The organism is Streptomyces sirii (assembly GCF_045690365.1).
In the GTDB taxonomy this organism is placed as follows: domain Bacteria; phylum Actinomycetota; class Actinomycetes; order Streptomycetales; family Streptomycetaceae; genus Streptomyces; species Streptomyces sirii.
In genome coordinates this window covers 2,676,223-2,733,893 of the sequence record NZ_CP147982.1, presented here as the reverse complement: position 1 = coordinate 2,733,893, position 57,671 = coordinate 2,676,223, and the positions used below count along the sequence as shown (strand labels likewise).

At 72.5% G+C, this 57,671-nt stretch carries 46 protein-coding genes (2 of these 46 only partly in view); 18 read left to right on the top strand and 28 right to left on the bottom strand.

Features of this window, described 5'->3' with window-relative positions:
- Positions 1 to 70, top strand: the end of a protein-coding gene (locus tag WAB15_RS12345) for an antibiotic biosynthesis monooxygenase (RefSeq protein WP_164325700.1). Its footprint begins 239 nt before the window's first position; the window shows 70 of its 309 coding nt (coding positions 240-309); its start codon lies beyond the left edge, outside the window; the stop codon is at positions 68 to 70.
- Between the two features lie 291 nt (positions 71 to 361).
- On the opposite strand, the gene glnA is transcribed toward WAB15_RS12345, so the two are convergent.
- Entirely contained in the window at positions 362 to 1,771 is a 1,410-nt protein-coding gene (gene glnA / locus WAB15_RS12340) for a type I glutamate--ammonia ligase (protein WP_399150425.1), read from the bottom strand.
- Between the two features lie 292 nt (positions 1,772 to 2,063).
- On the opposite strand from glnA, the gene WAB15_RS12335 reads away from it, so the two are divergent.
- Positions 2,064 to 2,531 carry an RDD family protein gene (locus tag WAB15_RS12335; protein ID WP_407286225.1) on the top strand — a complete coding sequence of 156 codons (468 nt, stop codon included), beginning with the start codon at positions 2,064 to 2,066 and terminating at the stop codon, positions 2,529 to 2,531.
- 180 nt (positions 2,532 to 2,711) lie between these two features.
- Here the strand turns inward: WAB15_RS12335 and WAB15_RS12330 are convergent, their stop codons facing one another.
- The 4 genes from WAB15_RS12330 to lipB all read right to left on the bottom strand — a co-directional run bounded on the left by WAB15_RS12330 (position 2,712) and on the right by lipB (position 5,771).
- The gene (locus WAB15_RS12330; RefSeq protein WP_399150427.1) at positions 2,712 to 3,431 is read right to left on the bottom strand and encodes a DUF4191 domain-containing protein; all 720 of its coding nucleotides are present in this window, start codon (positions 3,429 to 3,431) and stop codon (positions 2,712 to 2,714) included.
- A gap of 10 nt (positions 3,432 to 3,441) precedes the next feature.
- A complete protein-coding gene (locus tag WAB15_RS12325) occupies positions 3,442 to 3,660 on the bottom strand; it encodes a hypothetical protein (RefSeq protein WP_399150428.1) in 219 nt (72 codons plus the stop codon).
- Positions 3,661 to 3,872: 212 nt separating this feature from the next.
- Positions 3,873 to 4,838, bottom strand: a complete 966-nt coding sequence (locus tag WAB15_RS12320; protein ID WP_399150429.1) for a lipoyl synthase — start codon at positions 4,836 to 4,838, stop codon at positions 3,873 to 3,875.
- A gap of 117 nt (positions 4,839 to 4,955) precedes the next feature.
- Positions 4,956 to 5,771, bottom strand: a complete 816-nt coding sequence (gene lipB, locus WAB15_RS12315; protein ID WP_399150430.1) for a lipoyl(octanoyl) transferase LipB — start codon at positions 5,769 to 5,771, stop codon at positions 4,956 to 4,958.
- Positions 5,772 to 6,068: 297 nt separating this feature from the next.
- Here lipB and WAB15_RS12310 point away from each other — a divergent pair, with 297 nt between their 5' ends.
- Positions 6,069 to 7,526, top strand: a complete 1,458-nt coding sequence (locus WAB15_RS12310; protein ID WP_399150431.1) for a regulator — start codon at positions 6,069 to 6,071, stop codon at positions 7,524 to 7,526.
- 33 nt (positions 7,527 to 7,559) lie between these two features.
- Here WAB15_RS12310 and WAB15_RS12305 read toward each other — a convergent pair whose 3' ends face one another.
- The 3 genes from WAB15_RS12305 to WAB15_RS12295 form a co-directional block, all read right to left on the bottom strand.
- Positions 7,560 to 8,861, bottom strand: a complete 1,302-nt coding sequence (locus WAB15_RS12305; RefSeq protein ID WP_407286224.1) for an NAD(P)/FAD-dependent oxidoreductase — start codon at positions 8,859 to 8,861, stop codon at positions 7,560 to 7,562.
- Between the two features lie 207 nt (positions 8,862 to 9,068).
- On the bottom strand, positions 9,069 to 9,953 hold the full coding sequence (locus WAB15_RS12300; RefSeq protein ID WP_407286223.1) for a TIGR01777 family oxidoreductase: 885 nt from the start codon (positions 9,951 to 9,953) through the stop codon (positions 9,069 to 9,071).
- An 84-nt stretch (positions 9,954 to 10,037) separates the two neighbouring features.
- Positions 10,038 to 10,556: a DUF4240 domain-containing protein gene (locus WAB15_RS12295; RefSeq protein WP_399150434.1), complete on the bottom strand. Its 519-nt coding sequence runs from the start codon at positions 10,554 to 10,556 to the stop codon at positions 10,038 to 10,040.
- Positions 10,557 to 10,820: 264 nt separating this feature from the next.
- Between WAB15_RS12295 and WAB15_RS12290 the strand changes: the two genes are divergently transcribed.
- Together WAB15_RS12290 and WAB15_RS12285 are read left to right on the top strand one after the other, a co-directional pair.
- Complete coding sequence (locus WAB15_RS12290) at positions 10,821 to 12,734, top strand: hypothetical protein (protein WP_399150435.1); 1,914 nt, start codon at positions 10,821 to 10,823, stop codon at positions 12,732 to 12,734.
- Positions 12,735 to 12,924: 190 nt separating this feature from the next.
- Positions 12,925 to 13,827: an SDR family oxidoreductase gene (locus tag WAB15_RS12285; RefSeq protein ID WP_407289209.1), complete on the top strand. Its 903-nt coding sequence runs from the start codon at positions 12,925 to 12,927 to the stop codon at positions 13,825 to 13,827.
- Here WAB15_RS12285 and WAB15_RS12280 read toward each other — a convergent pair.
- From WAB15_RS12280 to WAB15_RS12240, 9 genes are all read right to left on the bottom strand, one after another.
- A complete protein-coding gene (locus tag WAB15_RS12280) occupies positions 13,824 to 14,897 on the bottom strand; it encodes a helix-turn-helix transcriptional regulator (RefSeq protein ID WP_407286222.1) in 1,074 nt (357 codons plus the stop codon). The two genes, WAB15_RS12285 and WAB15_RS12280, sit on opposite strands and share 4 nt — an antisense overlap.
- 177 nt (positions 14,898 to 15,074) lie before the next feature.
- Entirely contained in the window at positions 15,075 to 17,762 is a 2,688-nt protein-coding gene (gene aceE, locus WAB15_RS12275) for a pyruvate dehydrogenase (acetyl-transferring), homodimeric type (protein ID WP_407286221.1), read from the bottom strand.
- Positions 17,763 to 18,033: 271 nt separating this feature from the next.
- Positions 18,034 to 18,657: a GntR family transcriptional regulator gene (locus WAB15_RS12270; protein ID WP_399150439.1), complete on the bottom strand. Its 624-nt coding sequence runs from the start codon at positions 18,655 to 18,657 to the stop codon at positions 18,034 to 18,036.
- 36 nt (positions 18,658 to 18,693) lie between these two features.
- Positions 18,694 to 23,586 carry a tetratricopeptide repeat protein gene (locus WAB15_RS12265; protein ID WP_407286220.1) on the bottom strand — a complete coding sequence of 1,631 codons (4,893 nt, stop codon included), beginning with the start codon at positions 23,584 to 23,586 and terminating at the stop codon, positions 18,694 to 18,696.
- Entirely contained in the window at positions 23,579 to 24,991 is a 1,413-nt protein-coding gene (locus tag WAB15_RS12260) for an esterase/lipase family protein (protein WP_407286219.1), read from the bottom strand. Before WAB15_RS12260 ends, WAB15_RS12265 begins: the two co-directional genes overlap by 8 nt.
- A 112-nt stretch (positions 24,992 to 25,103) precedes the next feature.
- Entirely contained in the window at positions 25,104 to 26,855 is a 1,752-nt protein-coding gene (gene sucB / locus WAB15_RS12255) for a 2-oxoglutarate dehydrogenase, E2 component, dihydrolipoamide succinyltransferase (protein ID WP_407286218.1), read from the bottom strand.
- A gap of 53 nt (positions 26,856 to 26,908) precedes the next feature.
- Positions 26,909 to 28,297: a dihydrolipoyl dehydrogenase gene (gene lpdA / locus WAB15_RS12250; RefSeq protein ID WP_393494412.1), complete on the bottom strand. Its 1,389-nt coding sequence runs from the start codon at positions 28,295 to 28,297 to the stop codon at positions 26,909 to 26,911.
- 362 nt (positions 28,298 to 28,659) lie between these two features.
- Positions 28,660 to 30,198: a leucyl aminopeptidase gene (locus WAB15_RS12245; RefSeq protein WP_399150443.1), complete on the bottom strand. Its 1,539-nt coding sequence runs from the start codon at positions 30,196 to 30,198 to the stop codon at positions 28,660 to 28,662.
- 209 nt (positions 30,199 to 30,407) lie between these two features.
- Positions 30,408 to 31,202: an adenosylcobinamide-GDP ribazoletransferase gene (locus WAB15_RS12240; RefSeq protein WP_407286217.1), complete on the bottom strand. Its 795-nt coding sequence runs from the start codon at positions 31,200 to 31,202 to the stop codon at positions 30,408 to 30,410.
- 88 nt (positions 31,203 to 31,290) lie between these two features.
- Here WAB15_RS12240 and WAB15_RS12235 point away from each other — a divergent pair, with 88 nt between their 5' ends.
- The gene (locus tag WAB15_RS12235) at positions 31,291 to 32,028 is read left to right on the top strand and encodes a hypothetical protein (RefSeq protein ID WP_399150445.1); all 738 of its coding nucleotides are present in this window, start codon (positions 31,291 to 31,293) and stop codon (positions 32,026 to 32,028) included.
- Here the strand turns inward: WAB15_RS12235 and WAB15_RS12230 are convergent.
- The 5 genes from WAB15_RS12230 to WAB15_RS12210 all read right to left on the bottom strand — a co-directional run bounded on the left by WAB15_RS12230 (position 32,003) and on the right by WAB15_RS12210 (position 38,087).
- Positions 32,003 to 32,731 carry a hypothetical protein gene (locus WAB15_RS12230; RefSeq protein WP_399150446.1) on the bottom strand — a complete coding sequence of 243 codons (729 nt, stop codon included), beginning with the start codon at positions 32,729 to 32,731 and terminating at the stop codon, positions 32,003 to 32,005. The two genes, WAB15_RS12235 and WAB15_RS12230, sit on opposite strands and share 26 nt — an antisense overlap.
- Complete coding sequence (locus tag WAB15_RS12225; RefSeq protein ID WP_399150447.1) at positions 32,728 to 34,503, bottom strand: phosphatidylglycerol lysyltransferase domain-containing protein; 1,776 nt, start codon at positions 34,501 to 34,503, stop codon at positions 32,728 to 32,730. The genes WAB15_RS12230 and WAB15_RS12225 overlap by 4 nt, the downstream gene beginning before the upstream one ends.
- A gap of 147 nt (positions 34,504 to 34,650) precedes the next feature.
- On the bottom strand, positions 34,651 to 35,697 hold the full coding sequence (gene cobT, locus WAB15_RS12220) for a nicotinate-nucleotide--dimethylbenzimidazole phosphoribosyltransferase (RefSeq protein WP_399150448.1): 1,047 nt from the start codon (positions 35,695 to 35,697) through the stop codon (positions 34,651 to 34,653).
- A 524-nt stretch (positions 35,698 to 36,221) separates the two neighbouring features.
- The gene (locus tag WAB15_RS12215) at positions 36,222 to 36,746 is read right to left on the bottom strand and encodes a class I SAM-dependent methyltransferase (RefSeq protein WP_399150449.1); all 525 of its coding nucleotides are present in this window, start codon (positions 36,744 to 36,746) and stop codon (positions 36,222 to 36,224) included.
- Positions 36,747 to 36,809: 63 nt separating this feature from the next.
- Positions 36,810 to 38,087 (bottom strand): bifunctional adenosylcobinamide kinase/adenosylcobinamide-phosphate guanylyltransferase, encoded by a 1,278-nt coding sequence (locus WAB15_RS12210; RefSeq protein ID WP_407286216.1) that lies wholly within the window; start codon positions 38,085 to 38,087, stop codon positions 36,810 to 36,812.
- Positions 38,088 to 38,700: 613 nt separating this feature from the next.
- Between WAB15_RS12210 and WAB15_RS12205 the strand changes: the two genes are divergently transcribed.
- Positions 38,701 to 38,919 (top strand): hypothetical protein, encoded by a 219-nt coding sequence (locus tag WAB15_RS12205; protein ID WP_399150451.1) that lies wholly within the window; start codon positions 38,701 to 38,703, stop codon positions 38,917 to 38,919.
- Between the two features lie 67 nt (positions 38,920 to 38,986).
- Here the strand turns inward: WAB15_RS12205 and WAB15_RS12200 are convergent, their stop codons facing one another.
- Positions 38,987 to 39,583, bottom strand: coding sequence for a DUF3043 domain-containing protein (locus WAB15_RS12200; RefSeq protein WP_399150452.1), 597 nt, complete (start codon positions 39,581 to 39,583; stop codon positions 38,987 to 38,989).
- Positions 39,584 to 39,870: 287 nt separating this feature from the next.
- On the opposite strand from WAB15_RS12200, the gene WAB15_RS12195 reads away from it, so the two are divergent.
- From WAB15_RS12195 to WAB15_RS12160, 8 genes are all read left to right on the top strand, one after another.
- On the top strand, positions 39,871 to 40,656 hold the full coding sequence (locus tag WAB15_RS12195) for a PspA/IM30 family protein (RefSeq protein ID WP_399150470.1): 786 nt from the start codon (positions 39,871 to 39,873) through the stop codon (positions 40,654 to 40,656).
- Positions 40,657 to 40,713: 57 nt separating this feature from the next.
- The gene (gene pspAA, locus WAB15_RS12190) at positions 40,714 to 40,992 is read left to right on the top strand and encodes a PspA-associated protein PspAA (RefSeq protein ID WP_393494381.1); all 279 of its coding nucleotides are present in this window, start codon (positions 40,714 to 40,716) and stop codon (positions 40,990 to 40,992) included.
- Between the two features lie 82 nt (positions 40,993 to 41,074).
- Positions 41,075 to 42,370: a sensor histidine kinase gene (locus tag WAB15_RS12185; protein ID WP_407286215.1), complete on the top strand. Its 1,296-nt coding sequence runs from the start codon at positions 41,075 to 41,077 to the stop codon at positions 42,368 to 42,370.
- Entirely contained in the window at positions 42,367 to 43,053 is a 687-nt protein-coding gene (locus tag WAB15_RS12180; protein ID WP_384492147.1) for a response regulator, read from the top strand. The genes WAB15_RS12185 and WAB15_RS12180 overlap by 4 nt, the downstream gene beginning before the upstream one ends.
- A 233-nt stretch (positions 43,054 to 43,286) precedes the next feature.
- Positions 43,287 to 46,466, top strand: coding sequence for an efflux RND transporter permease subunit (locus tag WAB15_RS12175; RefSeq protein WP_407286214.1), 3,180 nt, complete (start codon positions 43,287 to 43,289; stop codon positions 46,464 to 46,466).
- Positions 46,467 to 46,703: 237 nt separating this feature from the next.
- Positions 46,704 to 47,396 carry a hypothetical protein gene (locus WAB15_RS12170; protein WP_407286213.1) on the top strand — a complete coding sequence of 231 codons (693 nt, stop codon included), beginning with the start codon at positions 46,704 to 46,706 and terminating at the stop codon, positions 47,394 to 47,396.
- Positions 47,393 to 49,330, top strand: coding sequence for a GMC family oxidoreductase (locus WAB15_RS12165; RefSeq protein WP_407286212.1), 1,938 nt, complete (start codon positions 47,393 to 47,395; stop codon positions 49,328 to 49,330). The genes WAB15_RS12170 and WAB15_RS12165 overlap by 4 nt, the downstream gene beginning before the upstream one ends.
- A complete protein-coding gene (locus WAB15_RS12160) occupies positions 49,327 to 50,505 on the top strand; it encodes a ferritin-like protein (protein WP_399150458.1) in 1,179 nt (392 codons plus the stop codon). Before WAB15_RS12165 ends, WAB15_RS12160 begins: the two co-directional genes overlap by 4 nt.
- A gap of 60 nt (positions 50,506 to 50,565) precedes the next feature.
- Here WAB15_RS12160 and WAB15_RS12155 read toward each other — a convergent pair whose 3' ends face one another.
- Entirely contained in the window at positions 50,566 to 50,865 is a 300-nt protein-coding gene (locus tag WAB15_RS12155; protein WP_399150459.1) for a hypothetical protein, read from the bottom strand.
- A gap of 263 nt (positions 50,866 to 51,128) precedes the next feature.
- Here WAB15_RS12155 and WAB15_RS12150 point away from each other — a divergent pair, with 263 nt between their 5' ends.
- Positions 51,129 to 51,572: a hypothetical protein gene (locus tag WAB15_RS12150; protein ID WP_399150460.1), complete on the top strand. Its 444-nt coding sequence runs from the start codon at positions 51,129 to 51,131 to the stop codon at positions 51,570 to 51,572.
- 56 nt (positions 51,573 to 51,628) lie between these two features.
- Here the strand turns inward: WAB15_RS12150 and nadA are convergent, their stop codons facing one another.
- The gene (gene nadA / locus WAB15_RS12145; protein WP_407286211.1) at positions 51,629 to 52,816 is read right to left on the bottom strand and encodes a quinolinate synthase NadA; all 1,188 of its coding nucleotides are present in this window, start codon (positions 52,814 to 52,816) and stop codon (positions 51,629 to 51,631) included.
- 276 nt (positions 52,817 to 53,092) lie between these two features.
- Between nadA and WAB15_RS12140 the strand changes: the two genes are divergently transcribed.
- Complete coding sequence (locus WAB15_RS12140; protein ID WP_399150462.1) at positions 53,093 to 53,449, top strand: HesB/IscA family protein; 357 nt, start codon at positions 53,093 to 53,095, stop codon at positions 53,447 to 53,449.
- A 98-nt stretch (positions 53,450 to 53,547) separates the two neighbouring features.
- Here the strand turns inward: WAB15_RS12140 and WAB15_RS12135 are convergent, their stop codons facing one another.
- Both WAB15_RS12135 and WAB15_RS12130 read right to left on the bottom strand, forming a co-directional pair.
- On the bottom strand, positions 53,548 to 55,062 hold the full coding sequence (locus tag WAB15_RS12135) for a hypothetical protein (RefSeq protein ID WP_407286210.1): 1,515 nt from the start codon (positions 55,060 to 55,062) through the stop codon (positions 53,548 to 53,550).
- 100 nt (positions 55,063 to 55,162) lie between these two features.
- Entirely contained in the window at positions 55,163 to 55,390 is a 228-nt protein-coding gene (locus tag WAB15_RS12130) for a hypothetical protein (protein ID WP_399150464.1), read from the bottom strand.
- 171 nt (positions 55,391 to 55,561) lie between these two features.
- Between WAB15_RS12130 and WAB15_RS12125 the strand changes: the two genes are divergently transcribed.
- Positions 55,562 to 56,536: a carbohydrate kinase family protein gene (locus WAB15_RS12125; RefSeq protein WP_407286209.1), complete on the top strand. Its 975-nt coding sequence runs from the start codon at positions 55,562 to 55,564 to the stop codon at positions 56,534 to 56,536.
- Positions 56,537 to 56,554: 18 nt separating this feature from the next.
- Here the strand turns inward: WAB15_RS12125 and WAB15_RS12120 are convergent, their stop codons facing one another.
- Positions 56,555 to 57,671, bottom strand: the 3' portion of a protein-coding gene (locus WAB15_RS12120) for a cysteine desulfurase/sulfurtransferase TusA family protein (RefSeq protein WP_407286208.1). It continues 323 nt past the right edge of the window; only the last 1,117 of its 1,440 coding nucleotides appear in the window; its start codon lies off the right edge, out of view; the stop codon is at positions 56,555 to 56,557.

Genomic DNA, 57,671 nt, shown 5'->3' with positions numbered 1-57,671 from the left:
TGTTTCCCAAGCCGAACGAATCGCCAGCGCCAGCCCTGGCCTCTACCAGGTTGTCGCCGAGTGCCCCTGATGGACGGGCACCCCCGCTCGAACCTCATTCGGGGCGAAGAGGTCGTGGGCACAAATCCCCCCACCCCTGGCAGAGGAAACAACAGGTCAGGCCCGATACCGAGAGATCGACACAGGGCCTGACCTGCTGTGCACAAGAACGTTGAGGGCCGCCGCCCCGGGAGTCGGGACGGCGGCCCTCAACAGCATGGCTGACGCACCATCAGCGATTCGGGCTCTGGAAACCTGCTGTGACTTGCGGAAACGACGTTCATCGCGTCACCTCGTCCCAGGTCGCCCGACCCTCTGCGGTCTAGATGTCGAAGTAAAGCTCGAACTCGTGCGGGTGCGGGCGCAGCTGGATCGGGGCGATCTCGTTGGTGCGCTTGTAGTCGATCCAGGTCTCGATCAGGTCGGAGGTGAAGACGCCGCCCTGCTGGAGGTACTCGTTGTCGGCCTCGAGGGCGTCGAGGACCGCCGGGAGGGAGGTGGGGACCTGGGGGACGCCCGCGTGCTCCTCGGGGGCGAGCTCGTAGAGGTCCTTGTCGATCGGCTCGGCGGGCTCGATCTTGTTCTTGACGCCGTCCAGGCCCGCGAGGAGGAGGGCCGAGAAGGCCAGGTACGGGTTGGAGGACGGGTCCGGGGCGCGGAACTCGACGCGCTTGGCCTTCGGGTTGGAGCCCGTGATCGGGATGCGCATGGCCGCGGAGCGGTTGCGCTGGGAGTAGACCAGGTTGACCGGGGCCTCGAAGCCGGGGACCAGGCGGTGGTAGGAGTTCACCGTCGGGTTGGTGAAGGCCAGCAGCGACGGGGCGTGCTTGAGGATGCCGCCGATGTAGTAGCGGGCGGTGTCCGAGAGGCCCGCGTAGCCCTGCTCGTCGTAGAAGAGCGGCGCGCCGCCCTGCCACAGGGACTGGTGGACGTGCATGCCGGAGCCGTTGTCACCGAAGATCGGCTTGGGCATGAAGGTCGCGGTCTTGCCGTTGCGCCAGGCGACGTTCTTCACGATGTACTTGAAGAGCATCAGGTCGTCGGCCGCGGCGAGCAGCGTGTTGAACTTGTAGTTGATCTCGGCCTGGCCGGCGGTGCCGACCTCGTGGTGCTGGCGCTCGACCTGCAGGCCGGCGGCGTCCAGCTCCAGGGAGATCTCGGCGCGCAGGTCGGCGAAGTGGTCGACCGGCGGGGCCGGGAAGTAGCCGCCCTTGTAGCGGACCTTGTAGCCGCGGTTGTCCTCGACCGCACCGGTGTTCCAGGCGCCGGCCTCGGAGTCGATGTGGTAGAAGCCCTCGTTCGACGTGGTGTTGAAGCGCACCGAGTCGAAGACGTAGAACTCGGCCTCGGGGCCGAAGTACGCGGTGTCCGCGATGCCGGTGGAGGCGAGGTAGGCCTCGGCCTTCTTGGCGATGTTGCGCGGGTCACGGCTGTACTGCTCGCCCGTGATCGGGTCGTGGATGAAGAAGTTGACGTTGACGGTCTTGTCCCGGCGGAACGGGTCCACACGAGCGGTCGACAGGTCCGCGCGCAGCGCCATGTCGGACTCGTGGATCGCCTGGAAGCCGCGGATCGAGGAACCGTCGAAGGCGAGTTCCTCGGCCGGGTCGAACGCCTTCGCCGGGATCGTGAAGTGCTGCATCACACCGGGCAGGTCGCAGAAGCGGACATCGATGAACTTGACGTCCTCGTCCGCGATGAACTTCTTGGCCTCGTCGGCGTTCTGGAACATCCAACTCCTCCTAGCCCGGTCACCGGTCGGCGGACGCGGGATTGCTGCTCGGAACGCGACCATCTGCACAGGCGCGCTCGCCCGACCATAGGCAGGCGGGATTTCCCAAGCATGACCCATTTGTTTCGCCGAGGTTAACCGCCGCGCGGTGGCTCATATCCCCCAGTGTGCGCCAAAGCGACACATTGTGGATAGGGCTGCGTCGACCGCCGTCCATGCTCTCCGCGGGCCCGCACGGGCCGGTTCCCGACCTCCGCGAAGCGAACGTATGCGGTCGCAGTACCGTGGACGGGTGGACAACAGGCAAGCAATCGGATCGTGGATCTCCGGGCCCCGCGCGGCAGCCGAGGACATGGGTGTCGAGTTCGGATACCGCGGGCAGCGGCTCGGGCTGCCGGAAGAGGGGCCGGGCTCCCTCGCGCGCCCCGGGCGCCGCTTCGCCGCGCTCTTCATCGACTGGGCGCTGTGCATGCTCATCGCGTACGGACTGCTCAGCGGCGGCAAGGCGCAGTCGGCCAGCAACTGGGCCCTGGTGGTCTTCGCGGTGCTCAGCGTGCTGACGGTCGGCACGGTCGGCTTCACGCCGGGTAAGCGGCTGCTGGGCCTGCGGGTGGTCGCCGAGGGCGGTGGCCGGATCTCGCTGCCGCGGGTGGTGCTGCGCACACTCCTGCTGGTCGTGGTCATCCCGGCGGTGGTCTGGGACCGGGACGGGCGGGGACTGCACGACCGTCTCGCGCGCGCCGTGCAGGTCCGGATCTAGCGACGACGGGACGACGACGGGACGACGGGGCGACGGAGAGCGAACGACCTCGAAGCGCGAGGGAGGCCGGGACCTCGACGAGGGGTCCAAAGCCCCGCAGGCCTCGTAGGAAGAAACGGGTGGGCCCGGGACCGCAGAGGTCCCGGGCCCACCCGTTTCGATGTATACGAGTCGCGGTGCTCAGCGCGTCTTTCCGCCGCCCCGGGGCATCCGCATGCCCTTCGGCATCGGCCCCTTCGGCACCGGCATGTTGCTCATCAGGTCGCCGAGCGCACGCAGCCGGTCGTTGACGGCCGTGACCTGGCCGCCGGGCAGGACGCGCGGGAGCTTGAGCAGGGTCGTGCGGAGCCTCTTGAGCGGCACCTGGCCCTCGCCGTCGCCCACCACGATGTCGTGGACCGGGGCGTCCGCGACGGTGCGCGCCATCCGCTTCTTCTCGGCGGCCAGCAGCCCGCGCAGACGGTTCGGGTTGCCCTCGCCGACCAGCACGATGCCGGCCTTGCCGACGGCGCGGTGCACCACGTCCTGGCTGCGGTTCATGGCCACCGCGGGGGTGACCGTCCAGCCGCGCCCGACGTTCTCCAGCACGGCCGCCGCCGCACCGGGCTGGCCCTCCATCTGCCCGAAGGCAGCTCGCTCCGCGCGCCGTCCGAAGACGATCGCCATCGCGAGGAAGGCCAGTACGAAGCCCAGGATGCCCGCGTAGATGGGATGGCCGATCAGGAAGCCGATGGCAAGGAGAACGCCGAATACGACGATGCCTACACCAGCGACGACAAGACCGACCTTGGAGTCGACCCGACGGGTCATCTTGTAGGTCAGGGCGATCTGCTTGAGTCGCCCGGGGTTCTCAGCGCCCTCAGCGCCGGCAGCGCCCTCAGCGTTTACCTTCCTCGCCATACAGCGCAGTCTACGTGGCGTGCGGGCGACGGGTCGCCGCGGCCTCCAGTACGTACTCGGCCTCGTACCGGTCCTTGGCGCGGCGGCGGTCTTCCAGGACCGACGTCCAGGCGTTGCGGCGGGCGGTGCGCTGACCGCCGCGCATCAGTACGGCCTCGACGGCACGCAGTGCACCGGTGACGGAAGGACGGGGGAGGGCGGGTGTGGCGCGGAGCGGCGCGGCGTGCATGGTGGGTGACTCCTTCTGGTGTTCGCAGGAGCAGGACAAGGTGCGTGAACGGTGCGTGCATCCATCGTCACGGAAAGGTGTTACCAACGGATGACCTGCCGGTCAAACACCAATGAAACGTTGACGCGGCCCGCCACGCCCCCCGTCATGGGGGAGTGCGGGCCGCGTCCTCAAGCATGTGCCACGTTTCACAAGACGGCGCGCCGGGAAACTCAAACCGCCTGACTGGACGCCTCGACCTCGCGCCGTTCGATGGCCTGCTGGTAAAGGCGGCCGGCGCGGTAGGAGGAGCGGACCAGCGGGCCGGACATCACGCCGGAGAAGCCGATCTCCTCGGCCTCCTCCTTCAGCTCCACGAACTCCGCCGGCTTCACCCAGCGCTCGACGGGGTGGTGGCGCGGAGTGGGGCGCAGGTACTGGGTGATGGTGATGAGCTCGGTGCCCGCCTCGTGCAGCTCGCGCAGCGCCTCGCTGACCTCTTCGCGGGTCTCGCCCATGCCCAGGATGAGGTTGGACTTGGTGACCAGGCCGGCCTCGCGGGCCATCGTGATGACGTCCAGGGAGCGCTGGTACCGGAAGCCGGGACGGATCCGCTTGAAGATCCGCGGCACCGTCTCGACGTTGTGCCCGAGAACCTCGGGGCGGGACGAGAAGACCTCGGCCAGCTGGTCGGGGTCGGCGTTGAAGTCGGGGATGAGCAGCTCGACCTTGGTGTAGCCCTCGGCGCGCTCCGCCGTCATCGCGTGGATCTGGCGCACCGTCTCGGCGTACAACCAGGCGCCGCCGTCCTCGAGGTCGTCGCGGGCGACGCCGGTGATCGTGGCGTAGTTCAGGTCCATCGTGACGACGGACTCGCCGACCCGGCGCGGCTCGTCGCGGTCGAGGGCCTGCGGCTTGCCGGTGTCGATCTGGCAGAAGTCGCAGCGGCGGGTGCACTGGTCGCCGCCGATGAGGAACGTCGCCTCGCGGTCCTCCCAGCACTCGTAGATGTTGGGGCAGCCCGCCTCCTGGCAGACCGTGTGCAGACCCTCGCTCTTGACCAGGCCCTGGAGGTGGTTGTACTCGGGACCCATTTTCGCCCGCGTCTTGATCCACTCGGGCTTGCGCTCGATGGGGGTCTGGCTGTTCCGGACCTCCAGGCGCAGCATCTTGCGTCCGTCGGGTGCGACTGCGGACACGACCGGCTCCCTACGACTTCGTTTCCTTGGCGTACACCAGGGTACGCCCGTCAATTCGCACGTCTTTACGTGCGGGGCAACCCCTTGCGGCAGGGGCGCATTCCCGTCCCCGGGGCTTCAGACCGCCCGGGGCAGCAGCTCGGCGTTCTCCAGCACGTCCCGCAGGTGCTTCTCGACGACGGGCAGCACCTCGGCGATGGTGATCTCGCGGCCCAGCTCGCCCGCGAGCGAGGCGACGCCCGCGTCCCGGATGCCGCACGGCACGATCTTGTCGAACGAGGTGTTGTCCGGGTTCACGTTCAGCGCGAAGCCGTGCATCGTGACGCCCTTGGCGACGCGGATGCCGATCGCGGCGAGCTTGCGGTCCTCGCGGCGCTGGCCGGCGTTGGACGGCGCGTACTCGGGGCCGTTCAGCCGCGGGTCGAACAGCTCGTCCGTCACCCGCGGATCGAAGTCGAGCTGCAGCCCGCCCAGGCCCGCCCGCTCCTCGACGGGGTCGCCCAGCACCCACACCCCGCTGCGGCCCTCGACCCGACCGGCCTGGACGCCGAACTCGGCGCAGGTGCGGATCAGCGCGTCCTCGAGGCGGCGGACGTGGGCGACCACGTCGACCGGGCGCGGCAGCTTCTGGATGGGGTAGCCCACCAGCTGGCCGGGCCCGTGCCAGGTGATCTTCCCGCCGCGGTCCACGTCGATGACCGGGGTCCCGTCCAGGGGGCGCTCGTCGTCGGTGGTGCGCCGGCCGGCGGTGTACACCGGCGGATGCTCCAGCATCAGGCAGGTGTCGGGCACCTCGTCGGCGAACCGGGCGGCGTGCACCCGGCGCTGCTCCTGCCAGGCCGACTCGTAGTCCACGGCGTCGGCTCCGAAGCCCAGATGCACAAAGCGCAGCCCCTCGGGTGCGGGGGTCTCCCCCCGAGAGATCGCAGTCACGGCAGCTCCTCTTCGAACCTTTGTTGCACTCTTCCCGCAACGCTGACGCACTTCCGATGCTTTCGCGCCCATGCCACTGTACGGCGACCGATTCCGGCCGCTTCAGGCGGCCGGTGTACCTGCCACCTGTCGGACCCCCGTCCCTGCTCACACGATCGGATGAACGCGTGGCGCAGGCGGCGAGAAAGGCTCCGAAGGCCGTTACATTCACGCCGTTCCACAAGGGCGATGAGCAAGCCGGACAGGGTCCGCCGAACCCGGCTGCCCGGCCCGGAAGGCAGGAGACCGGTAAAGCCGATGACGGACCGACCCCCGCACCACACACCCAACCGCCAGCTCGCCGCGCTCATCGCCGAGGCGGGGTTTTCCAATGCCGGACTGGCCAGACGGGTCGATCAGCTCGGCATCGAGCACGGCCTCGACCTCCGATACGACAAGACCTCGGTGACCCGCTGGCTGCGCGGCCAGCAGCCGCGCGGCACCACCCCCGCGCTGATCGCCGAGGTGTTCACCCGCCGGCTGGGGCGCCGGCTGTCCGCCCAGGACCTCGGGCTGGACGCCTGCGCGCCGGTGTACGCCGGGCTGGAATTCGCCTCGACCCCCAGTGAGGCGGTGGACATCGTCAGCGGCCTGTGGCGCAAGGACTCCGGCAGCCACGCCGAGCTGCGCAAGATCGCCTTCACCCCGGCCGGCCTCGTGGTGCCGAGCCGGGACTGGCTGATCGGCCGCCCCGACGACCGCGTCGCCCGCGGCGAGCCCGCCGGCGAGGGGTCGGGCCGGGTACCGGTCCAGGGCAGCCGGGCCTCGGTGCCGCGCCAGCGCCGTACCGACCGCGTCGACCGCGCCGAGGGCTCGCGGGTCACGTCCGGCGACATCGCCGCGCTGCGCTCGGTCGGTGAGCTGTTCCGGGCGCTGGACCACGCCTACGGCGGCGGTCACGCCCGGCAGGCCCTGGTGCGCTATCTGGAGCACGAGACCGAGCCGATGCTGCGCGGCACCTACGGGGAGGCCACCGGCCGCCGGCTGTTCGCGGCCGCCGCCGATCTGACCCGGCTGGCGGGCTGGACCTCGTACGACATCGCCGCGCACGGCCTGGCGCAGCGGTACTTCGTGCAGGCACTGCGGTTGGCGCAGGCCGCAGGCGACCGGGCGTACGGCTCCTACGTCCTGGTGACGATGAGTCGGCAGGCCGTCTATCTGGGGCACGGCAGGGAGGCCGTCCAGCTGGCGCGCGTCGCCCAGCAGGGCATCGGCTCCAGCGCGCCGCCCGCGGTCCAGGCGCTGCTGCACTCCGCGGAGGCGCGCGGGCACGGCGTCATGGGCGAGGTGCGGGCCTGCACGGCGGCGCTGGCCCGTGCGGAGCGGGCGCTGGAGACCGCCCGCCCCGGCGACGAAACCCCGTACTGGGCCCGCTTCTTCGACGAGGCGCAGCTCGCCGACGAGCTGGCGCACTGCCATCGCGATCTCCAGCAGTACCGCGCGTCCTCCCAGCACGCCGAGCGCTCCCTGCAGCTGCGCGCCGCCGGGTTCGCCCGCAGCCGGCTGTTCTGCCGGGTGGTGCTGGCGACCGCGCGGCTGGGCCTGGGCGAGCTGGAGCAGGCCTGCACGCTGGGCGCCGAGGCGGCGCTCCAGGCCTCCGAGATGCGGTCCGTACGGGCCCATGAGTACGTCAGGGAGTTCGAGCGCCGCCTGGAGCCGTACCGGGACGCGGCGGCGGTGCGCGGGTACCGGGAGCGGGTGGCGGCGCTGGGGTGAGCCGAGCGGTGCGCGGCGGCCCGGCCGAGCCGGTCAGGCCGCCGTGCGCAGGGTGTCCGGCTCCGTCGTGAGCGTCGGCAGCCCGAAGTCCTGGAGGACGGCGCGGGCGGCCCGGCGGCCCGAGTTCAGCGCGCCCTGGAGGGTGCTGGTGTCGCGGTGGTCGCCGCACACATAGAGGCCGGACAGCACGCGCACGGTGCGCTCCGGGTCGTAGGGCGCCGTCATCGCCGGTACCGCGTACGGGTCCTGATGGGCGGTCAGCAGCTGCCAGTCGTCGGTCCGCGCCCCGTGGATGCGCTCCAGTTGGGGCCGGACCGTCTTGTCGAGGACGGACAGCGGCAGCGCGGCCGCGGCGCCGAGCACGGTCGTGGTGATCAGGGACCGGCCGGGCGGCGTACGGGACGGATCGATCGCGCCGGCGAGGTAGGTGTAGCCGACCGGGCCGTCCGTCGGCAGGATCAGCTCCGTGTCGCGGGACGGCGCGGCGCGGCCCGCCGATCCCGCCCCCGCGGTGTGGTGCAGCACGGCCACCGGATGGAAGGCCGGCACCCGCAGGCCCGGCAGCAGCTCGGCCGCGTCCCGCGCGCCGGTCGCCACCAGCACCGCCCGGCAGGGGATCCGGCCGTGCTCGGCGGTGCCGACGCCGGTGGTGGAGACCGAGGTGACCCGCACCGACGTACGGATCGTGCCGGGCGGCAGTCCGGCGGCGAGCAGCTCGGGCACGGCGCAGGCGCCGCCGGCCGGCAGCCACAGCCGCCCGTGCGCGAAGGCGCGCAGCGCGGCGGCGGCGCCGCGGCTGGAGCCGCGCAGCTGCGGATCGCACAGCAGGGCGCTCAGCAGGGGCCGCAGGAACGCGTCATGGGTGCGGGGCGGGAAGGCGGGACGCCCCGCGAGGGCGTCGCGGATGGCGCGGTCCGGGGGCGGGGCTGTGGGGGCGGCGCGGTCGGTGCGGTGCTCGGTGTGCGGCGGAGGACATCGGTCGGCGCGCAAGAGGGCGCGCGCTGCGGAGAGTGCGCCCCTTGTGCTCCGGGGCGCGCCGATGCGTTGCTTGCGCTGGCCGTTGTGGACGCTCAGACCGGACGCGAACGGACGCAGCGTCAGATCACCGAGGCCGGGGGTGCGGCGCAGCTCGGCGGTGGAGACGGCCAGCGGGCGGCCGCAGCGGTCCAGTCGGAAGCCGTCGAGCCGGTCGGTGACGGACCGGCCGCCGATCCGCTCCGCGGCCTCCAGCACGGTGACCGACACTCCCGCGCCGGTCAGATGGCGGGCGGCGGCGAGACCGGCCGGCCCGGCTCCCACGATGACGACGTCCACGGTCGATGCGATGGGCGGCACTTGCCCCTCCCGGAGGTCGGTCCCAGCGGCGGCGCACCGAGTGTCATGCCCAGTGCCGCCGCGCGGGATGCCGATGGTGTGTGCGAGGACGGTAGGGAGGCGGCGGCCCGTAGGGCAGGGGGCGTCCGGGGCGCGTCGGAGCGCCCTTGGCCACAGCCACCGCGGGGCCCGGGCGTCTACCCCGCCTGGACGGTGCCGCGGCGGCCGTCAGGCGGCCCGGATCGCTTCCATGATGCGCGGATGGTCGAAGGCGAAGCCGGATTCCAGCAGCCGCCGCGGCACCACCCGCTGGCTGCCCAGCACATCCTCGGCGAAGTCCCCCAGGGCGATCCGCAGTACCGGCGCCGGGACCGTGAACAGCGTCGGCCGGTTCAGTACGCGGCCCATCACGGCGGTCACCTCGCGATTGGTGACCGGTTCCGGGGCGGTGAGGTTGACCGGCCCGCTCAGCTCCTCGGTGTCGACGAGGTGGCGCAGCGCCCGGATGTGGTCGTGCAGGGAGATGAAGCTCCAATACTGGCTGCCGTCGCCGAGCCGCCCGCCCAGACCGAGCCGGAAGATCGGGAAGAGCCGGCCCCAGGCGCCGCCGGAGCGCGCCACGACCAGGCCGGTGCGCGCGAAGACGGTGCGGATGCCCGCGTCCTGAGCCGGCTTCGCGGCGTCCTCCCAGGCCACGCAGACCTCCGGCAGGAACCCCGCTCCGGCCGGTGCGCTCTCGTCGGTACGCCGGTCGCCGGTGTCGCCGTAGTAGCCGATCGCGCTGCCGCACACCAGGACCCGGGGCGGGGCGTCCATCGAGGCGAGCGCCTGGGCGAGGGTGCGGGTGCCCAGTACCCGGCTGTCGCGGATCTCCTGCTTGTACGCCGCCGTCCAGCGGCGGTCGCCGACCCCGGCGCCGGCGAGGTGGACGACCGCCTCGCAGCCGGCCAGCCCGGCGGTGTCGACCTGCCCGCCCGCGGGGTTCCAGCGCACCTCGTCGGCGGCCGTGGGCTCGTGCCGTACGAGCCGGACGACTTCATGGCCGTCCGTGCGCAGGGAGCGTACGAGCGCCGTGCCGATGAGCCCGGTCGAGCCGGTGATCGCGATCCGCATGGGGCCATACTGCCCGCAGTGCGCCGCCGGAGACGACATCTGGGGTCCGTCCGCCGTGCTGACGGGGCCCGGGCCCGCCGCGCCCTATGGCTTGAAGCGGTCCCACAGCAGCGGGAAGCGTTCCGCCAGGCTCTGGTCGTCGTCGAAGTCGAGGTAGCCGCCGAGGGGTTCGCGCGGCGGCGGCGGAAGCGCCAGGTCCGGCATCACCCCGCCGGTCATCCGCTCGTACGCCTCGTCGGCCGCGTACCCCAGCTCCTCGGCGTCGCCGTCCACCGCCTCGTCGAAGTCGTCCAGCAGCTCGGCGAGCTGGTCCGGGTCGTGCAGCGCGCCCTCGAAGACCTCCCGGCCCTGGCCGATCAGCCAGCAGCGGAAGTAGTCGAAGGCGTCGTCGCTGGCGCCGCCGAGCAGGATCGAGGCCGCGGCCCACAGGTCCCAGGTGTACGCCCGGCTGTAGCGGGCCTCGAAGTGGCGGGCGAAGTCCACGACGGCATCCGGGTCGAACCCGAGCAGCCGCTCGACCAGCGCGTCGGCCTGCTCCTCCGGGTCGCCCTCGGATGCTGCGCGGGAGTGGTCGATCAGCTCCCAGAACTCCGTCTCGTCCATCACCGCTCCAGCATCCGCCTTGGCGCCGTGCCACGCATGCGGAGTCCCCCGGATGCGACGGTGTCGTTATCCGGACCGGTGACGGTCCGCACGCCGAGTTGACGACCGTGCCGACCCGGGGGCGTCCGCCCCGCTCCGTGCCCCGTACGGGCGATCCGTCGTGTGACCGTCCCAAGAATCACTCGTTGGAAGGCGTGCAACGACCAAACGACGGCATAGACGGCAAATCCGCCACATCGCGAAGGGCTGTTTCACGCCATGCCCATGGACGAACGCACCCGGGCCGACGTCGAACGGGCCGAGGCGGCCATCGTCGAGCACTACCCACGGCTCGTCCGCCTCGCCTACCTCGTACTGCCCCCGTCGATGGGCCGCCACCGCCGGGTCCTGACCGCCCACGGACTGGTCCAGCGGGCCCTGCCGCGGGCCGGCCGCCGCCGCCCGGCCCGCGGGCTGCCGGCCCAGCGCGGCCCGGCGCCCGAGTCCGGCTACGACCTCGTACGGCTGCGGATCCTGCGGCTGGCCCTGTCGCACGAGGGACGGCCGGGCCGGGGGCTGGCGGCCGTGCCCGTCGTCTGGGGGCTGCGGCTCTTCCCGCGGGCCGGCGGCGCCGACGAACTCGCCCTGGACCAGGCGCTGTCCGCCGTCCCGGCGCCGGTGCGGGCCGCCGTCGGGCTGGCGCACCTGGAGGGCCTGGACGAGGACGCGGCGCGCGCCGTACTGGAGCGGGCCGGGGTCGAGGACGCGGAGGCGGCGCAGCGGGCGGCCGGGCTGCTGGAGCGGGAGACCGGGGCCGATGCCGCCGTCCTGCTGAACTCCGGGGAGTTCGACCCGTGCACGGTGCAGACCCGGCCGACGGACCTGCTGCGCCGCCGCCAGCGGGTGCGGGCCTCGCTCGCGCTGGCGGCCGTGCTGGCGCTCGGGGCGGGGGTGGCGGCGGTGGTGCCGGGCGGTGACGGTGACCCCGCCGGCCGTGCGCCGACCGAGGCCGAGCAGGCGCTGGACCCGGCCCGGCTGCTGCGCACCCCCAACGAGCAGTGGTCCGGTACCTCCCGGGTGGACTTCACCGCCTGGCCCGCCCGCGGCCGGGAGACCGGCGACAAGGAACTGCTGGCGCGGGCGCTGCGGGTCTGGACGGCGCCGCCCGAGGACGCCCGGATCACGGCGACCGCCGGCACCTCCACCCGCCCGCCCGGCCGTCCCCCGCAGCTGCTCTACGCGGGCCTGATCGACAACGTCCTGGTCGTGGTCTTCCACGACGGCGAGCGCCTGGTCCGCTACGCCGAACCCGAAGACGCCACCCCCACCCTGCACTTCGCGCGCGTCGACGGCGCGGATCCGACCACCGGTGCCGGGCTGGTGATCGGCCGCGGCAACGGCTGGATGCGCTATCTGCTCGCGCCCTGGATCTCCGATGTCGCCGTGCGCGACCTGCTGGTGCCGGGAGCCCCGCCGCACGGGCTGCATGTCGCCCCGGACGGGGTCACCGACCGGATCGCCACGCCGCCGGGGGCGGGCGCCGGCTGCGGACGCTGGCCGGTGGCGCAGTTCCGCCCCTCGACACGGCTCGGAGCGGCCCTGCCGGCCTTCCTCCTCGCCGACCTCGACGATCTCGTGCCCGTCCATCTGACGTATACGCCGCCGCCCCCCGCCGACGGGCGGAGCGCCGTCGGCGGCCCGCGCGAGGCGACCGACCCGCAGGCGCTGCGGAACTGGGCCCGTACGGCCTGCCGGCTGGGCTCCCTGCGCGGCGCCGGCGTGCGCTCCGTCGGCAACTGGGCGTTCGCCGAGCAGCCCCTCCCCGAGGGCGGCGGCAAGGCGACCTGGGTCTGCACCCGCGCCGACACCTGGCGCGGCCCCGGCACCGTGGCCGTCCAGTTCCTGCCGCCCGCCGCCCGCCCCGCCGACCCGGGGCGGATCGCCGGACGCGCCGTCGACACCGCGGACTGCAGCCGCTTCGGGCCGCATGTCGTCGCGGACGTCCACTGGCAGGCGAAGTCGGGGAAGTGGTACCTGCTCGCGGCCGGCAGCCGGGAGGTGGTCGGCCTCGACGCCACGGGCGGCGTACGGGCCACTGGCAAGGCCGGCACCCTCGCCGCACCGGCGGGGCGGGACGCGGCGGCCCAGGTCGTCGGGCGGCTGCGGGACGGGCGGAGCGTGCGGGCGGTAGGGCCCTGAGGGGCTCGTGGAGGGGCACGTCGTGCCGGGGATCTGAATCCCGACAGTAGGTGTCGGGATTCGCTGTCAGGGTCGCGCTGTACGGCGGCGATACGGGGCCACCGGGACCCGGTGGCCGACAGCGAGGAGCGAGAACGTGACGGGCCATGAGGAACGAGCAGGACGTGCGGACCGGCCGGTGGCGGCGGATATGACGGGCCGGGTGGCGCTGGTCGCCGGGGCGACCCGCGGCGCGGGCCGGGCCATGGCGGTGGAGCTGGGCCGGGCCGGTGCGCTGGTGTACGTGACCGGGCGGACGACCCGGGAGCGGGTCAGCGAGGTCGGCCGCCCCACGGAGACGATCGAGCAGACCGCCGAGCTGGTGACCGCGGCAGGAGGCACCGGGATCGCGGTACCGACCGACCATCTGGAGCCGGCGCGGGTCGAGGCGCTGGTGACGCGCATCGGGCAGGAGCAGGGGCGGCTGGATGTGCTGGTCAACAGCCTGTGGGGCGGCGACCGGCTGATCGAGTTCAACACCAAGGTGTGGGACCTCGATCTGGACAAGGGCCTGCGGATGTTCCGCCTCGGTATCGACGCCCACGTCATCACCAGCCATTACGCGCTGCCGCTGCTGATCGGGCGGCCCGGCGGGCTGGTCGTCGAGATCACCGACGGCACCGAGGCCTTCAACCGCACCTACCGCGACAACCTCTGCTTCGACCTCACCAAGAGCGCCCCGCACCGGATCGCCTTCGGCCTCGCCGCCGAGCTGAAGGAGTACGGCGGCACGGCGGTCTCGCTCACCCCCGGTTTCCTGCGGTCCGAGGAGATGCTGGACCACTTCGGGGTGACGGAGGAGACCTGGCGCGACGCGGTCGCCCAGGAGCGGCACTTCGCCATCGCCGAGTCGCCGGCGCTGATCGCGCGCGGTGTACGGGCGCTGGCCGCCGACCCGGACAAGCAGCGCTGGAGCGGTCGGTCGCTCTCCAGCGGCCAACTGGCGAAGGAGTACGACTTCACCGACACGGACGGCTCCCGGCCGGACTGCTTCGGCTACTTCGAGGACGTGGTCTTCGGCGGGAAGGACCGCAGCGCGGCGGACTACCGCTAGGCAGCACCCCCGCTGGCGCGCTGCCCGCCAGGCTCCACACGACCCTGTCCGCCCGGCTCCGTGTACAGGGCCGCCGTCCGGCGGGCGGCCGCCGCGCAGCGCTCGCGCAGCTCGGAGGGCGCCAGTACCTCGCCCTCCGGGCCGAGCGCCAGCAGCTGGGCGTAGGCGATCTCGGCGGACTCCACGGGCAGGGTGACGGTCAGCCGCCCCTGCGGATCGGGGCCGCCGGCCGTCTGCGCCGTCTCGATGGCCTCGCGGGCCGCCGCGCGTTCGGTGACGTACGGCAGCTGGCGCACCCCGCGCGGGGAGAGGCGCAGCACCACCTCCTCGCGCAGGATCGAGCGCGCGAACTGCGCGGCCCGCTCCGCCCAGAACGCGGGGAGGTCGAAGGAGGCGTCGCGGGTGAACCGGGCCGCGCCGCCGCCGTCCCCCGCGTCGCCCCCGGTGGTCTCGACGGCGCCTTCGACGGCGGCGAACCGGTCCACCCGATACACCCTGAAGTCCCCCTGGGACCGGGCCGCCAGATACCACACGCCCGCCTTCAGCACGAGGCCGTACGGCTCCAACTCCCGCTCCACCTCGGTGTCCTTGCGGAGGTAGCGGGCGCGGATGCGGCGGTCGTCCCAGACCGCGTCGGCGATCACGGGCAGCAGGGCGGGGGTCTCGGGCTCCTGATACCAGGCGGGGGCGTCGAGGTGGAAGCGCTGGGCGGCGCCCGTCGCGGCGTCCCGCAGCTCGGGCAGCAGCGCGGCGGAGACCTTCAGCCGGGCGGCGGACGCGGCGTCCGCGAGGCCCATCTCCCGCAGGGCGGAGGGCACTCCGGACAGGAAGAGGGCCTCCGCCTCGCTGCGGCCCAGGCCCGTGAGGCGGGTGCGGTAGCCGCCTATGAGGCGGTAGCCGCCGGCCCGGCCCCGGTCCGCGTAGACGGGCACCCCGGCCTCGGACAGGGAGAGGACATCGCGCACGACCGTGCGCTCGGAGACCTCCAGTTCCCGCGCCAGCGCCGCGCCCGTCATCGACGGCCGCGCCTGGAGCAGCAGCACCATCTTGATCAGCCGTGCAGCACGCATGCCCCCATGATGCAGGGGGGCACTGACAACGCCGGGCGGGGAGATGCCGCAAGGACGGAGGAAGGCCCGGCCGAAGTCAGGGCGTGACCGGCCGGGCCAGTGGAATCCCGTGCGGAGGCTCCGGGCGCGGGAAGGTCGCCTCCGCACGGGAGATCGGGGGGTCTCCCTCCGGGTCCTTCAGAACCCGTAGCGCTCCCGGGCCTCCTTGACCGCGGAGGCCGGTACCTCGCCGCGGCGGGCGAGCTGGGCCAGTGCGGCGATCACGATCGACTCGGCGTCGACGCCGAAGTGGCGGCGGGCCGAATCACGGGTGTCGGACAGACCGAAGCCGTCCGCGCCGAGCGAGAGGTAGTCCTGCTCGACCCACTGCGCGATCTGGTCCGGGACCTGACGCATGTAGTCGCTGACGGCCAGTACCGGGCCCTCGGCACCGCTGAGCGCCTCGCGGACGTACGGCGCGCGCTCCTCGCCGCGCAGCGTGGCCGCGTCGGCCTCCATCGCATCGCGCCGCAGCTCCGTCCAGGAGGTCGCGGACCACACGTCGGCGGCCACGCCCCACTCCTCGGCGAGCATCCGCTGAGCCCCCAGAGCCCAGTGGATGGCCGTGCCGGAGGACAGCAGCTGGATCGCCGGGGCGCCGGCGGGCGCCGTGAGGCCCGCCGCGGCCGCGGTGTTGAAGCGGTACAGGCCGCGGACGATGCCCTCGTCGACGCCCTCGGGCTTGGCCGGCTGGGGCATCGGCTCGTTGTAGACGGTCAGGTAGTAGAAGACGTTCGAGTCCTCGCCGGGGGCGCTCTCCCCGTACATCCTGCGCAGGCCGTCCTTGACGATCACCGCGACCTCGTACGCGAACGCCGGGTCGTACGTCAGCGCCGCCGGGTTCGTCGCCGCGATCATCGGCGAGTGGCCGTCCGCGTGCTGCAGGCCCTCACCGGTCAGCGTCGTACGGCCGGCCGTGGCGCCGACGAGGAAGCCCTTGCCGAGCTGGTCGCCGAGCTGCCACATCTGGTCGGCGGTGCGCTGCCAGCCGAACATCGAGTAGAAGATGTAGAAGGGGATCATCGTCTCGCCGTGCGTGGCGTACGCGGTGGCGGCGGCGATGAAGTCCGCCATCGAACCGGCCTCGGTGATGCCCTCGTTGAGGATCTGGCCGTCCTTGGCTTCCTTGTAGTACATCAGCTGGTCGCGGTCGACCGGCTCGTACGTCTGGCCCTTGGGGGAGTAGATGCCCAGGGACGGGAAGAGCGACTCCATGCCGAAGGTGCGCGCCTCGTCGGGGACGATCGGCACCCAGCGCTTGCCGGTCTCCTTGTCGCGGATGAGGTCCTTGACCAGGCGGACGAAGGCCATGGTGGTGGCCACGGTCTGGTTGCCGGAGCCCTTGTCGAAGGCGGCGAAGGCCTTGTCGGCCGGGGCCGGCAGCGGCGCGAGGGGGTGGACGCGGCGGGCCGGGGCCGGGCCGCCGAGCGCCGCGCGGCGCTCCTGGAGGTAGCGGACCTCGGGGGAGTCGGTGCCGGGGTGGCCGTAGGGCACCTGGCCGTCGGTGAAGTCGCTGTCGGAGATGGGGAGTTCGAGCAGGTCGCGCATGACCTTGAACTCGTCCACGGTCAGCTTCTTCATCTGGTGGTTGGCGTTCTTGGACTCGAAGCCCTTGCCGAGGGTGAAGCCCTTGACCGTCTGCGCGAGGATCACGGTCGGGGCGCCCTTGTGCTCCACGGCGGCCCGGTACGCCGCGTACACCTTGCGCGCCTCGTGGCCGCCGCGCGAGAAGTGGAAGCATTCCAGGATCTTGTCGTCGCCGAGCAGCTTGGCCATCTCGGCGAGGGCGGGCTCGGCGCCGAAGAAGTGGTCGCGTATGTAGGCCGCGTCGCGGGTCGCGTACGTCTGGAACTGGGCGTCGGGCACCTCGCGCAGACGGCGGGCCAGCGCGCCGGTGGCATCGAGCCGGAAGAGCTCGTCCCAGGCGGTGCCCCACAGGGTCTTGACGACGTTCCAGCCGGCGCCGCGGAACTGGGCCTCCAGCTCCTGCACGATCTTGAAGTTGGCGCGGACCGGGCCGTCCAGGCGCTGCAGGTTGCAGTTGATGACGAAGGTGAGGTTGTCCAGGCCCTCGCGGCTCGCCAGTGCGAGTGCCGCCGTCGACTCGGGCTCGTCCATCTCACCGTCGCCCAGGAACGCCCAGACGTGGGAGTCGGAGACGTCCTTGATACCGCGGTTGGTCAGGTAGCGGTTGAAGCGCGCCTGGTAGATGGCGGAGAGCGGGCCCAGACCCATGGAGACGGTCGGGAACTCCCACAGCCAGGGCAGCCGCCGCGGGTGGGGGTAGGACGGGATGCCCTTGCCGCCGGCCTCGCGGCGGAAGTTGTCGAGGTGCTCCTCGGTGAGGCGGCCGTCGAGGAAGGCGCGGGCGTAGATGCCGGGCGCGGCGTGGCCCTGGATGTAGAGCTGGTCGCCGCTTCCGTCGCCTTCCTTGCCGCGGAAGAAGTGGTTGAAGCCGGTCTCGTAGAGCCAGGCCGCGGAGGCGAAGGTGGCGATGTGGCCGCCGACTCCGTACTTGGAGCCGCGGGAGACCATCGCGGCCGCGTTCCAGCGGTTCCAGGCGGCGATCCGGGCTTCCATCGCCTCGTCACCCGGAACGGCGGGTTCGGCGGCGGTGGGGATGGTGTTGAGGTAGTCGCTCTCCAGGAGCTGGGGCAGGGCCAGCCCCGAGTTCTCCAGGGTGCGGCGCATCAGATAGGCGGCGCGGTGCGGACCGGCCGCCTCGGTGACGGCGTCCAGGGACTCGCGCCACTCGGCCGTCTCCTCGGGGTCACGGTCCGGGAACTGGTCGAGCTGGCTGTACGGCAGGCGCACGGTTTCGGGCATGGGTGGCCCCTTTCCGGACGGGAGGCTCGGGGGTGTCGTCGAGTCCGGGCCGCGCCCCGGGGGCGTACGGCGGGATCTCGACGACACCGATGTGCGAGTTCGGCAGTTTCGGCAGGCAGGGTGTCGCGCCCCGGCGCATGACGATACGCCCCTGATCGATGATCGATCAACGCTCAACGAGCGAATCGCTGCAGGTCGGCACGGGGTGCCTCATTTCGGGGCACGCCGTGCCAGCAAGAAAAGGGGGGCCTGGGGCCTGGTACGAAGGCCCTCAGACCCTCGGAGCGCAGCTCAGCACATGGCTCTTGAGCAGGGTCCCGATCTTCGGGTCGCGCCGCCGGAAGGCGTCCACGATCTCCTGGTGGTCCTGCGCGTGTGCGCGCGGCTCGGGGCTGAACCAGCGGATCGACAGCGTCGTCCAGACCTCGATGCCCAGCGACTCCCAGGTGTGCAGCAGCACGGCGTTGCCGGCCGCCCGCACGATCTCCCGGTGGAAGGCCACCGTGTGCCGCACCTGCGCCTCGCCGTCACCGGCCAGATCCGCCTCGCGCAGCGCCGCCACCTCCCGCTCCAGCGCCGCGGTGTCCTCGGCCAGCCGCCCGGCCGCCAGCTCCGCGGCCACCTGCTCCAGCCCGGCCCGCACCGGGTAGCTCTCCTTGAGGTCGTCCGCGGTCAGATTCCGCACCCGTACGCCCTTGTTCGGCGCCGACTCGATCAGCTGCAGCGACTCCAGCTCCCGCAGCGCCTCCCGTACGGGCGTCTGGCTGACCTCCAGTTCCACCGCGATCCGCCGCTCCACGATCCGCTCCCCCGGCTGCCAGCGGCCGCTGACGATCCCCTCCAGGATGTGCTCGCGGATCTGCTCGCGCAGCGAATGGACGACGGGCGGGGTCATGACGTGCTCCTTCAAGGGCCGAGCGGTCGGACGTCATTATCCAGGGTCACGGGCGAGGACCGACGTGAGCAGACCGCGCAGGGGGACCGCGTGGCCGGGCTGGTGCGTCATGATCTCGGCGATGTCCTCGATCGCGCGGTCCCTTGCGGCCTCGTTCGGGGCGGCGGGGAACGCCTCGGCGGGCGCCGCCGTGCCGGCGAGGATCTCCGCGAGGGCGAGGTGGATCCGTGCCGTGTAGGGATCTTTCAGGAAGCCACCCTCGAGGGCGGCGCAGTGCCGGAGGGTCGCGGTGTCGCGCGCGGCGCCGGCCTGCCGGGCCCGCCGGGCGAGGGCCGGCGGCTGCTCCAGGTACCGCTGTGCGGCCTCGACGCCGTCGTGCCGGGCGAGGTGCAGCACGGCGTCGTGGACCTCGGTGCGGGGCTCGTCGAGAACCCAGGCGCCCAGGCGGTCGGAGAGCACCAGCGGCAGGAACGCGGCGTCCGCGCCGGCCTCGGGAATCCGCCGCATCAGGCGCAGCAGGTGTCCGGCGTCCCGCTCGGCCCACTCGATCATCGCCACCTCCGCCATGACGGCCGTGGCCTCCGGGGTCGCCAGGCGCTCCGCGTGCTGCTCCCAGAAGCGGCGGGCCGCCGTCCAGTCGGGGCAGTCGAGCCAGTCGTAGGCGAGCGAGAAGGCCCAGGCGGGCAGGGCCAGCCAGTCCGGCGGGGCGGTCCCCGTGGCATCGACCCAGGCGGCGCGGACCCGGTCGTGGTCGTCGTCCGGAGGGCTGCGCAAGGAATCCCGCGCGTCGAAGACGACCTCGTCGCGCACCTCGGGGGCCTCGGTCAGGAACCGGATCAGCGCGTCGGTCCCGGGACCGACGTCCTCCTCGTACAGCAGCAGCATCGTGCGCTCGTACCGCAGCCGGCGGACGACGGCCGGGTGTTCCGAGAGCACGTCGATGGCGGTGTCGTAGTAGGGCCGGACGGCGGCGATCTGCTCGATCTGGGACAGGTAGTCGGTCAACTCGCACAGGGCGGTCAGTACGTCGTGGAGGTGGCGGACGGGGGAGAGGCGGGCGAGTGCGAGGAAGCCGTCGACGGCTTCCCGGGCCGAGGCCACCGCGGCCGAGGGGTCCTCGGCCGCGGCCTGACAGCGGGCCAGATTCAGCAGGGAGCCGGCGACGGAACGGCGGCGGCGGCCGGCGGAGCCGTCCCCGCCCAGCGCGCGGTAGGTGTCGACGGCCTCCCGGGCGGCGGCCAGCGCCTCCTGGGAGTGGTGGCACGTCGACTCGGCCCGGGCGAGCGTGCTGAGCGCGTGGGCCAGGGACAGCCGGTAGGCCGTGGAGTGCGGCCCGCACAGCGGACGCAGCAGGGCCACCGCCTCCCGGGCCGGGCCCAGGGCACTCGGCGGGGCCGCCGACCGGGCCAGCTGATTCGCGTGCTGCCACAGGGCGTTGGCGAGCGCGGGGACATGGGCGGCGGGGTCGGCCTCGGCGAGCCGGCGGCGGACACCGAGCGCCTCCGTTGCCGCCTCGTGGGCGGCCTCCGCGTCGCCGCCGGCCGCCTCGCACTCCGCGAGGGATTCGAGCGCGCCCGCGAGGGAGGACAGGTGCGGGGGCAGCGGCGCGGGCCGGGCGAGTGCGCGCCGCAGCTCCACCGCCTCGCGGGCCAGCGGCAGGGCCGTCGCGGTCTCCCCGTGCTCGGCCAGCCGGAGCGCGAGCGTCTCGCAGCAGGTGGCGAGCTCGTGTCGGTGGCTGCCGGGGCTCTCCTCCTCCAGGGCGCGGTAGAGATCGATGGCCGTCCGGGAGGACGCGCGCGCGGCGTCGTCGTGCCGGACCGCGGCCAGCCGGAGAGAGAGATGGTGCAGCGCGGAGGCCAGCTCGGGCAGGTGGGCCTCGCGGCTCAGCTTCACCAGCTCACGGCAGATCTCCGTGGAGCGCTGTGCGAGGGCCAGCGCCTCCTCGTCACGGCCGCAGTCGGCGGCACGGTCGCTGAGGTTGCCGAGCGCGGCCGCGTACCGGGGGAGGTGCTCGACGGCATCGGTCACGGCCAGTTCGCGGGCGATCTCGGCCGCCTCGTTCGCCACCGAGAGGGCCGCTTCCGGCTCTCCCGCGCGACTGAGGCACAGCGACAGGTTGTGCAGGCAGGCGGCGAGCCCGGGGAGCGCGGTGGCACGGTCGTTCTCGGCGAGTGCGCGATGGGCTTCGGTGGCCGCCATCGCCGGTCGCAGTGCGGCTTGGTAGGCGCCGGTCCGGGCGAGGGAGGTGGCGAAGGTGTTGAGGAACATCGCGTATCCGTCGAGGTAGACCGCCGGATCGGCCTCGGCGAAGGGCCGGCTGATCTCCACTGCCTCCCTGGCCGCGGCCAGCGCGGATTCGATCTCACCGGCCTCGACGAGCCGGTTGGCGAGGAGATGCAGCGAGTCCGCCAGGTCGGGGAGGTAGGCGGCACCGCCGGTGGTGGACAGTTCCCGGTAGGCCTCGGTGGCCTCATGCGCCGCCGCCAGCGCGCCCTTGCGGTCCCCGGAGTCCCTGAGGCAGCGCACGAGAAGGTGCAGGGACCCGGCGAGGCCGGGCAGAAAGTCGGCGGCGCTCGCCCTGACGAGTTCCCGATAGGCGTCGGCGGCCTCCCGCGCCGCCGCCGACGCGCCCTCCCGGTCCCCCGTGAGCGAACGGCACCGGGCGAGCTGCAACAGGGAGCCGGCGAAGAACAGCCGGTGGGCCTCCGGGTCGGCGGGCATCAGCGATCTGCGGATGGCGACGGCCTCTTCGGCCTGGGCGAGGGCGGCCCGGGGACCGTCCGAGGCGGTCACGATCAGCGCGTGGTCGTTGAGCGCGACCGCGAGGGCGGGCAGGAAGGTCTGCTCGTCGAGCGGGACCAGATCCCGCAGCAGGGCGATGCCCGGGTCGCCCGCCATCAGCACATGGCTGGGCAGGGCGTAGTACAGGTAGGGCGGCATCCGGTCCTTCGGGACGCCCCGCTCGTAACCGTCCCGGATCCGCGCGACCATCGCCCGGCAGATCGCCTCCCCGCCGTCCGACTCCCGCAGCGAGGCGTACCTCAGATGGTTCATCAGCTCACGGTGGTAGAGGCGGTAGACGGCCTGCAGACCGTCGGTGTCCTCCACGATGTACCGGCCGTAGGCGTTGAGGACCCAGTCCAGATCGGCCGCTCGGTAGGTCCGGCCGTCCTGGCTGCAGGCCGACGCCGCCAGCTCCCAGACGCCCCCGGCGGGCATGCCGTTGTCGGCGCTCCAGGCGAGCGCGGTCAGCAACTCGCGTGCCGCGGCGGGGGGTTGTCCGGGGTGTGGCGGGCCGTTGTCCAGGTCCTCCTCGAAGGCCGCCGCGATCGAGGCGGGCACCGCCGTGTTCCACGCCTCCTCGCCGTGCTCGTGCCATCTGCGGATCAGGGACGTGGTGACCAGGCGGGCGAAGAGGAAGCCGCCGGCGCTCGCCACGGCCCGCTCGGCCAGCCGCGGGGCCACTTCCCGGACGCGGTGGTCGGCGATGCCCTCCGACCGCAGCCGCAGCCCCACATACGCCGCCACGTCCTCGGCGGTGTCCGGCTCCTCGTTCAGATTGACCAGCTCCGTGGTGCTGACGAACCGGGTGAGCGCGTCGTCCAGCGTGGGCCGGTGGGCGCCGTGCGGACGAAACGGCCGGTCGCGGGAGCCGAGCAGCACCGACGCCACCCGGCTCAGCGGTGCCAGCAGCTGTTCGACGATGGCTTCGGACTGCTCGGGGGCGGCCTCGTCCAGGCCGTCCAGGACGATCAGCGGTGGCCGCTCCCCGGCGGCGTCGGGATCCTCCAGCTCCTTGATCAGCGCCGACGGGGTCCGCGGCACCGGCAGGCCCAGCTTGTCCGCGAGGGCCGCCGCGATCTGCTGGGCGTTCAGCCCGCGCAGATGCAGCGCCGCGTCGACGCTGCCCTCACCGGGGTCGGGGAGATCGCCGAGCGCCCCGTGCGCGAGCGTGGCGGCGCGCTGCCGGGGGTCGGCGAGGGTGGCGATCCGGCCGAGCACCGCCGACTTGCCGGATCCGGCGCTGCCGGTCACCTGGAACAGGCCCGGCCGGGCGGCCCGCATCCACGACACGATGGCACCCAGCACCCGGCGGCGCCCCGTGAAGTACCAGCCCTCCTCCGTGCCGGACGCTCCGCGCGCGGCACGGACCAGATGCTCCACCAGCTCCTCGCCGGCCTCCCGGCGCCACCGGGGATTGCGGAAGATCGGCCGTGCGCCGCCCGAGCTGACGAACAACGGCCGCTGGCTGTCCTGCGGCCACTGCGCCAGGACGGCCTCGACCACCGTCGCCCCGGTCACCCCTCGGTTGCGTACGCTCCACTCGTGCCGATAGGCGGACCCGCCGGGCCCTTCGCGCAGCACCCGGGCGAGGGTGTCCAGCAGCACCCCCCGGCCGTGCGCCCGTTCCTCGGGCTGGCAGCTCGCCACCACCCCGAGCCAGGCGGACCGGCCCTCGGGCAGGGTCCGCTCCGCCCAGGTCCGCAGGGCCTTGTGCAGCGCGGGCAGCACCCCGGCACCCGAGTGGCAGGTGTCGACCACCAGCAGGATCTGGTCGGCGCCGCACCGCAGGGCCGCCGACGCCAGCAGTTCGGTGGAGTAGGTCTCCTCCTCGTCACCGATGTCGGCGGTGTCGCGGGTGATCAGCCGCAACGCGCTGTGGGACAGCTCGGCGTGCCCGGACCACAGCACCACCGCCGGCCCGTGGCGGCCGTCCTCGCGCCACCGCGCCGACCAGGACCGCACCTCGTCCCGTACCTCGTCCCGCCCCGGGTCCGCCACGAGCCGGGGAGCGTAGCCGTACTCCTGGAGGAGGGCGCACAGCTCGTCCATCTGCCGCCGCGCGCCCGGCAGATGGGGGAAGGCCGGCCGGTCGTAGGACTCGACGGCGACGCCCAGCGCGGTGCCGTGGACGCCGTGCTCACCCATCGCCCTCGCCCACCAGCAACAGCGCCGTCACGGACGAGTCCCGGCGGCCGGCCACGGCCACCGCCACGCGGTAGGGGCCGGGGGCCGGGGCGGAGAAGGAGGTCGCGTAGCGGCCGCCGCCGCGATTGGCGAGGGTGTGCCGCAGCGGGCGCCCCGACTCCACGGGGTGGAGCGTCGCGCTGATCGCGAGCTCGTCACCACCCGGCACCTCGGGCGGCACGGTGACCGTGAGGTCGTAGGGAGCGCCCGCCGGCAGCAGCTCCGGGGCGTGCACGCCCAAGGGCACCGGGTCGTGGAGCGGTGTCCGGTGGTAAGGGGGTTCGGCCGCGAGCCAGCCCCACAGGGCATCGCGTACGCCGCTCCCGTTCTGCAGCGAACCGTGCTGCTCACAGGGGGTGTAGCCGGTCGGCGTCCCGGGCGGTGCCGCCGAGAGCCGGGGGACCCGGCCGTCTCCGCCCTCGTCGAGGCCGTCGATGGTGTCCTGCGGCCGAAGCCGGTCACCGACGATGTCGGCGGTCGTGGGCGTGGGTTGACGCACCCCCACGACCGGCAGGAGCGCGGCCGCGGCGCCGGGGCGGGCGCCCGCCGCCCGCCGGATCTCCGCGTGGAACGCGCCCGCGTCGCGCAGCAGCTTCTCGTCCACGCCCATCAGCCCCGCGGTCTCCCGCGGGTAGCGCAGGCCGCCGGGCCGGACGAGGCAGGCGTAGTCGGGGGTGATCTGGTGCAGGGAGGGCAGGCTGCGGGCGAAGTCGGTCAGCTGGACGGCCCACGGTCCCCAGCCCACGCGGAGCCCGTCGACCAGGTGGACGAGTGCGCTGAGCGATCCGCGGTGCGGTGTCCCCAGGGTGACCACCCGCCTGGTGATCTCGAAGCCCCCCAGGCACTCGACGTAGTAGCGGGTCACCAGTCCGCCCATGGAGTGGCAGAGGAAGACCACCCGGGCCGCCCGGCGCTGCGGTGCCGAGTCGCGCCACTGCGACAGGGCCCGCTCCACCCGCTCCTTGAGGCGCTCGGCGTTGTAGCGGCACGACAGGCGCCAGTCGTAGGCGAAGGCGAGGAGGTTCGCCGGGACGTCGTCCCCCTCGCCGGGGCGGCGACGGCGCAGCGTGAAGAGCCGTTCGAGCCAGTCCAGCAGCCCGGTGTAGCCGTCGACGACCGGGCCCACTCCGGGCAGCGCGTGCAGGGTGGGCATGACGCCGTGTGCGCGCACCCCGTCGCCGGGATGGCCGTCCCCGAGGTCGGACGGCAGGGTGAGGGCCTTCACGGAGCGTCCGAAGGTGTGGATGGCCCGCCATACCGCGCCGCCGGACGGCCCCCACACCTCCTTGCCGTCGGCGTCCAGGAGCCGGCTGCCCAGGATGCCCGGCAGGACCACCACCAAGTCGTCGACTCGTTCGCGTGCCATCGGCTCCCCCCCCCGGATCGCGGTGACGACACAGTAGCGGTCCGCGGCGGAACGACGGCGCCCCCGCCCGGAAGCTCCGGACGGGGGCACGCGCGTGGCCGATGAGCGAGCCTTACAGACCGATCTCGGTCTCGAACTCGGCGGCCTCCAGGATCTGCTTGACCGTGGTCAGGTAGCGGGCGGCGTCGGCGCCGTCCACCAGACGGTGGTCGTAGGAGAGCGCGAGGTAGGTCATGTCGCGCACCGCGATGGTCTCGCCGAGGTCCGGGTGGTTGATGACCACCGGGCGCTTGACGGTCGCACCGATGCCCAGGATGCCGACCTGGTTCGGGGGCACGATGACGGTGTCGAACAGGGCGCCGCGCGAACCGGTGTTGCTGATGGTGAAGGTCGCACCGGACAGCTCGTCCGGCGTGATCTTGTTCGCGCGGACCTTGCCCGCCAGGTCCGCCGTCTTGCGGGCGATACCGGCGATGTTGAGGTCACCGGCGCCCTTGATGACCGGGGTCATCAGGCCCTTCTCCGCGTCCACCGCGATACCGACGTTCTCGGTGTCGAAGTAGGTGATGGTGCCCTCGTCCTCGTTGATCCGGGCGTTGACGACCGGGTGGGCCTTCAGCGCCTGGACGGCGGCCTTGACGAAGAACGGCATCGGGGAGAGCTTGACGCCCTCACGCTGCGCGAAGGCGTCCTTGGCCTTGTTGCGCATCCGCATGATCGCGGTGATGTCCACCTCGACCACGGAGGTCAGCTGCGCCTGGCCGTGCAGGGCCTTCATCATGTTGTCGCCGATGACCTTGCGCATCCGCGGCATCTTGACGGTCTGACCGCGCAGCGGGGAGACCTCCAGCGCGGGGGCCTTGGAGACCGCGGCAGGGGCGGCGGCCGGCGCGGCGGCCTTGGCGGCCTCGGCGGCGGCGATGACGTCCTGCTTGCGGATCCGGCCACCGACGCCGGTGCCCTTGACCGTGGCGAGGTTGACGCCGCTCTCCGCGGCGAGCTTGCGCACCAGCGGGGTGACGTACGCGCCCTCGCCCTCACCGGCGGCCGGGGCCGGGGTGACGGGAGCCGGGGCGGCAACCGGAGCCGGAGCCGGCGCGGGGGCCGGAGCCGCCGGAGCCGGAGCCGGAGCCGCCGGAGCCGGAGCCGGGGCGGCCGGAGCGGGCGCCGGGGCGGGGGCCGGAGCCGGAGCGGGCGCCGGAGCCGGAGCGGGCGCCGGAGCCGGGGCGGCGGCGGGGGCCGGAGCGGCGGCCGGAGCGGCACCGGCGGCACCGATCACGGCGAGCTTGGCGCCGACCTCGGCGGTCTCGTCCTCGCCGACGACGATCTGCAGCAGGGTGCCGGAGACCGGGGCCGGGATCTCGGTGTCGACCTTGTCGGTCGAGACCTCCAGCAGCGGCTCGTCGGCCTGGACCTCCTCGCCGACCTCCTTCAGCCAGCGGGTGACGGTGCCCTCGGTGACGCTCTCGCCGAGCGCGGGGAGGACGACATCGGTGCCCTCGGCACCGCCCGCGGGGGCGGCGGCGGGGGCCGGCGCGGCGGCCGGAGCCGGGGTGGGCTCGGGCTGCGGCTGGGCGGCGGGGGCCTCGGCGGCGGCGGGGGCCGGGGCCGCCGCCGGCGCACCGGTGCCGTCGTCGATGATGGCCAGCTCGGCGCCGACCTCGACCGTCTCGTCCTCGGCCACCTTGATGGAGGACAGGACGCCGGCGGCCGGGGCCGGGATCTCGGTGTCGACCTTGTCGGTCGACACCTCGAGCAGCGGCTCGTCGGCCTCTACGCGCTCACCCTCGGCCTTCAGCCAGCGGGTGACGGTGCCCTCGGTGACGCTCTCGCCGAGCGCCGGCAGGGTTACGGAAACCGCCATGGTTTCGGTTGCTCCTTACGAATTGCGGGATGTGGTCGCGCCCGGGACTGGGGTCAGTCGTGGGAGTGGAGGGGCTTGCCGGCCAGGGCCAGGTGGGCCTCGCCGAGAGCCTCGTTCTGCGTCGGGTGCGCGTGCACGAGCTGCGCCACCTCGGCCGGCAGGGCCTCCCAGTTGTAGACCAGCTGGGCCTCACCGACCTGCTCGCCCATACGGTCACCGACCATGTGGACGCCGACCACGGCACCGTCCTTGACCTGGACGAGCTTGATCTCGCCCGTGGTCTTGAGGATCTTGCTCTTGCCGTTGCCCGCGAGGTTGTACTTCAGAGCGACGACCTTGTCGGCGCCGTACAGCTCCTTGGCCTTGGCCTCGGTGATGCCCACCGAAGCGACCTCGGGGTGGCAGTACGTCACGCGCGGGACGCCGTCGTAGTCGATCGGCACGACCTTCTGGCCGGCCAGCCGCTCCGCCACCAGCATGCCCTCGGCGAAGCCGACGTGCGCGAGCTGGAGGGTGGGAACGAGGTCGCCGACGGCGGAGATCGTCGGGACGTTGGTCTGCATGTACTCGTCGACCAGGACGTAGCCGCGGTCCATCGCGACGCCCTGCTCCTCGTAGCCCAGGCCCGCGGAGACCGGCCCGCGGCCGATCGCGACCAGCAGCACCTCGGCCTCGAAGGTCTTGCCGTCGGCGAGGGTGACCTTGACGCCGTCGGCGGTGTACTCGGCCTTGTCGAAGAAGGTGCCGAGGTTGAACTTGATGCCCCGCTTGCGGAAGGCCCGCTCCAGCAGCTTGGAGCTGTTCTCGTCCTCGACCGGGACGAGGTGCTTGAGGCCCTCGATGACGGTGACGTCGGTGCCGAAGGACTTCCAGGCCGAGGCGAACTCGACGCCGATGACGCCGCCGCCCAGGATGATCGCGGACTCCGGGACGCGGTCCAGCGTCAGCGCGTGGTCCGAGGAGATGATGCGGTTGCCGTCGATGTCCAGGCCCGGCAGCGACTTCGGCACGGAGCCGGTCGCCAGCAGGATGTGGCGGCCCTGGACCTGCTGGCCGTTGACCGCGACGGAGGTCGGGGAGGACAGCCGGCCCTCGCCCTCGATGTAGGTCACCTTGCGGGAGGCGACCAGACCCTGCAGGCCCTTGTACAGGCCCGAGATCACATCGTCCTTGTACTTGTGGACGCCCGCGATGTCGATGCCCTCGTACGAGGTCTTGACACCGAACTGGGCGGCCTCACGAGCCTGGTCCGCGATCTCACCGGCGTGCAGCAGCGCCTTGGTGGGGATGCAGCCGTTGTGCAGGCAGGTGCCGCCGAGCTTGTTCTTCTCGATCAGGGCGACGTCCAGGCCCAGCTGCGCCCCGCGCAGGGCAGCCGCGTAACCGCCGCTACCGCCTCCGAGGATCACTAGGTCGAAAACGGTGCTGGCGTCGTTCGCCACGTCACGTCCTCCATGCATGGGTGCGCCGGAGCCGGTCGTCGATGACCGGGCCGCGGCTGTTGTTCGGCCGCTTTTACTTCGGCCCTGGGTAAGGGGGGCCCTGTCCTGCCGAGAACCCATCTTCGCACTTGTTCAACGAAGCCGGGACGGCGGGCCGGGCTCTGGGCGGCCGATCGGCCGCCCCGAAGGGGTTACTGGTGCGTAAAAACTGGTGTAGTGGCGCGCAGCGCCGCCTACGGGTGGTGGTGGGCGACGGGCGGGAGGATTTCGTTGAGGGCGAACACCCGCGAAACGCACAGACCGACGGCCCCGGGCGGTGAGCTCGGGGCCGTACGGACATATCAGGTGCGACGCGGCCGGCGTCAGCCGAGGTCGCCCGCGGCGGTGCGCTCGGCGAGCCGGACCAGGGTGCGCACCGCGGAGCCGGTGCCGCCCTTGGGGGTGTAGCCCCAGGGCGAGCCCTCGTGGAAGGCCGGACCCGCGATGTCCAGGTGGGCCCAGGCGATGCCCTCGCCGACGAACTCCTTCAGGAAGATGCCGGCGACCAGGCCGCCGCCCATCCGGTCGCCCATGTTGGCGAGGTCGGCGACCGGCGAGTCCATGCCCTTGCGCAGGTGGTCGGGCATCGGCATCGGCCACGCCTGCTCGCCGACCTCCTCCGCGATCTCGAAGATCGAGGTACGGAAGGCGTCGTCGTTCGCCATGATCCCGAAGTGGCGGTGGCCCAGCGCCAGCACCATCGCACCGGTCAGCGTGGCGACGTCCACGATGGCGTCCGGCGACTCCTCCGAGGCCCGGGTCAGGGCGTCGGCCAGGACCAGGCGGCCCTCGGCGTCGGTGTTGAGCACCTCGACGGTCTTGCCGCTGTACATGGTCAGCACGTCACCGGGGCGGGTGGCGGAGCCGGACGGCATGTTCTCGGCGAGCGCCAGCCAGCCTGTGACATTGACCTCCAGCCCCAGCCGGGCGGCGGCCACGACCGCGGCGAACACGGCGGCCGCACCGCTCATGTCGCACTTCATGGTCTCGTTGTGGCCGGCCGGCTTGAGGGAGATGCCGCCCGAGTCGTAGGTGATGCCCTTGCCGACCAGGGCCAGGGTCTTGGTCGCCTTGGCGTGCGTGTGCGCGATCCGCACCAGCCGCGGCGGGGCCTCCGAACCCTGGCCGACGCCCAGCAGACCGCCGTAGCCGCCCTTCTTGAGCGCCTTCTCGTCCAGCACCTCGACCTTGAGGCCGAACTCCTTGGCCGCGGCCTGCGCGTGGGCGGCGAAGGACTTCGGGTCCAGGTCGTTGGAGGGGGTGTTGATCAGGTCGCGGGCGCGGTTGATCTCCGCGGCCAGCGCCTGGGAGCGCTCGGCGGCGGCCTTGAACTCCTTGTCGCGCGGCTTGCCGCCGAGGATCGCGACCTCGCCCAGGGGCGCCGACTTGCCGTCGTTCTTCTTGCCGCCCTTGGCGCCGTTGCCGTTGGAGCGGTACGCGGTGAAGGTGTACGCGCCGAGCAGCGCGCCCTCGCCGACCGCGGCGGCCGCCTCGGCGTCCTCTACCGGGAGGGCGAAGCCGGCCTTCTTGCTGCCGGACAGCGCGCGGGCGGCGCTGCCCGCGGCGCGCCGCAGCGCTTCGTTGTCGAAGGCGTCGCCCTTGGCCGGGGCGTCGCCCAGGCCGACCGCCAGCACGACCGGCGCCTTGAGCCCGTCGGCGGCGGGCAGCTTGGTCACCTCGCCCTCGGCACCACTCGCGCCGAGGGTCTCCAGCACGGCGGCGAGCTTGCCGCCGAAGGCCGCCTCCACGGCCTCCGCGCCGGGGGCGACCACGACGCCCTTGGCGCCCTTGGTGACGCCGACGACGACGGCATCCGCGCGCACCGTTGCGGCGGACGAAGTACTGAGGGTCAGTGCAGTCACGGTGATGAGAGTCCTGTTCCTGTCCGGGAATCCGTTGTGCGCCTTGGGCGCTGCTGCGGCTGAGCCTACGCTCGGCGGCGCCGCGAGGCCCGGTGTGTAGCCGCACCCGATGCCGCGCGGGTGCATAACGGTCACGGCCGTAGGTACGCACCCGGACCCGACCGCTGACGAACTGCCCAGCATGGAAAGGGAGTTGGCGCGGAATCGGGTCACCCGAGCGCGAGGACGACCAGCGCCGCCAGCCCCGCGCTCTCCGCGAGCGCGCCGAACACATCGCCGGTCACCCCGCCGAACCGTCGCCGGCAGTGCCCCAGCAGCAGTTCGCCGAGCCCCAGTCCGAGCAGCGCCGCGAGCCCGGCGTGCAGCGCGCCGTACCCACCGAAGGCGGCACCCGCCCCCGCGCATCCGGCGGCCACCAGCGCGGCGCACGGCAGCGCCGCACGCAGGGGAACGGCGCCGGCGACCGCCGCGCCGAGCCCTTCGGGGCGGGCGGCCGGCACCCCCGTACGGGAGGCGAGGGTCAGCGCACCGCGCGCGGTGACCGCCGCGACGGCCGCCGCCAGCGCACCGTGCGCCCAGCCCGTCGCGTACAGCTCGCTCAGTGCGGCCACTTGGGCCAGCAGGGTGAACAGCAGCGTGATGACCCCGAACGGGCCGATGTCGGACTGCTTCATGATGCGCAGCGCGTCCTCGGCCGGCTTGCCGCTGCCCAGTCCGTCGGCGGTGTCGGCGAGCCCGTCCAGATGCAGGCCGCGGGTGAGCACCGCGGGCACCGCGGCGGTGCCGACCGCGGCGAGCAGCGGACCGCCGCCGAGCAGCAGCAGTGCCCCGCCGAGCGCGGCCGCGCACAGCCCGACGACCAGCCCGGCCAACGGCGCGCAGAGCATCCCGCCGCGCGCCGCGGCCCGGTCGAAGCGGGTGACGCGCACCGGCAGCACGGTCAGCGTCCCGAACGCGAAGCGCAGGGCGTCGGCGGCGGACGGGGGAGCGGGGGTCTCGTTCACCGCGGCAGGCTATCCGGCGCACTGCGGCGAGGAATTGCCGCTAACTGGCCGTTAAATGTCCTTACGCGACAATTGGGGAGCGTGTGGAATGGGCCACTGGTGGTACCGCAACATCGTCGAGCCGGGGAAGCTCCCACTGCTGCTCGCCCTGGCCTCCTTCGTGCTGACCTTCCTGGTGACCCGGGTCATCACCCGTCTCATCCGCGCGGGCCGGGGCCCGTTCCGCGACATCTCGCCCGGCGGCCTGCACGTCCACCACGTCGTCCCCGGAGTGATCCTGATGGTCGTCGGCGGCTTCATCGCCCTCGCCGGCGGCCGGCGCGGCTTCGGCGCCGGCGCGGCGGCGGTGCTCTTCGGCATCGGCGTCGGACTTGTCCTGGACGAGTTCGCGCTGATCCTCCACCTGGACGACGTCTACTGGACGGAGGAGGGGACCAAGAGCGTCGAGATCGTCATCCTCACCGCCGCGCTGGTCGCCCTGGTCCTCGGCGGCTTCCTGCCCTTCGGTGTCAACGAACTGAGCCCGGACGAGACCTCCGACCGCCTCACGGTCGTGCGGACCGTGGCCGGCAACTTCTTCCTCGCGGTCGTCGCGCTCCTCAAGGGCAAGGCCCGGATCGCCGTCATCGGGGTGTTCGTACCGTTCGTCGCGCTCTTCGGCGCGGTCCGGCTGGCCCGGCCCAACTCGCCCTGGGCCAGGCGCTTCTACCGCAGACGGCCGAAGGCGCGGGCCCGTGCACAGGTCCGCGCCTACCGTCACGACCGCCGCTGGTCGGGGCTGCGCCGCAAGGTCGAGCACCTCATCGGCGGCGCCCCGAGCCGCTGATACGCGCCGCGCCCCGCGGCTTCCTCGGCCGGGTGAACTCCCACAGCCCGCACAGCACCAGCACCGCCAGAATCGCCGCGACATGCTCCTTGCCGGCCAGGTTGTTCTTGATGAACACCACCTCGAAGAGCATCGCCAGCACCACCAGCGAACCGGTGAACCACGCCCGGTAGCGCCAGCAGACGTACACCGCCAGCCCCACCACGGCCGCCGACGGCCCGGTGTCGACGACGTACTTGTCCGAGTCGGGCAGCCCGATGGGGCTCTGCGGGCCGATCCAGATGCCGATCCGCGCGTACATCGTCCCGGCGAGCGTGGCGAGGTAGGCGACGAGCAGCGTCTGCCGCCAGCCGACACAGATCTCCGCGATCCCGAAGACCACCAGGATCTGCGCCAGCGCGCCCCACACCGGAAGGTCCAGCGCGGGCACGAACAGCGACAGCGGGGTGCGCAGCAGCGCCACCCACAGATGCTCCCAGGCCTGTACGGACCCGATGTCCTGGACCGTCCGATAGCCCCAGGGTTGGTTCTGCACGTACTGGAAGACCAGGGTCAGACCCACCGCGCCGAGCGTCACGGGGATCGCCCGCAACTTCGACGCGACCAGCGCGGACCGGACCGTCCGCAGCAGCGGGCCCCACTCGGCACGCGCGGCGCGGCGCAGGGCGGAGACCTCCGGCCGCCCCACCCCAGCCTCGGTCATCTCACGTTCTCCAGGTGCTTGCGGTTCAGCCACTTGGGCAGACCGGGTGCTTCCAGGAAGCCTTCCGCCCGGCCCGCGGCGATGCCGATGCGCAGCAGGTCGGTGCTCTTTTCGAAGAGCATGTACCGCGGCTCCCAGATCGGCCGGTATTTCGCATTGGCGCGATAGAGCGATTCGATCTGCCACCACCTGGAGAAGAAGCTGAGCAGCGAGCGCCACAGGCGCAGCACCGGGCCCGCGCCGAGCCGCGATCCGCGTTCGAAGACGGAGCGGAACATCGCGAAGTTCAGTGAGAGCTGAGTGATCTCCACCTCTTTCGCCCGCTGGATCAGCTCCAGGACCATGAACTCCATCAGCCCGTTCTCGGAGTCGCGGTCGCGCCGCATCAGATCCAGCGAGAGGCCCTTCTCGCCCCACGGCACAAAGCTCAGCAGGGCCCGCAGCTCCCCGGACCCTTCCCCGGCGCGGCCATCCCAGCACTCCAGCATCACGCAGCGCCCGTCACCGGGGTCGCCGAGCCGGCCCAGCGCCATCGAGAAACCGCGCTCGGTCTCCCCGTCGCGCCAGTCGTCGGCCAGCCGCAGCAGCCGGTCCATCTCCTCGGCCGGGATGTCCTCGTGGCGGCGGATCCGGACGGTGTAGCCGGCCCGCTCGATGCGGTTGTACGCCTGCCGCACCGTGCGCATCGCCCGGCCGCCCAGGGTGAACTCCGCGGTCTCCACGATCGCTTCGTCGCCGAGCTCCAGCGCGTCCAGCCCGTGCCGGGCGTAGATCGTGCCGCCCTCCTCGCTCGCGCCCATCACCGCCGGCGCCCAGCCGTGCTCCCGGGCCTCGGCCAGCCACCTCTCGATCGCCCCGGGCCAGGCCTCGGGGTCGCCCAGCGGGTCGCCGGAGGCCAGCGAGACCCCGCCCACCACGCGGTAGGTGACCGCGGCCTTGCCGCTGGGGGAGAACAGCACGCTCTTGTCGCGGCGCAGCGCGAAGTAGCCCAGCGAGTCGCGGGCGCCGTGCCGCGCGAGCAGGGCGCGCAGCCGCTCCTCGTCGTCCTCGGTGATCGCCTCGGTGCTGCGCACGGACCGGAACGCCGCCCACAGCACGGCCACCAGCAGCAGCGCGCTGAGCACATTGATCGCGACATCGACCCAGCCCGGCGTGGTGATGCCGGGGAAGTGCCGGTCGTCGGGGGCCAGCGACACCAGCCGCATCAGCCCGTAGCGCCAGCGCGTCACGAACGTCGAGGAGGCGTCCTGCGCGGTGTTGGTGACGGTCACCAGCAGCGCCGCCAGCAGCGAGGTGACCAGCAGACCGACGACCGCGGTCAGGGCCGCCAGCTTCGGGTTCGAGCGGTCGCCCTTGGCGTAGAACTCCCGGCGCCCGACCACCAGCGCGGTGGTGAACAGCAGCGTCAGCAGCAGCGACACCCAGTTCTGCGGATGGCCGCGGAACTCCGGGGCGGCCGCCAGCGCGAAGGCGAACAGCAGCGACAGCAGCCCGGACAGCACCAGGTTCAAGATCCACGCCGCCCGCTTGCGCCGCCGGAGCGTCACCGACAGGAACAGCGAGAAGGCACCGGACGCGAAGCCCGCCGTGAGCAGATACGGGGTGAAGTACTCCTCGATGTTGTGCCGGCGGATGTCGTCGGCGAACGACACCCACACCGCGCTCAGCAGGTTGATGAACGTGACGGTACGCAGGTACCAGATGCCGAACCCGGCACCGCGCTGTGACCAGCGACCGCGGCGGCGGTCCTCGTGGCCTTCATCCGGACGCAAACGATGTCTCCCATAAAAAACGTGTAAAGCGTGATCTTATGGGGCGCCGCCGGTGGTCCGGTACGGGCGTGAAGTCATGAGCGCCCCTGATGGGACGCCCGTCCGATCGCTCGGCACGGCGGCCGGCCGCTGCCGGCCGGCGCCGCGTCAGTCGCGTACGGGCAATTCTGCCGCCAGGGCCGCCGCCGCCTGCACCAACGGCAGAGCCAGCAACGCCCCCGTCCCCTCACCCGCACTGACGCCGTGGTCGAGCAGAGGGTTGAGTGCGATCCGGTCCAGCGCCTTGGCCTGCGCCGGCTCACCGCTCGCCTGACCGGCCAGCCACCAGTCCGGGGCCCGGAACGCCACCCGCTGCGCCACCAGCGCACAGGCCGCCGAGACCACCCCGTCCAGGATCACCGGCGTCCGTCGCACCGCGCTCTGCAGCAGGAAGCCGGTCATCGCGGTCAGATCCGCGCCGCCGACCGCGGCCAGCAGCTCCAACTGGTCGCCCAGCACCGGCCGGGCCCGGCGCAGCGCATCGCGGATCGCCGCGCACTTGCGCATCCAGGCCAGGTCGTCGATCGGAGCCCCGCCCCGCCCGGTGACCACCGAGGCGTCCGTGCCGCACAGCGCGGCGATCAGCGTGCTCGCGGCCGTCGTGCCGCCGACGCTCAGATCGCCCAGCACCACCAGGTCGGTACCGGCGTCCGCCTCCTCGTCCGCGATCGCCGTCCCGGCCCGGAACGCCGCCTCGGCCTCCTCGGCGCTCAGCGCGTCCTCGACGTCGATCCGGCCGCTGGAGCGCCGCACCCGATGGCGGGTCACCTCCTCGGGCAGCTCCTGCGGATCGCAGTCCACCGCCATGTCGACCACCCGCAGCGGCGCCCCCAGACGGCGGGCCAGCACCGCTGCCGGGCTCGCACCGTCCAGCACGGCCCGTACGAGCTCCCGGGTGCCGCCGGCCGGCCGGGCCGACACCCCCAGCTCCGCCACCCCGTGGTCCCCGGCGAACAGCAGCACCCGCGGCCGCTCCACGGGCCGTACCGGCACCTTCTGCTGCGCGGCCGCCAGCCACTCGCCCAGCTCGTCGAGCCGGCCGAGCGCCCCCGGCGGCACGGCCGACCGCGCCCGCCGCTCCTCGGCATCGCGGCGCGCCCCGCCGTCGGGGCGCTCGATCAGTTCGGCGAAGTCATCGAGGTTCAGGCTGCTCATTGGGCGCAGATTACCGGTCACGCTCATCCGGCGGGGGCTGGGGCGGGGCCGTGGGGGCTGAGCTCTTGTTCACGCATCGTGAAGTGCGGCCGGTCACGCTCATCCGGCGGGGGCTGGGGCGGGGCCGTGGGGGCTGAGCTCTTGTTCACGCGTCGTGAAGTGCGGCCGGTCACGCTCATCCGGCGGGGGCTGGGGCGGGGCCGTGGGGGCTGAGCTCTTGTTCACGCATCGTGAAGTGCGGCCGGTCACGCTCATCCGGCGGGGGCTGGGGCGGGGCCGTGGGGGCTGAGCTCTTGTTCACGCGTCGTGAAGTGCGGCCGGTCACGCTCATCCGGCGGGGGCTGGGGCGGGGCCGTGGGGGCTGAGCTCTTGTTCACGCGTCGTGAAGTGCGGCCGGTCACGCTCATCCGGCGGGGGCTGGGGCGGGGCCGTGGGGGCTGAGCTCTTGTTCACGCATCGTGAAGTGCGGCCGGTCACGTTCTTCCGGCGGGGCCGGGGCGGGGGCCGTGGGGGCCGAGCTTTGCTCACCGCACCGCGAAGTGCAGCTCACACACCGTCGGCGTGCGCGCCCGCAGCCCCGGCAGCCGGTGCCGCAGCCCCGCCGGCCGGTGTGCGCGTACGGCGACGATGCCCGGGTGCGCGCCCGCCACCCGCGGCAGATCCCGCCGCGGCAGCGCGTCGAAGACCAGCGCACCGCCGGGAAACCGCTCCACGCACGCCGCGAGCAGCCCGCGCACCCCGGGCGGCGACAGTCGCAGCAGTCCGCCAGGGGCCGTGACGATGACCCCGCGCTGTGGCTCGCGCACCGCGTCCAGCCAGCGGTGATCGGCCATCGCGCCGGCGACCGTCCGCCGCCGGGCGCCGTCCGGCAGCAGCATCCGGCGCAGTGCGGCGGACTCCGTCGGCTGCACCGTCAGCCAGTTCAGCCGCCCGTTGTCCAGCCGCCAGAAACCGGTGCCCAGTCCCTCGCCGAGGGCGACCACGGTCGCCTCCGGGTGTCGCGCGAGGTAGGCACGGACGGCCGCGTCGGTCAGCTCGGTTCCGGTCACGGGTCCAACAGCACTCGCCGCCGCGCCCCGGGGCAAGCGGACACGGGCCCCTCGGGGCAATCGTCATCCGCGCAGCGCAAGCGCCTGGCCCGCGACGACCAGCAGCACCTGCTCGCACTCCGCGCCGAACGACGCGTTCAGCCGCCCCAGTTCGTCGCGGAACCGGCGGCCGGCCGCGGTCGCCGGCACCACCCCCGAGCCGACCTCGTTGCTGACCGCCACCACCGGCCGACGGGTCTCCCGCAGCGCCGCCACCAGCGCGTCGGTCCGCTCCCGCAGCGCCCGCCGGCCACCGGCCTCCCAGGTCGCGTCGTCCCACGCCCCGACCTCGTCCATCGCATGCGTCAGCCACAGCGCGAGGCAGTCGATCAGCAGCGGCGAGGCATCGGCCGGCCGCCCGTCGCCGAGCTCCGGGCCGGGCCCGGCGGCCTCCTCGTCCTGCCCGGCCGCCGCCAGCAGCGGCACCAGATCGCAGGTCTCGACGGTGCGCCAGCTGCTCGGCCGCCGCTCGCGGTGCAGCGAGATCCGCTCCGCCCACTCCTCGTCGCCGTCCCGGGTGCCGCCGGTCGCCACGTACACCACGTCGGGGAAGGCCGCGAGCCGCCGTTCGGCCTCCACCGACTTCCCGCTGCGCGCCCCGCCCAGCACCAGCGTGCGCCGCGGCAGATCCGGCACCGCGTGGTACTCGCCGACCACCAGCGAGCCGCCGTCCGCCACCGCCCGGGCGCCCACCGCCGCCAGCCGGCGGTGCAGTTCGGGCCCCGGCGGCACGCCGTGGTCGATATGCACCGCCACCACGTCCGTCGCCGCGTCCACCGCCCCGCTCGCCCGCAGCCGGGCCAGCGCGTCCGGCCGCTCCAGTACGTCGAGCAGCACCAGGTCGTACGGGTCACCGGCGCCCAGGCCGTTGTTGGCGTCGCCCAGCCCGGCCGACGCCGCACCCGGCGGCAGATACAGCAGCCGCTCACCACCGGGGGCGGAGATCTCGTATCCGGTCCCCGGGATGTCCACCGCCAGGGCCCGGATCCGGTGCCCGTCCAGCAGCGCCAGCTCCCGCCCGTCGGCGACCCGGCCCGGCGTGGGCAGCCCGGCCGGCACCTCCATCACCGGCCCGTTGTGCGGATGCGACAGCAGCACCTGCCGCACGCCGGCCAGCGACTGCCCGGCACGGGCCGCCGCGAAGGCCGGGCCCGGCGTCAGATCGATCAGCAGCGCACCGTCGACGAGCAGCGCGGTCGCCGCCCGTGCCTCGTCGCCGACGGCGGTCGCACAGCGGGCACACGGGCAGCCGGGGCGCGGCAGTCCCTGCGGGGCCCCGGTGCCGAGGAGAGTCACATCCACATCGCCGAGTTTCTCGCGTCCCGCCCCACCGGGCGCGGCGGGGGCACCTCTCGACACGGCCAATCCGGTACGGCATGTTCCCGTATGGCGGGGTGGGGCAGGGCGGGCGCAACCACCAACGGCTCCCGTCCCGGCTGGCTACGACGCACCGGAACATGGCCGCACCTCTCGACAGGCCAGTCCAGTGCGGCATGTTCCCGTATGGCGGGGTGGGGCAGGGCGGGCGCAACCACCAACGGCTCCCGCCCCGGCTCACTACGACGCACCGGAACATGGCCGCACCTCTCGACAGGCCAGTCCAGTGCGGCATGTTCCCGTATGGCGGGGTGGGGCAGGGCGGGCGCAACCACCAACGGCTCCCGCCCCGGCTCACTACGACGCACCGGAACATGGCCGCACCTCTCGACAGGCCAGTCCAGTGCGGCATGTTCCCGTATGGCGGGGTGGGGCAGGGCGGGCGCAACCACCAACGGCTCCCGCCCCGGCTCACTACGACGCACCGGAACATGGCCGTTAAGCTGCCGATCAGCACGGAAGCACGACATGGCGGAGTGCGTCGAGACGCGGTCCGCGGTGGCACAGACACGTACTCGGTGGGATCCAGGAGGCGCACATGGTGTGGACGTGGCGGTTCGAGAAGACCGACGGTACGGAGACGGCGCCGCCCGTGGAGCCGGAGGAGTTCACCACGCAGGGCGACGCGGAGTCCTGGATCGGTGAGGAGTGGAAGGCCCTCCTCGACGGCGGCGTCGACCAGGTCCGCCTCTTCGAGGACGGCACGGAGATCTACGCGGGGCCGATGAGCCTGCAGGCCGCCGCCGACGAGGGCTGAACCCCGAACGGCTGCGGGGCCGGGTCCGAACGGACCCGGCCCCGCAGCCGGAGGATCGAACCGGCCGCTACGGCCGCTCGCCCCGCTTGACCTGAGGCTTGGGCAGGCGCAGCCGCCGCATCTGCAGCGTCCGCATCACCGCGTACGCCTTCACGCCCTTGACGTTCTCCTTCGGGAACCGCTCCTGCAGCTGCTTGCCCATGCGGAACCAGATGAGGACCGAGTCGAGCACGATCAGCACGATGATCACGAGCCACAGCAGCAGCGCGATGCTCTGGATCGAGGGCACCCGGATCATGGTGAGCACCAGGATCACCACGGCCATCGGCAGGAAGAACTCCGCGACGCACCAGCGCGAGTCGACGTAGTCACGGGCGAACCGGCGCACCGGTCCCTTGTCGCGCACCGGCAGATACCGCTCGTCACCGCTGGCCATCGCCTCACGCTGGCGGGCCATGTCCGTACGGCGGGCCTCCCGCTGCGCCTTGGCGGCGTCCTTGCGGTTGGTCGGCGTCTGCGCACGGGAGCGGCGCTGCGACTGGGAGTCGCTGCGCTTCGGTGTCGGGCGGCCCTTGGGGGCCTGCGGGTCGCGGGGCTGCTGGGGCTGGTCCGCGGTCACCTTGGCGGTCGCGGCCTGCTCATCCTTCGAACGGCTTCGGAACACAACACCCAAGGGTACGTGGTCGCCGCGCGGGAGCCAGGGTCCGGCGGGGCACGATCCGGCAACGGCACCCGTCCGCGGCCTTCGCGGGCCGTGCGTCCGGGGGCCGCCTACTCCTTGCGCGGGAGAAGACGCGCTCCGCGATCGTCCTGGAGGATGAGCGCATCCGGGCGCGAACAGTGCGGTAATGGAACCAGGGCCCGTACTGTGGGGTCTGTAGATGTGCTGGAGCCTAAGCCCGAGGCGACTCGGTCAGAAGGGGGCGCGCGAGGCCCATGAGCGATGGTGTCATGAAGCGGATGGGGATGATCTTCCGCGCGAAGGCCAACAAGGCCCTGGACCGGGCCGAAGACCCGCGCGAGACCCTCGACTACTCGTACCAGAAGCAGCTGGAACTGCTGCAGAAGGTACGCCGCGGTGTCGCCGACGTGGCGACCTCCCGCAAGCGCCTGGAGCTGCAGCTCAACCAGCTCCAGGGCCAGTCCGCCAAGCTGGAGGACCAGGGCCGCAAGGCGCTGGCGCTCGGCCGCGAGGACCTGGCCCGCGAGGCGCTCACCCGGCGCAGCGCGCTGCAGCAGCAGGTCACGGACCTGGAGACGCAGCACCAGACGTTGCAGGGTGAGGAGGAGAAGCTCACGCTCGCGTCGCAGCGGCTGCAGGCCAAGGTCGACGCCTTCCGTACGAAGAAGGAGACGATCAAGGCCACGTACACGGCCGCCCAGGCGCAGACCCGGATCGGCGAGGCCTTCTCCGGCATCTCCGAGGAGATGGGCGACGTCGGCCTGGCGATCCAGCGTGCGGAGGACAAGACCGCGCAGCTGCAGGCCAGGGCCGGTGCCATCGACGAGCTGATGGCCTCCGGCGCGCTGGACGACCCGTCCGGTATGGCCAAGGACGACATCACCGCCGAGCTGGACCGGCTCTCCGGCGGCAGCGATGTCGAGCTGGAGCTGCAGCGGATGAAGGCCGAGCTCGCGGGCGGCCCGTCGGCCGGCAAGCAGGCCCTCGAAAGCGGTCAGGGCGGCCAGGCCCAGCCTTCGCAGCAGCAGGACCAGCCGCGTTTCGACAAGCAGTGACGGTCGCCGGGGGTTAGCCTCGCAGAGATCGTCGGGACCGGACCGAGGGAGACCGTCGTGATCGTACGGATCATGGGGGAGGGCCAGGTGAAGCTGGACGACGCCCACTTCATCGAGCTCAACAAGCTGGACGACGAGCTGCTCGAGGAGATGGAGAGCGGCGACGAGGAAGGCTTCCGGCGCACTCTCGGCGCCCTCCTGGAAGCGGTGCGTCGTATGGGCACACCGCTTCCCGACGACGCCCTCGAACCGTCCGAGCTGATCCTGCCGGCCCCGGACGCCTCCCTCGCAGAGGTCCGGGAGATGCTCAGCGACGACGGCCTCATCCCGGGCTGACCGCCCGCCCCAGCTCCACTCCAGCGCATACGGCACACAGCGCCCCGGTCCCCGTCGGACCGGGGCGCTACCGTTTCCTCTTGTGAGTCCCCTCGACCCCGGTCCGGAAGCGCCCCGCGCCGCCGGCCGCTTCCAGTGGCACCGGACCCATCCGCTCGCGGTCGACGCCGCCCTGGCGGTGGCCGTGTTCGCGTGCATCCTGTTCGGGGCGGTGGTCGACCCGCACCGCGTCCACGGCCCGCAGTGGGCGCCGCACCGGCTCTCCGCCTCGGCCGTGGTGCTGGCCGCGCTGGCCTGCGCCACTCTGGTGTTCCGCCGCCGGCTGCCCCGTACGGTCCTGGCGGCCACGGGCACCCTGACCATCGTCGAGCTGCTCGTCCGCGCCGGCGACCCGCGCGCCCCCGTGGTCGGCGCCGCCGCGATCGCGCTCTACAGCCTCGCCTCGCGCACGGACCGGCCCACGACCTGGCGGCTCGGCGCGCTGACCGCGGTCGTGCTGACCGCCTCCGCGATGTTCTACGGGCCCCGCCCCTGGTACGCGCAGGAGAACCTCGGCATCTTCGCCTGGACGGGCATGGCAGCCGCCGCGGGGGACGCGGTGCGCAGCCGCCGCGCCTTCGTGGACGCCATCCGCGAACGCGCCGAGCGCGCCGAGCGCACCCGCGAGGAGGAGGCCCGCCGCCGGGTCGCCGAGGAGCGGATGCGCATCGCCCGCGACCTCCACGACGTCGTCGCCCACCACATCGCCCTGGTCAACGTCCAGGCCGGCGTCGCCTCGCACGTCATGGACAACCGCCCCGACCAGGCCAAGCAGGCCCTGGCGCACGTCCGCGAGGCGTCCCGCTCGGCGCTGGAGGAGCTGCGCGCCACGGTCGGTCTGCTGCGCCAGTCCGACGACCCCAAGGCGCCGACCGAGCCCGCACCGGGCCTCGGCGTCCTCGACCAGCTCGTCGAGGGCTTCGTCCGCGCCGGGCTCCCCGTCGACCTGGACCTCCCGCCCGAGCCCCGGCAGCTGCCCGCCTCCGTGGACCTCACCGCCTACCGCGTGGTCCAGGAGGCGCTGACCAACGTGCACAAGCACGCCGGGGAGGGCGCCCGCGCCACGGTGCGGATCCGGCACTCCGAGAGCGCGCTGACCGTGACCGTCCTGGACGACGGCGCGGGCCGGGCCGGCGTACCCCGCCAGCGGGGCGGCGAGCGGCCGGCGGACGAGACCGCCGCCCCCGAGGACAGCGGCGGCGGCCACGGCCTGATCGGCATGCGCGAGCGGGTCTTCGCGCTGCGCGGCACGGTCGTCACGGGCCCCCGCGCGGCCGGCGGCTTCCAGGTGCGGGTGACCCTTCCACTGCAGACCGTCCGTACGGGGGAGAACACATGACGATCAAGGTGCTGCTCGCCGACGACCAGGCCCTGCTGCGCAGCGCCTTCCGGGTGCTGGTCGACTCCGAGCCGGACATGCGGGTGGTGGGGGAGGCCTCCGACGGCGCCCAGGCCTACGAGCTGACGAAGGCCGAGCGCCCCGACGTCGTCCTGATGGACATCCGGATGCCCGGTGTGGACGGCCTGGCCGCCACCCGCATGATCAGCCGGGACCCGCAGCTCACCGACGTCCGGGTGGTGATCCTGACCACCTTCGAGGTCGACGACTATGTGGTGCAGTCGCTGCGCAACGGCGCCAGTGGCTTCCTCGGCAAGGGCGCCGAGCCGGACGAGATGCTGGGCGCGATCCGGATCGCGGCGGCCGGCGAGGCGCTGCTGTCGCCCGCCGCGACCAAGGGGCTGATCGCCAAGTTCCTCGCCCAGGGCGGCAGTCCGGCCGACGGCGGACCCGGCGACCGGGGCACGGAGCGGCTGGCGAGTCTGACCGGCCGTGAGCGCGAGGTGCTGGTCCTGGTGGCCGGCGGCCTGTCCAACGACGAGATCGCCGAGCAGCTGGCGGTCAGCCCGCTCACGGTCAAGACGCATGTCAACCGCGCGATGGCCAAACTGGGGGCCCGCGACCGCGCCCAGCTGGTGGTCATCGCCTACGAGTCGGGACTCGTACGCCCACGGGTGCAGTGAGGGTGGAGTAGCCCTACTCCGAACGCGGTACGGGCGCGGGCCGGAAACCGACCTGCGAGCGAGGAAAACCGGCTCGGCCATGGCCGAAGGTGTATCTGGGCCCGTGAAGGCCCCGGGGAGCCCTGCACCCCGGCCGTCGGGCCCGCGTGGCCCCGCTGTCCTCAGCCGTCCGCACACCCGGGACGGCCCTTACGCCCAGACCGCCTTCAGAACAGAAGAGAGAGACCCCACCCATGTCCTGGCTGTCCCGACTCAGCCTCGTACAACGGGGCCTGATAGCGCTGATCTCGATCGTCGCGATCGCCTTCGGCGCCATCGCGATCCCGCAGCTCAAGCAGCAGCTCCTGCCCTCCATCGAGCTTCCGATGGTCTCCGTGCTGGCGCCCTACCAGGGTGCCTCGCCCGATGTCGTCGAGAAGCAGGTGATCGAGCCGCTGGAGGACGGAGTCCAGGCGGTCGACGGCATCAAGAGCGTCACCTCGACGTCCAGCGAGGGCTCGGGCGTCATCATGGCGCAGTTCGACTACGGCAACGACTCCAAGCGGCTGGTCGCCGACGTCCAGCAGGCCGTCAACCGCGCCCGCGCCAAGCTGCCCAAGGACGTCGACCCGCAGGTGGTCGCCGGCTCGACGGACGACATCCCCACCGTCGTCCTCGCCGTCTCCTCCTCCGCCAAGGACCAGCAGACCCTCGCCGACCAGCTCGACCGCAGCGTCGTGCCGGACCTGAAGAACATCGAGGGCGTCAGCCAGGTCACCGTGGACGGCGTCCAGGACCGGATCGTCGCGGTCACCCCCGACGAGCGCAAGCTCGCCGCCGCCGGGCTGAACGCCCAGGCGCTCGGCAAGGCGCTGGAGGCCGGCGGTACCTCGGTGCCCGCCGGTTCCTTCGCCGAGGGCGGCAAGAGCAAGACCGTCCAGGTCGGCGCCGGATTCACCTCGGTGCAGCAGATCAAGGACCTGACCATCGCGCCGGCCGCGGGGGCGGGCGCGAGCGGTGCCGGCGCCGGCCAGTCCGCCGCCGAGCCGGTCCGCCTCGGCGACGTGGCCACCGTCAAGGAGGAGGCGGCCACCCCGACCTCCCTGACCCGCACCAACGGCAAGCCCAGCCTCGCCGTCATGGTGACGATGGACCAGGACGGCAGCGCGGTCGCGATCTCCGACGCGGTCAAGGACAAGCTCGCCGACATCCGCCAGGACCTGGGCAAGGGCACCGAGGTCACGGTCGCCTCCGACCAGGGCCCGGCGGTCTCCAAGTCGATCGACTCGCTGACCACCGAGGGCCTGCTCGGCCTCGCCATGGCCGTCATCGTCATCCTGGTCTTCCTGCTCAGCCTCCGCTCGACCCTGGTCACCGCGGTCTCCATCCCGCTCTCGGTCGTCATCACGCTGATCGTGCTGTGGACCGGTGACCTCTCGCTGAACATGCTCACCCTCGGCGCGCTGACCATCGCGATCGGCCGTGTCGTCGACGACTCGATCGTCGTCCTGGAGAACATCAAGCGGCACCTGGGCTACGGCGAGGAGCGCCGCGAGGCGATCCTCTCCGCCGTCAAGGAGGTCTCCGGAGCGATCACCTCCTCCACCCTCACCACAGTCGCGGTCTTCCTCCCGATCGGTGTGGTCGGCGGCATGGTCGGGGCCCTCTTCGGCTCCTTCTCCCTCACGGTGACCGTCGCCCTGCTCTCCTCCCTGATCGTCTCGCTGACGGTCGTCCCGGTCCTGTCGTACTGGTTCCTGCGCGCCCCGAAGATCCCCGAGGGCACCACGGTGGACGAGCTGCGCCGCGAGGCCGAGGAGAAGGAGACGCAGAGCCCGCTGCAGCGCCTGTACGTCCCGGTGCTGCGCTTCGCGACCCGCCGCCGGGTCACCAGCCTGGTCATCGCCGTGGTCATCCTCATCGGCACGTTCGGCATGGGGCCGCTGCTGAAGACCAACTTCTTCGACCAGGGCGACCAGGACACCCTCACCCTCAAGCAGGAACTCAAGCCCGGCACCAGCCTGGGCGCGTCCGACGCGCAGGCCAAGAAGGTCGAGAAGCTGCTCGCGGCCAACGACGACATCGCCGACTACCAGGTCACCGTCGGCTCCTCCGGCTTCATGGCGGCCTTCGGCGGCGGCACCGGCGCCAACCAGGCCTCCTACCAGCTGAAGCTGACGGACTCCGCGGACTCCGCCAAGGTCACCGACGACCTGCGGGCCTCGCTGGACAAGCTCGGCGAGTCCATCGGCGACACCACCGTCACCGCCGGCGGCGGCTTCGGCAACCAGGACCTCAGCGTGGTCGTCAAGGCCGGCGACGCCGACGTCCTGAAGCGGGCCGGCGAGCAGGTCCGCAAGGCCGTCGCCGGGCTCGACGACGTCACCGACGTCCAGAGCGACCTGGCGCAGAGCGTGCCGCGGATCTCCGTCAAGCCCAACGCCAAGGCGGCCGGGGCCGGTTACGACCAGACCATGCTCGGCGGCGCGGTCGCCCAGGCGATCCGCGGCACCACCAGCGGCAAGGCCGTCCTGGACGACACCGAGCGGGACATCGTCATCAAGTCGGCCCACCCGGCCACCACCGAGGACGAGCTGAAGAACCTGGCCATCCCGACGCCGGCCGGCCCGGTCAAGCTCGGCACCATCGCCACCGTGAAGACCGTGCCCGGCCCGGTCCAGATGACCCGGATCGACGGGGCCCGCTCGGCGACCATCACCGCCAAGCCGACCGGCGACAACACCGGCGCGGTCAGCGCCAAGCTGCAGAGCGAGATCGACGCGCTGAAGCTGCCGGACGGCGCGACGGCGAAGATCGGCGGCGTCTCCCAGGACCAGACCGACGCCTTCTCCTCGCTGGGTCTGGCGATGCTGGCGGCCATCGCCATCGTCTTCATGCTCCTGGTGGCCACCTTCAAGTCGCTGATCCAGCCGCTGATCCTGCTGGTCTCCATACCCTTCGCGGCGACCGGCGCGATCGGCCTGCTGGTCGCCACCGGCACCCCGCTGGGCGTCCCGGCGATGATCGGCATGCTGATGCTGATCGGCATCGTGGTCACCAACGCCATCGTGCTGATCGACCTGATCAACCAGTACCGCGCACAGGGTTACGGCGTCGTCGAGGCGGTCGTCGAGGGCGGCCGGCACCGTCTGCGCCCGATCCTGATGACCGCGCTGGCCACGATCATGGCGCTGCTGCCGATGGCGCTGTCCATCACCGGCGACGGCGGCTTCATATCCCAGCCGCTGGCCGTGGTCGTGATCGGCGGTCTGATCACCTCCACCCTGCTCACCCTCCTCCTCGTCCCGACGCTCTACGCGATGATCGAACTCCGCAAGGAGCGCCGGGCGAAGAAGAAGGCCGCCAAGCGCGCCGCGAAGTCCGGCGCGCAACCGGAGGAGGCCGACCGCACCCCGCAGCCCGCGGGCGTGTAAGCCCCCGCCCGCGGCGCCGCTCTCGACTCCGTTCGAGCCGGGGCACCGCCACCGGGCCGCAACCAGGAGCCCCCGCTGCCGTACGCATGGCAGCGGGGGCTCCCGCGTACGCCGGTGGTCACGGCGCCAACTGACCTCCCGTCATACGCCTTCCAGTGGTTTATCCAGTCTTGTCGGCATACGCCTGCCGGGCCCGAGAAGCATGACTCCCGAATATGCCGCACCGGGAGGAGAGCGATGACCGTCCCCGCAGCAGCCGACGGAACCGCGGACCGAGCAGCCGACGAACCAGCCGACGAACTGGCCGACTTCATCACCCACTGCGTGCCGCTGACCGGCTTCGCCGCATTCGATCTGTACGCCACCGGCATGGCCCGGCTCTACCTGGACACCGCCCGAGGCCAGGTCGGCGACGCCCAGTTCACCAAGTTCTGGGCCGCTTGGAAGGAAGCCGTAGCCCAGGGCAAGGGGCCCCAGGCCCTGGACCTCCCCCACCGCGAGGTCGCCCGGGCGCTGATCTACCTCTGGTACACCGGCGCCTGGCCCCGGCTGGCCCCGGTGGCCCACGCAACCCTCCGGCGCGAGGTCGCCAACACCGAGTCCGTCGCCTCGCCCAGCGCCTACGTCGAGGGCCTGGTGTGGCGCACCTTCCACGGCCACCCGGCGGGCGCCAAACCGCCCGGCTTCGGCACCTGGGCGGTCAAGCCGCCGGCGCCGACCTGGCAGAGCCTCGACGGGCTCCGTACCGACCTCGACCTCGCCGACGTCCCCTACCGCACCGGCCTGGCCGCCGAGGTCGCCCCGGACGCGATCCCCGACGAGCTGATCCCCGGCCACCGCCTGAGCCGCCATATCCCGCCGTCCGCCGTGCCCACCGCGGCCGCCGCCGGAAGCGAAGCCGCCACCACTCCCGAGGAGGCCACCCCATGACCGGACCCGTCCCCGCGGAGGCCGCCGCCCGCCGCCGCTACGACGTGATCATCGTCGGCGCCGGCTGGGCCGGCAGCGCACTGGCCAAACGCCTCGGCGACCAGGGCTGGGACGTCCTCGTCCTGGAGGCCGGCAACAGCGGCACCGAGACCTGGCCCGGCTATCTGGACTCCCTGTCCACCTACTACTCGGCCGTCGCCAAGGTCCCCAACTCCGCCTACCGCCGCAACAAGGCCGCGCCCTACCCGGACGTCCTCGACCTCGCCCCGGTACGCAACCCCGCCTCCGGACAGCCCGAGTTCACCGCCAACGGCTACTTGGTCCAGGACGGCAAGCTCCCCTACGGCACCGACTACCTGCGCGAACTCGGCGGCGCCGCCATGCACTGGCTCGGCGCCGTCCCCCGCATGCTCCCCGACGACTTCGCCACCGCCAAGGACTACGGGTACGGCCGGAACTGGCCCTTCACCGCCGCCGAACTCCAGCCCTGGTACGCCGAGGCCGAGCGCGAGTTCGGCGTCGCCGGCAACGCCAAGGAGCAGAAGGCCCTCGGTACCGTCACCGACCCCGCGTACGAGTACCCCATGCACCACATCCCGCAGAGCTATGTCGACCAGCGGTGCAAGGACCTCGACGGCAAGGTCGTCAAGGACGGCGTGGCCGGCCGGGACTACGCGCTGACCGTGTACGGCCTGCCGCAGGCCCGCAACTCCACCCCCAACCCCGCCTACCGGGACCCGTACCGCGTCCAGGGCGCCGTCGGCATCCCCAACTACGGCGAGCGCTGCGTGGGCAACGCCAGCTGCGTCCCCATCTGCCCCGTGCAGGCCAAGTCGCATCCGCTGCGCATCCAGGCCGGCTGGCCCAAGTCCGTCACCCTGGCCACCCGCTGCGTGGTCAGCCGGGTCCGGGCGCGGTCGGACGGCCGGGTCACCGGAGTGGAGTACCGCACGTACACCGACCCGGTCTCACCGGTCCACCAGACCTACCTCGCGGAGGCGGACGTGGTCGTCCTCGCCGCGCACGCCATCGAGAACGCCCGGCTGCTGCTGTTCTCGGGCCTGGCCAACAAGAGCGGGCAGGTCGGCCGCAACCTGATGGACCACCCCACCCTCCTCAGCTGGGCGCTCGCCCCCGAGGACAAGGGCCCGGTCGGCCCGTTCCGCGGCCCCGGACACACCTCCGGCTGGGAGGTCTTCCGCAGCGGAGGCGGACGCGGCGAGCGCGCGCCCTTCCGCATCGAGATCGGCAACTGGGGCTGGGGCTGGGCCACCGGCGCCCCGCTCAGCAACGTCGCCAGCGCCCTGGGCGTCGGCGGCAACCCCGACGGCAGCATCCGGGACAAGGGCGTCTACGGGCCCGAACTGCGCAGCCTCCTCGGCCACTCCGTCGGCCGCCAGCTCCAGCTCCAGATCGCCGTCGAGCAGTCCGCGAACGAGAGCAACCGCGTCACCATCGACCCGGCCCGCTACCGCGACGCCATGGGCAACCCCCGCCCGATCGTCACCTACGACCTCGACGACCACGTCCGCAAGGGCCTGTACGCCGCCCGCCTGGTAGCCCAGCAGATCTTCGGCCTCCTCAAGGCCAAGGACTACACCCACCACGCCCCGCAGAACGGCGTCCCGCCGCTCGGACACGTCGTCTACAACGGCACCCACCTCGCCTACAGCGGAGCCGGGCACGGAGCGGGCACCCACATCATGGGCACCGACAGCGGGACCTCCGTGGTGGACAAGGGCCAGCGCACCCACGACCACCCCAACCTCTACGCCGTCGGCTGCGGCAGCATGCCGTCCGTCGGCACCAGCAACCCCACCCTCACCATGATGGCGCTGGCCCTGCGCAGCGCCGCCCAGATCCACCGGGACCTCGTCGACGCCCGCCGCCCGGTCGAGGTCGCCGGCCCCGCCCACGAGGAGGTACCGGCGTGATCACCGCGATGGCCCTGGACGCACAGGGGTTCGGCATCCCGCAGACCATCGAGGAACTCCGCACCTACCTCCAGGGCGCCCTGGAGGTCGAGCACCTCACCATCCCCGTCTACATGACCGGGATGTACTCCATCCACCCGGGCGCCAACCGCACCGCCTACTTCGCCATCCGCAGCGTCCTGATGGAGGAGATGCTGCATATGACCCTGGTGGCGAACCTCCTCAACGCGGTCGGCGGCAAGCCCGTGGTGGGCCGCAAGGAGTTCGTCGCCAAGTACCCGGCGAAGCTGCCGTTCAGCAGCGACAAGGACGTGCCCCTGATCCATCTCCGGCACTTCTCGCCCGACGCGCTGCGCACCTTCCTGCGCATCGAACTGCCCCGCAAACTGGCTCCCCACCCCAAGCCGGGGGAGGGCTGGACCTCCATCGGCCAGTTCTACGACGCCATCCGCCAGGGCCTGGAGAAGCTGGTCGAGGACCACGGCGAGGCCGCGGTCTTCCCCCAGCGGCCCGCACGCCAGGTCGGCCCGGAGGACTTCTACAACTCCGGCGGCGAGGTCTTCGCCGTACACGACCTGAAGTCGGCCAAGCTCGCCATCCGCGTCATCAGCGAACAGGGCGAGGGCCTCGACGACCACATCTGGACCAGCGACGACCTGATCTTCGGCGAGCAGCGGCAGCTCGCCCACTACTTCCGCTTCAACGAGATCTACACCGGCCGCAGCTACGGCCCCCACGACACCCCCAAGGACCCGCCCAGCGGCCCCCTGCTGGACGTCACCTGGGACGACGCCTACCCGATCCACGGCGACTCCAAGGTCACCGACTACAAGACGAACAAGGAGGTGTACGAGCAGGCCGTCGCCTTCAACACCCGCTACGCCGCCCTGCTCTCCTATCTCCAGCAGGCCTTCGACGGCACCCCCCGGGCGATGGCCCTGGCCATCCCCACCATGCTGGAACTCCGCGACCGCTCCGAACAGCTCTACCGCAACCCGCACCCCGGGCGGCCGGGCCGCTTCGCCAGCCCCACCTTCGAACTCGAGAAGCCGCAGTTCGACGCGGTCTACGAAACGGTCGAGGAGAACCTGCGGCTCGCCGGCCTGGAAGCCGGCGAGCCGATCGATCTCTCCGCCGTCCCGAGCTGGGCGGCGGAGCGCCCTACCGACGCATAGGGCGAGACGAGACGCCATGCCGCACCCCGGAGCAGCGCACTGCGGGGTGCGGCGCCCGCATCAGCGGACGAGGCCCCTGAGGCCCCCGAAGCCCCCGGTGCCCCTGCGGGCGGACACGAGGGTGTCGGTGATGTCGCCCCCGGCGGTCTGCTTGAGCTTGGCGATCGTCCGGTGGTTGTCGATGAGGATGTTCGTACGGCAACCATCCGAGGGGAGCAGGAGGGTGAACGTCGGCGCGCAGTGCACGTCCTCGTCGAAGAACCCGCCATCCCAGCCCTTGGCACCGGCCGTGCCGGTCGCCGACAGCACCAGCACACCGGCCCCGAGGGTGCCCGCGACCATACGCATTGCCTTACCCACGACGGAACTTCCTTCCTGTCTGGACCCGATCTGATACCGGGATCACCGCGCTAACGAACCAGCAACGAATGGATTACGCAGCGTTACTCTGTCGTGGTGACGGCGCGGTGTTTCCGTCCCTCCGGTGGCGCAGTCCGGGCCGCCGTCGCCGGGCCCTGCGGGCCGTGCCTCGGATCGCGGTCGACCGGGGCGATCGGCTCGCGCATCGCGGTGAGTGGTGCGACGGTGGCTTTGGGTGCCGAACCGACGAAAGGCGGGCGACCGTGCGCTGTGCTCCGGCCCGCAGGGCCGCCCTCGTGCCGGCGGCCGGACTCGTCCTCGCGCTCGCGCCGCCGGCCGCCGCCGACGGCCCCGTCGCCCCGGTCCGCGTCGCGGTCACGGGCGGCGCCTTCACCGGCAGCGTGGGCATCGTGCGCACGGCGGCGCGCTCCCTGTACGGCGGCTTCCGCTGCGCCGCCGACGGTGTGCGCCCCACACCGCTCACCGCCCTGGCCGACGCCGACCGGAGGTACCACCTCGGCGTGCGGGCGCACTGGGACGAGGCGACCGGGGACTTCGTGGTCACCGAGATCCGCGGGGACGCCGCGGACGGCGACAAGAAGTGGAACGCCTACGTCAACGAAAAGAAGATCACGACCGGGCCCTGCGGCACCGCGGTCAAGGACCACGACAAGGTCCGCTGGACCCTGGAGGCCGCCACGAGCTGACGGCCGCCGCACCCGCAGGGGTCTCTCCCCACGGGTGCGACGGCCGTTCGCCGCGCCTACGGCAGGCTCAGCATCCGCTCCAGCGCCAGCTTCGCGAAGCTCTCGGTCTCCTTGTCGACCTCGATGCGGTTGACGACCTTGCCGGCCGCCAGCGACTCCAGCGTCCACACCAGGTGGGGGAGGTCGATGCGGTTCATCGTCGAGCAGAAGCAGACCGTCTTGTCGAGGAAGACGATCTCCTTGTCCTCCGCGGCGAAGCGGTTCGCCAGGCGGCGGACCAGGTTCAGCTCCGTGCCGATGGCCCACTTCGAGCCGCGCGGGGCGGCCTCCAGGGCCTTGATGATGTACTCCGTCGAGCCGACGTAGTCCGCGGCCGCCACGACCTCGTGCTTGCACTCGGGGTGGACCAGGACGTTGACGTCCGGGATGCGGGCCCGCACGTCGTTCACCGAGTCCAGGGAGAACCGGCCGTGCACCGAGCAGTGGCCGCGCCACAGGATCATCTTCGCGTTGCGCAGCTGCTCGACGGTCAGGCCGCCGTTCGGCTTGTGCGGGTTGAAGACCACGCAGTCGTCCAGGGACATGCCCATGTCGCGGACGGCGGTGTTGCGGCCCAGGTGCTGGTCGGGCAGGAAGAGGACCTTCTCCCCCTGCTCGAAGGCCCAGTCCAGCGCCCGCTTGGCGTTGGAGGAGGTGCAGATCGTGCCGCCGTGCTTGCCGGTGAAGGCCTTGATGTCGGCCGAGGAGTTCATGTACGAGACCGGCACGACCTGCTCGGCTATGCCGGCCTCGGTGAGCACGTCCCAGCACTCGGCGACCTGCTCGGCGGTGGCCATGTCGGCCATCGAACAGCCCGCGGCCAGGTCGGGGAGGATGACCTGCTGGTCGTCGCCGGTGAGGATGTCGGCCGACTCCGCCATGAAGTGCACGCCGCAGAAGACGATGTACTCGGCGTCCGGCCGGGCGGCGGCGTCCCGCGCCAGCTTGAAGGAGTCACCGGTGACGTCGGCGAACTCGATGACCTCGTCGCGCTGGTAGTGGTGCCCGAGGACGAAGACCTTGTCGCCGAGCTTCTCCTTCGCCGCGCGGGCGCGCGCGACGAGGTCGGGGTCGGACGGGGCGGGGAGGTCTCCGGGGCACTCCACGCCGCGCTCGCTCTTCGGGTCGGCCTCACGGCCGAGGAGGAGCAGGGCCAGCGGGGTCGGCTGGACGTCCAGGGGCTGGGCGGTGGTCACAACACGCACCCTCTCTTCTCTGCGGACAGCTCTTTGCGCTCTTGAGCACAAGCCTTTTCGTCTATTTGACGCTATCTATCATAGCCGCTTCACGTCACTTTGACGATGGCCATAGTGTCGATGTGACGCATCACCGCCGCACTGTGTGCGCTGGGCCACCTGTTCCCGGCCGCCGGTGTGCGAGCATGAAGAAGAAGCGCCCAGCCGGAATTAATCCGGGGCGTCGCCGGTTTCAGCTTGTTGCATCCGATGACAAGCGGTCCGTACAACCCGGGAGAGATGTAGATGAGCGTGCAGGACGAGAAGACCACCGTCAGCGACGGCATCATCCTGTCCGACGCGGCCGCGTCGAAGGTCAGGAGCCTGCTGGAGCAGGAGGGCCGGGACGACCTCGCGCTGCGGGTGGCGGTTCAGCCCGGCGGCTGCTCCGGTCTGCGCTACCAGCTCTTCTTCGACGAGCGCTCGCTCGACGGCGACGTCGTCAAGGACTTCGACGGCGTCAAGGTCGTCACCGACCGGATGAGCGCCCCGTACCTCGGCGGTGCCTCCATCGACTTCGTCGACACCATCGAGAAGCAGGGCTTCACGATCGACAACCCGAACGCCACCGGCTCCTGCGCCTGCGGCGACTCCTTCAGCTAAGGACCGCGGGTCCGCGCACATACGGCGAAGGCGGCGTCCCCCGAGTGGGGGCGCCGCCTTCGCCGTATCCGTGTCCCTTCCCGTGTCCGTGTCCGGGCCTACCGCTTCGGCACGGCCTCACCGGTCGACACGTCGATCACCTTCCGGCCGTCCAGCGGCTCGCGCAGCGTGACGGTCTTGGTGAACTCCTTGGCGATCTTCACGCAGACCTGGCCCGGCTTCTTGTCCTTGCCGACGACCTTGGTCTTCACGGCCGTGTCCGACTCCTCGGCGCTCACCGAGTAGACGCTGCACACCCCGCCCCAGAAGTGCACGGTCAGCTTCCGGCCGCCGTCGCCCACGTCGTACGACTCCAGCGCCATCGCGCCCGGCTTCCCGGACGGCCCCTTCGGGGTCCGGTCCTTGTGCGCCAGGTACTTCGGGTCCACCGCGGGGTGCGTGACGGTCGTCGTGGCGTCCGGGCCGCTGCCGGCGCCCGGCTGGCGGACCGTGTACAGCCACGACGGCACCAGCGCCTGCCCGCCGCTGACGTACTGCACCGCGAGCCCGAAGACGGCGCCGGTCACCTCGGCCGGCTTCTGGGCCTTCGTCGGCGAGGGCTCGCACGGCGCGATCTGACCGCCCTTGCCGCCCTTGTCGTCCTTGCCGTCCTTCCCGGGCGGCACCGACGGGCAGCCGGCCGGCGTGCGGCCCCCGCCCGCGTTCAGCCGCGCAAGCGTCTTGTCCGCGCTCAGCACGGGGTACACCGCGCCCTTGACGGGGTTCGCCAACTGACCGCTGCCGCCGACCACTTGACCGTCCGAGCCGACCTGCAGATCGCTCTGCCAGCCGTACGTCGGCAGCCCGCCGAGCACCGGATTCGCGGTGACGATCCGCACCGCGCCGGACAGCCCGCTCGCATCGAGCCGGGCGCTCTCCTGGCCGAGCGCCTTGAGCACCGGCCGCACCGCCTGCTTGGCCTTCTCCGGCGACACCGCGTCCTTGCCGCTGCTGTCGTCCTCGGTCGTGATGTCCCCGCCGCCGCGGTACGACGGGCAGCCGGGCCGGCTCGACGCGCCGGCGCCCGCCTGGTCGCCGTCCTTGCCGTTCTCGGTGGCGGGCAGCGCGCAGTTCGTACCGCTCGGGGTGCCGTACTGCGAGTACGTCCAGGAGCCCGAGCCGGTCTTGTTCACCTGCAGGACGGGGCTGCGGGCGTCCCGGGTCCCGCCCACCTTCCAGGTGGTGCCCTCCGAGCGGACCTTTCCGGCCACATCCAGCGCCTTCGCCAGCCGTTCCACCGACTCCCGGCCGATCTCGCCCTGGGGCCGGTACACCGGCGCCGACGACGGCCCGCCGGGCAGTTCCTTCACGGCCTTGTACTTCGCGCCCTGCGGATTGGGCTCACCGGCCGCTATCGAGCCGCCCGTGTAGCCGTCGAGCGCGAGCGGCGGCGGGTCGGCCTTGCCCGCGGAACCCGGTCCCGAGCCCTCGTCGCTGGACGCGGACGAGGCCCAGTACGCCGCGCCGCCCCCGGCCAGCAGCACCGCGGCGGCCATCGAGGCGACCAGCAGCGGGCTGCGGCGCCGGCGCTCCTTGGGGTGGTCCGGGGTCGTGGGGGTGTCCTCGGTGTTCACCGCATCGCTCCTTCAGCTCCGCTGAACATCTGCCGTGCCACCCTCCCCGGGGTGGACGTCGATGGGACGGAGCGGGGGCGTGCGCGGTTCCCCGAACGGCTCAGTCGCCGTAGTCGGACATGTTGTCCACGATCTCGGCGGACCGCTCGGGAACCTCGACCCCGTGCAGATCGGACGCCCGGCCGGGCGTCGGCGCGGACCGGTGCCCGGCCTTCCAGCGCCCCGCCATCCGCGCGCAGTCCCCGCGCAGCTCGTCGAGCGACTCCGGCTCGGATTCGGCGGGTGAGGCGGCGACACGCGGTGTGACGGCTTTCACAGGCTTGGTCATAGGGGCACCGTACGCAGGCACGCGCCGAGGAGAAAGGCCTACTATTGAGTAGTTATCCGCTGGTTTCAGAGGTTCCGTCTATCCGGGATGCGCAGGTGGTTTTGCACCCCGCCAGGTAGCGTTGCTCCACGTCCGCAAGTCCCCTCCGCCACCCGCAGGAGCAGACCCGTCGTGCGTATCGCAGTCACCGGCTCCATCGCCACCGACCACCTGATGACCTTTCCCGGCCGCTTCGCCGACCAGCTCGTGGCCGACCAGCTGCATACGGTCTCTCTCTCCTTCCTGGTCGACCAGCTCGACGTCCGCCGTGGCGGAGTCGCCCCCAACATCTGCTTCGGCATGGGCCAGCTCGGCATCGAGCCGATCCTGGTGGGCGCCGCGGGCAACGACTTCGAGGAGTACCGCGCCTGGCTCGACCGCCACGGCGTCGACACCCGCTCCGTACGCATCTCCGAAGTGCTGCACACCGCGCGCTTCGTGTGCACCACCGACGCCGACCACAACCAGATCGGCTCCTTCTACACCGGCGCGATGAGCGAGGCCCGGCTGATCGAGCTCCAGCACGTGGCCGAGCGGGTCGGCGGCCTGGACCTCGTACTGATCGGCGCGGACGACCCCGAGGCGATGATCCGGCACACCGAGGAGTGCCGCACCCGCGGCATCCGCTTCGCCGCCGACTTCTCCCAGCAGATCGCCCGGATGGACGGCGACGACATCCGCACCCTCATGGAGGGCGCCACCTACCTCTTCTCCAACGAGTACGAGAAGGGCCTGATCGAGTCCAAGACCGGCTGGACCGGCGACGAGATCCTCGCCAAGGTCGGCACCCGGGTCACCACCCTCGGCTCCAACGGCGTGCGCATCGAGCGGGTCGGCGAGCCCGCCATCGAGGTCGGCGTCCCGGAGGAGAAGACCAAGGCCGACCCCACCGGCGTCGGCGACGCCTTCCGCGCCGGCTTCCTGTCCGGTCTGGCCTGGGGCGTCGGCCTGGAGCGCGCCGCGCAGGTCGGCTGCATGCTGGCGACGCTGGTCATCGAGACCGTCGGCACCCAGGAGTACGAGCTGCACCGCAGCCACTTCATGGACCGCTTCACCAAGGCGTACGGCCACGAGGCCGCCGCCGACGTCCAGCAGCACCTGGCCTGAACCGGCCGCAAGAACGTCTCAGACGCGGCGCCGCACGACATACGCGGCGCCGCGTTCTGCCGCCCGCTCGCCCAGGTACTCCTGCTCGCGCATCGTGCACCAGGCGGGGATGTCCTGCCGGGCGGCCTCGTCGTCGGAGAGCACCGTCACCGTCCCGCCGACCGGCACCTTGCCGATCACCTTGGCCAGCTCGATGACCGGGATGGGGCAGCGCCTGCCGAGGGAGTCGACGACCAGGTCCTCGGACCCGGCGCCCGCCGCGGTCCGCGGTGCCTCATCGGCCTCGGCCGCCGAACCGGCCTCGGGTGCCTCGGCCGTCACCGACGGCACCCCCAGCCGCTCCCGTACCGAGCGCACCACCCCGGGCAGCACCTCCAGGAACCGGTCGACATCCGCCTCCTTCGTCCCGTACGGCAGCGAGACCCGGACGTTCCCCTCGGACAGCACCCCCATCGCGCGCAGCACATGGCTCGGCGCCAGGGTGCTGGACGTACAGGACGATCCGGACGAGACGGAGAAGCCCGCCCGGTCGAGCTCGTGCAGCAGGGTCTCCCCGTCGACATAGAGACAGGAGAAGGTGACGAGATGGGGCAGGCGGTGCACCGGGTCGCCGACCACCTCCACCTCCGGGACCAGCGCCGGCACCCGCGTGCGGATCCGGTTCACCAGTTGCCGCAGCCGCGCCGCCTCGGTGGCGGTCCCGGCGTCGGCCCGCAGCGCGCGCAGCGACGCCACGGACGCCACGATCGCCGGGATGTTCTCGAACCCCGGGCTGCGGCCCGACTCCCGCTCGTCCGCGGGCCCCTGTGGCGCGAACCGAGTCCCCTTGCGAACCACGAGCAGCCCGACACCGGGCGGGCCGCCCCACTTGTGGGCGCTGGCCGCCAGCAGCGACCAGTCGCCGGGCACCGGCCCCCAGGGCAGCGACTGCGCGGCATCCACCAGCAGGGGCACGCCGGACTCCCGGCAGAGCCCGGCCGCCTCCTCGACCGGCTGCTCGGTGCCCACCTCGTGGTTGGCGGACTGCAGGGCGACCAGCGCGGTGTCCGGGGTGAGCGCGGCGGCCACGTCGCCGGCCGCCACCCGGCCCGTCCGGTCCACGGCCAGCTCCGCGCGGGTGCCGCCGGCCGCCTCA

What these genes read in the sequence shown, in the direction of transcription:
- WAB15_RS12300 (WP_407286223.1), bottom strand. Translation starts at nt 9,953, where the DNA reads ATGCGGATCGCGATCACCGGCTCGACCGGGCTCATCGGCACGGCGCTC.
- WAB15_RS12235 (WP_399150445.1), top strand. Translation starts at nt 31,291, where the DNA reads ATGGGCCACTGGTGGTACCGCAACATCGTCGAGCCGGGGAAGCTCCCA.
- sucB (WP_407286218.1), bottom strand. Translation starts at nt 26,855, where the DNA reads ATGGCGGTTTCCGTAACCCTGCCGGCGCTCGGCGAGAGCGTCACCGAG.
- WAB15_RS12180 (WP_384492147.1), top strand. Translation starts at nt 42,367, where the DNA reads ATGACGATCAAGGTGCTGCTCGCCGACGACCAGGCCCTGCTGCGCAGC.
- WAB15_RS12130 (WP_399150464.1), bottom strand. Translation starts at nt 55,390, where the DNA reads ATGACCAAGCCTGTGAAAGCCGTCACACCGCGTGTCGCCGCCTCACCC.
- WAB15_RS12205 (WP_399150451.1), top strand. Translation starts at nt 38,701, where the DNA reads ATGGTGTGGACGTGGCGGTTCGAGAAGACCGACGGTACGGAGACGGCG.
- WAB15_RS12230 (WP_399150446.1), bottom strand. Translation starts at nt 32,731, where the DNA reads ATGACCGAGGCTGGGGTGGGGCGGCCGGAGGTCTCCGCCCTGCGCCGC.
- WAB15_RS12260 (WP_407286219.1), bottom strand. Translation starts at nt 24,991, where the DNA reads ATGGCACGCGAACGAGTCGACGACTTGGTGGTGGTCCTGCCGGGCATC.
- WAB15_RS12310 (WP_399150431.1), top strand. Translation starts at nt 6,069, where the DNA reads ATGACGGACCGACCCCCGCACCACACACCCAACCGCCAGCTCGCCGCG.
- WAB15_RS12280 (WP_407286222.1), bottom strand. Translation starts at nt 14,897, where the DNA reads ATGCGTGCTGCACGGCTGATCAAGATGGTGCTGCTGCTCCAGGCGCGG.
- WAB15_RS12170 (WP_407286213.1), top strand. Translation starts at nt 46,704, where the DNA reads ATGACCGTCCCCGCAGCAGCCGACGGAACCGCGGACCGAGCAGCCGAC.
- WAB15_RS12290 (WP_399150435.1), top strand. Translation starts at nt 10,821, where the DNA reads ATGGACGAACGCACCCGGGCCGACGTCGAACGGGCCGAGGCGGCCATC.
- cobT (WP_399150448.1), bottom strand. Translation starts at nt 35,697, where the DNA reads ATGAGCAGCCTGAACCTCGATGACTTCGCCGAACTGATCGAGCGCCCC.
- WAB15_RS12270 (WP_399150439.1), bottom strand. Translation starts at nt 18,657, where the DNA reads ATGACCCCGCCCGTCGTCCATTCGCTGCGCGAGCAGATCCGCGAGCAC.
- WAB15_RS12175 (WP_407286214.1), top strand. Translation starts at nt 43,287, where the DNA reads ATGTCCTGGCTGTCCCGACTCAGCCTCGTACAACGGGGCCTGATAGCG.
- WAB15_RS12295 (WP_399150434.1), bottom strand. Translation starts at nt 10,556, where the DNA reads ATGGACGAGACGGAGTTCTGGGAGCTGATCGACCACTCCCGCGCAGCA.
- WAB15_RS12165 (WP_407286212.1), top strand. Translation starts at nt 47,393, where the DNA reads ATGACCGGACCCGTCCCCGCGGAGGCCGCCGCCCGCCGCCGCTACGAC.
- WAB15_RS12325 (WP_399150428.1), bottom strand. Translation starts at nt 3,660, where the DNA reads ATGCACGCCGCGCCGCTCCGCGCCACACCCGCCCTCCCCCGTCCTTCC.
- WAB15_RS12330 (WP_399150427.1), bottom strand. Translation starts at nt 3,431, where the DNA reads ATGGCGAGGAAGGTAAACGCTGAGGGCGCTGCCGGCGCTGAGGGCGCT.
- aceE (WP_407286221.1), bottom strand. Translation starts at nt 17,762, where the DNA reads ATGCCCGAAACCGTGCGCCTGCCGTACAGCCAGCTCGACCAGTTCCCG.
- WAB15_RS12265 (WP_407286220.1), bottom strand. Translation starts at nt 23,586, where the DNA reads ATGGGTGAGCACGGCGTCCACGGCACCGCGCTGGGCGTCGCCGTCGAG.
- glnA (WP_399150425.1), bottom strand. Translation starts at nt 1,771, where the DNA reads ATGTTCCAGAACGCCGACGAGGCCAAGAAGTTCATCGCGGACGAGGAC.
- WAB15_RS12140 (WP_399150462.1), top strand. Translation starts at nt 53,093, where the DNA reads ATGAGCGTGCAGGACGAGAAGACCACCGTCAGCGACGGCATCATCCTG.
- WAB15_RS12195 (WP_399150470.1), top strand. Translation starts at nt 39,871, where the DNA reads ATGAAGCGGATGGGGATGATCTTCCGCGCGAAGGCCAACAAGGCCCTG.
- WAB15_RS12285 (WP_407289209.1), top strand. Translation starts at nt 12,925, where the DNA reads ATGACGGGCCGGGTGGCGCTGGTCGCCGGGGCGACCCGCGGCGCGGGC.